The sequence below is a fragment of the Metabacillus mangrovi genome (genome assembly GCF_009711125.1).
Taxonomy (GTDB): Bacteria; Bacillota; Bacilli; order Bacillales; family Bacillaceae; genus Metabacillus_B; species Metabacillus_B mangrovi.
Genome location: NZ_WMIB01000009.1, coordinates 1 through 55136, shown reverse-complemented (window position 1 = coordinate 55136; position 55136 = coordinate 1). Strand labels below are relative to the sequence as shown.

66 protein-coding genes (1 of these 66 running past the window's edge) are annotated in these 55136 nt (G+C 46.3%); 43 read left to right on the top strand and 23 right to left on the bottom strand.

The window, feature by feature from the left end; translation table 11 throughout:
• On the top strand, positions 1 to 436 hold the 3' portion of the coding sequence (locus tag GKZ89_RS10745) for a DinB family protein (RefSeq protein WP_155112403.1). It extends 35 nt beyond the left edge of the window; 436 of the gene's 471 nt are visible here — the last part of the coding sequence; its start codon lies beyond the left edge, outside the window; the stop codon is at positions 434 to 436.
• Positions 437 to 439: 3 nt separating this feature from the next.
• On the opposite strand, the gene GKZ89_RS10740 is transcribed toward GKZ89_RS10745, so the two are convergent.
• Positions 440 to 1348 carry an arginase family protein gene (locus GKZ89_RS10740; protein WP_155112402.1) on the bottom strand — a complete coding sequence of 303 codons (909 nt, stop codon included), beginning with the start codon at positions 1346 to 1348 and terminating at the stop codon, positions 440 to 442.
• Between the two features lie 105 nt (positions 1349 to 1453).
• Between GKZ89_RS10740 and GKZ89_RS10735 the strand changes: the two genes are divergently transcribed.
• Complete coding sequence (locus GKZ89_RS10735; protein WP_155112478.1) at positions 1454 to 1798, top strand: winged helix-turn-helix transcriptional regulator; 345 nt, start codon at positions 1454 to 1456, stop codon at positions 1796 to 1798.
• Between the two features lie 586 nt (positions 1799 to 2384).
• Here GKZ89_RS10735 and GKZ89_RS10730 read toward each other — a convergent pair.
• Positions 2385 to 3029 carry a VC0807 family protein gene (locus tag GKZ89_RS10730; RefSeq protein ID WP_155112401.1) on the bottom strand — a complete coding sequence of 215 codons (645 nt, stop codon included), beginning with the start codon at positions 3027 to 3029 and terminating at the stop codon, positions 2385 to 2387.
• Positions 3030 to 3148: 119 nt separating this feature from the next.
• On the opposite strand from GKZ89_RS10730, the gene GKZ89_RS10725 reads away from it, so the two are divergent.
• The 5 genes from GKZ89_RS10725 (at position 3149) to yunB (ending at position 7409) form a co-directional block, all read left to right on the top strand.
• Positions 3149 to 4006 carry a DUF72 domain-containing protein gene (locus tag GKZ89_RS10725; RefSeq protein ID WP_155112400.1) on the top strand — a complete coding sequence of 286 codons (858 nt, stop codon included), beginning with the start codon at positions 3149 to 3151 and terminating at the stop codon, positions 4004 to 4006.
• A gap of 21 nt (positions 4007 to 4027) precedes the next feature.
• On the top strand, positions 4028 to 4846 hold the full coding sequence (locus GKZ89_RS10720) for a sulfite exporter TauE/SafE family protein (RefSeq protein ID WP_155112399.1): 819 nt from the start codon (positions 4028 to 4030) through the stop codon (positions 4844 to 4846).
• Between the two features lie 13 nt (positions 4847 to 4859).
• Positions 4860 to 6272 (top strand): 5'-nucleotidase C-terminal domain-containing protein, encoded by a 1413-nt coding sequence (locus GKZ89_RS10715; protein ID WP_162356743.1) that lies wholly within the window; start codon positions 4860 to 4862, stop codon positions 6270 to 6272.
• A gap of 83 nt (positions 6273 to 6355) precedes the next feature.
• The gene (locus GKZ89_RS10710; protein WP_241680220.1) at positions 6356 to 6622 is read left to right on the top strand and encodes a YunC family protein; all 267 of its coding nucleotides are present in this window, start codon (positions 6356 to 6358) and stop codon (positions 6620 to 6622) included.
• 61 nt (positions 6623 to 6683) lie between these two features.
• A complete protein-coding gene (yunB, locus tag GKZ89_RS10705) occupies positions 6684 to 7409 on the top strand; it encodes a sporulation protein YunB (protein ID WP_155112396.1) in 726 nt (241 codons plus the stop codon).
• A 36-nt stretch (positions 7410 to 7445) separates the two neighbouring features.
• Here yunB and GKZ89_RS10700 read toward each other — a convergent pair whose 3' ends face one another.
• On the bottom strand, positions 7446 to 8444 hold the full coding sequence (locus GKZ89_RS10700) for a M23 family metallopeptidase (RefSeq protein WP_277753225.1): 999 nt from the start codon (positions 8442 to 8444) through the stop codon (positions 7446 to 7448).
• Positions 8445 to 8670: 226 nt separating this feature from the next.
• Between GKZ89_RS10700 and lipA the strand changes: the two genes are divergently transcribed.
• A complete protein-coding gene (lipA, locus tag GKZ89_RS10695) occupies positions 8671 to 9567 on the top strand; it encodes a lipoyl synthase (RefSeq protein ID WP_155112395.1) in 897 nt (298 codons plus the stop codon).
• 62 nt (positions 9568 to 9629) lie between these two features.
• Here the strand turns inward: lipA and GKZ89_RS10690 are convergent, their stop codons facing one another.
• Positions 9630 to 10280, bottom strand: a complete 651-nt coding sequence (locus tag GKZ89_RS10690; RefSeq protein ID WP_155112394.1) for a YhcN/YlaJ family sporulation lipoprotein — start codon at positions 10278 to 10280, stop codon at positions 9630 to 9632.
• Positions 10281 to 10403: 123 nt separating this feature from the next.
• On the opposite strand from GKZ89_RS10690, the gene GKZ89_RS10685 reads away from it, so the two are divergent.
• Positions 10404 to 10679, top strand: coding sequence for a YutD-like domain-containing protein (locus GKZ89_RS10685; protein WP_162356723.1), 276 nt, complete (start codon positions 10404 to 10406; stop codon positions 10677 to 10679).
• 30 nt (positions 10680 to 10709) lie between these two features.
• Here the strand turns inward: GKZ89_RS10685 and GKZ89_RS10680 are convergent, their stop codons facing one another.
• Positions 10710 to 10976, bottom strand: a complete 267-nt coding sequence (locus tag GKZ89_RS10680) for a cytosolic protein (protein ID WP_155112392.1) — start codon at positions 10974 to 10976, stop codon at positions 10710 to 10712.
• A gap of 38 nt (positions 10977 to 11014) precedes the next feature.
• Entirely contained in the window at positions 11015 to 11281 is a 267-nt protein-coding gene (locus GKZ89_RS10675; protein ID WP_155112391.1) for a DUF3055 domain-containing protein, read from the bottom strand.
• A 117-nt stretch (positions 11282 to 11398) separates the two neighbouring features.
• Here GKZ89_RS10675 and GKZ89_RS10670 point away from each other — a divergent pair, with 117 nt between their 5' ends.
• The 3 genes from GKZ89_RS10670 (at position 11399) to GKZ89_RS10660 (ending at position 14052) form a co-directional block, all read left to right on the top strand.
• Complete coding sequence (locus GKZ89_RS10670; protein WP_241680214.1) at positions 11399 to 12706, top strand: EAL domain-containing protein; 1308 nt, start codon at positions 11399 to 11401, stop codon at positions 12704 to 12706.
• Between the two features lie 114 nt (positions 12707 to 12820).
• Positions 12821 to 13255, top strand: a complete 435-nt coding sequence (locus GKZ89_RS10665; protein WP_155112390.1) for a DUF86 domain-containing protein — start codon at positions 12821 to 12823, stop codon at positions 13253 to 13255.
• A 26-nt stretch (positions 13256 to 13281) separates the two neighbouring features.
• On the top strand, positions 13282 to 14052 hold the full coding sequence (locus GKZ89_RS10660; RefSeq protein ID WP_155112475.1) for a TIGR01457 family HAD-type hydrolase: 771 nt from the start codon (positions 13282 to 13284) through the stop codon (positions 14050 to 14052).
• Between the two features lie 427 nt (positions 14053 to 14479).
• On the opposite strand, the gene GKZ89_RS10655 is transcribed toward GKZ89_RS10660, so the two are convergent.
• Positions 14480 to 14977, bottom strand: coding sequence for a phosphatidylglycerophosphatase A family protein (locus GKZ89_RS10655; protein WP_162356721.1), 498 nt, complete (start codon positions 14975 to 14977; stop codon positions 14480 to 14482).
• Between the two features lie 156 nt (positions 14978 to 15133).
• On the opposite strand from GKZ89_RS10655, the gene yutH reads away from it, so the two are divergent.
• The 5 genes from yutH (at position 15134) to GKZ89_RS10630 (ending at position 21789) form a co-directional block, all read left to right on the top strand.
• Complete coding sequence (yutH, locus tag GKZ89_RS10650; protein ID WP_162356720.1) at positions 15134 to 16135, top strand: spore coat putative kinase YutH; 1002 nt, start codon at positions 15134 to 15136, stop codon at positions 16133 to 16135.
• A 243-nt stretch (positions 16136 to 16378) separates the two neighbouring features.
• The gene (locus GKZ89_RS10645; RefSeq protein WP_155112387.1) at positions 16379 to 17677 is read left to right on the top strand and encodes a homoserine dehydrogenase; all 1299 of its coding nucleotides are present in this window, start codon (positions 16379 to 16381) and stop codon (positions 17675 to 17677) included.
• Entirely contained in the window at positions 17674 to 18735 is a 1062-nt protein-coding gene (gene thrC, locus GKZ89_RS10640) for a threonine synthase (protein WP_155112386.1), read from the top strand. The genes GKZ89_RS10645 and thrC overlap by 4 nt, the downstream gene beginning before the upstream one ends.
• Positions 18732 to 19661 (top strand): homoserine kinase, encoded by a 930-nt coding sequence (thrB, locus tag GKZ89_RS10635; protein ID WP_155112385.1) that lies wholly within the window; start codon positions 18732 to 18734, stop codon positions 19659 to 19661. The genes thrC and thrB overlap by 4 nt, the downstream gene beginning before the upstream one ends.
• Before the next feature lie 172 nt (positions 19662 to 19833).
• Positions 19834 to 21789, top strand: a complete 1956-nt coding sequence (locus GKZ89_RS10630) for a S9 family peptidase (RefSeq protein ID WP_155112384.1) — start codon at positions 19834 to 19836, stop codon at positions 21787 to 21789.
• A 46-nt stretch (positions 21790 to 21835) separates the two neighbouring features.
• Here GKZ89_RS10630 and GKZ89_RS10625 read toward each other — a convergent pair whose 3' ends face one another.
• Complete coding sequence (locus GKZ89_RS10625) at positions 21836 to 22114, bottom strand: NifU family protein (RefSeq protein WP_241680218.1); 279 nt, start codon at positions 22112 to 22114, stop codon at positions 21836 to 21838.
• A gap of 160 nt (positions 22115 to 22274) precedes the next feature.
• Here GKZ89_RS10625 and GKZ89_RS10620 point away from each other — a divergent pair, with 160 nt between their 5' ends.
• A complete protein-coding gene (locus GKZ89_RS10620) occupies positions 22275 to 22589 on the top strand; it encodes a YuzD family protein (RefSeq protein ID WP_155112383.1) in 315 nt (104 codons plus the stop codon).
• Between the two features lie 84 nt (positions 22590 to 22673).
• Positions 22674 to 22922: a hypothetical protein gene (locus GKZ89_RS10615; RefSeq protein WP_155112382.1), complete on the top strand. Its 249-nt coding sequence runs from the start codon at positions 22674 to 22676 to the stop codon at positions 22920 to 22922.
• Between the two features lie 56 nt (positions 22923 to 22978).
• Here GKZ89_RS10615 and GKZ89_RS10610 read toward each other — a convergent pair whose 3' ends face one another.
• Positions 22979 to 24046, bottom strand: coding sequence for an NAD(P)/FAD-dependent oxidoreductase (locus GKZ89_RS10610; RefSeq protein WP_155112381.1), 1068 nt, complete (start codon positions 24044 to 24046; stop codon positions 22979 to 22981).
• 306 nt (positions 24047 to 24352) lie between these two features.
• On the opposite strand from GKZ89_RS10610, the gene GKZ89_RS10605 reads away from it, so the two are divergent.
• Positions 24353 to 24589 carry a YuzB family protein gene (locus tag GKZ89_RS10605; RefSeq protein WP_155112380.1) on the top strand — a complete coding sequence of 79 codons (237 nt, stop codon included), beginning with the start codon at positions 24353 to 24355 and terminating at the stop codon, positions 24587 to 24589.
• A 32-nt stretch (positions 24590 to 24621) separates the two neighbouring features.
• Here GKZ89_RS10605 and GKZ89_RS10600 read toward each other — a convergent pair whose 3' ends face one another.
• A complete protein-coding gene (locus GKZ89_RS10600; RefSeq protein ID WP_338324920.1) occupies positions 24622 to 25314 on the bottom strand; it encodes a DUF2225 domain-containing protein in 693 nt (230 codons plus the stop codon).
• Positions 25315 to 25499: 185 nt separating this feature from the next.
• On the opposite strand from GKZ89_RS10600, the gene dapF reads away from it, so the two are divergent.
• Both dapF and GKZ89_RS10590 read left to right on the top strand, forming a co-directional pair.
• A complete protein-coding gene (gene dapF, locus GKZ89_RS10595) occupies positions 25500 to 26360 on the top strand; it encodes a diaminopimelate epimerase (RefSeq protein ID WP_155112379.1) in 861 nt (286 codons plus the stop codon).
• Positions 26361 to 26432: 72 nt separating this feature from the next.
• Complete coding sequence (locus GKZ89_RS10590; RefSeq protein WP_155112378.1) at positions 26433 to 26795, top strand: HesB/IscA family protein; 363 nt, start codon at positions 26433 to 26435, stop codon at positions 26793 to 26795.
• Positions 26796 to 26875: 80 nt separating this feature from the next.
• On the opposite strand, the gene GKZ89_RS10585 is transcribed toward GKZ89_RS10590, so the two are convergent.
• Both GKZ89_RS10585 and yumC read right to left on the bottom strand, forming a co-directional pair.
• Positions 26876 to 27388 (bottom strand): transposase, encoded by a 513-nt coding sequence (locus GKZ89_RS10585; RefSeq protein ID WP_155112377.1) that lies wholly within the window; start codon positions 27386 to 27388, stop codon positions 26876 to 26878.
• Positions 27389 to 27642: 254 nt separating this feature from the next.
• Positions 27643 to 28641 (bottom strand): ferredoxin--NADP reductase 2, encoded by a 999-nt coding sequence (gene yumC / locus GKZ89_RS10580; RefSeq protein WP_162356718.1) that lies wholly within the window; start codon positions 28639 to 28641, stop codon positions 27643 to 27645.
• 394 nt (positions 28642 to 29035) lie between these two features.
• Here yumC and GKZ89_RS10575 point away from each other — a divergent pair, with 394 nt between their 5' ends.
• From GKZ89_RS10575 to GKZ89_RS10560, 5 genes are all read left to right on the top strand, one after another.
• Positions 29036 to 30247 (top strand): FAD-dependent oxidoreductase, encoded by a 1212-nt coding sequence (locus tag GKZ89_RS10575; protein ID WP_162356717.1) that lies wholly within the window; start codon positions 29036 to 29038, stop codon positions 30245 to 30247.
• A gap of 100 nt (positions 30248 to 30347) precedes the next feature.
• Positions 30348 to 30830: an NUDIX domain-containing protein gene (locus GKZ89_RS10570; RefSeq protein ID WP_155112376.1), complete on the top strand. Its 483-nt coding sequence runs from the start codon at positions 30348 to 30350 to the stop codon at positions 30828 to 30830.
• 149 nt (positions 30831 to 30979) lie between these two features.
• Entirely contained in the window at positions 30980 to 31111 is a 132-nt protein-coding gene (locus GKZ89_RS20890; RefSeq protein WP_162356716.1) for a YuiA family protein, read from the top strand.
• Between the two features lie 78 nt (positions 31112 to 31189).
• Positions 31190 to 31507, top strand: a complete 318-nt coding sequence (locus tag GKZ89_RS10565) for a YuiB family protein (protein ID WP_155112375.1) — start codon at positions 31190 to 31192, stop codon at positions 31505 to 31507.
• Positions 31508 to 32203: 696 nt separating this feature from the next.
• Entirely contained in the window at positions 32204 to 32884 is a 681-nt protein-coding gene (locus GKZ89_RS10560; RefSeq protein WP_155112472.1) for a 3D domain-containing protein, read from the top strand.
• A gap of 36 nt (positions 32885 to 32920) precedes the next feature.
• On the opposite strand, the gene GKZ89_RS10555 is transcribed toward GKZ89_RS10560, so the two are convergent.
• Both GKZ89_RS10555 and GKZ89_RS10550 read right to left on the bottom strand, forming a co-directional pair.
• Positions 32921 to 33733 (bottom strand): cobalamin-binding protein, encoded by an 813-nt coding sequence (locus GKZ89_RS10555; protein WP_155112374.1) that lies wholly within the window; start codon positions 33731 to 33733, stop codon positions 32921 to 32923.
• A gap of 15 nt (positions 33734 to 33748) precedes the next feature.
• Positions 33749 to 34231 (bottom strand): divergent PAP2 family protein, encoded by a 483-nt coding sequence (locus GKZ89_RS10550; RefSeq protein ID WP_155112373.1) that lies wholly within the window; start codon positions 34229 to 34231, stop codon positions 33749 to 33751.
• Positions 34232 to 34329: 98 nt separating this feature from the next.
• Here GKZ89_RS10550 and GKZ89_RS10545 point away from each other — a divergent pair, with 98 nt between their 5' ends.
• The 4 genes from GKZ89_RS10545 to GKZ89_RS10530 all read left to right on the top strand — a co-directional run bounded on the left by GKZ89_RS10545 (position 34330) and on the right by GKZ89_RS10530 (position 38403).
• On the top strand, positions 34330 to 34704 hold the full coding sequence (locus GKZ89_RS10545; protein WP_162356715.1) for a DUF309 domain-containing protein: 375 nt from the start codon (positions 34330 to 34332) through the stop codon (positions 34702 to 34704).
• A gap of 42 nt (positions 34705 to 34746) precedes the next feature.
• Positions 34747 to 36228, top strand: a complete 1482-nt coding sequence (locus GKZ89_RS10540; protein WP_430697157.1) for a leucyl aminopeptidase — start codon at positions 34747 to 34749, stop codon at positions 36226 to 36228.
• Between the two features lie 92 nt (positions 36229 to 36320).
• The gene (locus GKZ89_RS10535) at positions 36321 to 36518 is read left to right on the top strand and encodes a hypothetical protein (protein WP_155112370.1); all 198 of its coding nucleotides are present in this window, start codon (positions 36321 to 36323) and stop codon (positions 36516 to 36518) included.
• Between the two features lie 556 nt (positions 36519 to 37074).
• The gene (locus GKZ89_RS10530) at positions 37075 to 38403 is read left to right on the top strand and encodes a Na+/H+ antiporter family protein (RefSeq protein ID WP_155112369.1); all 1329 of its coding nucleotides are present in this window, start codon (positions 37075 to 37077) and stop codon (positions 38401 to 38403) included.
• Positions 38404 to 38553: 150 nt separating this feature from the next.
• On the opposite strand, the gene GKZ89_RS10525 is transcribed toward GKZ89_RS10530, so the two are convergent.
• Both GKZ89_RS10525 and GKZ89_RS10520 read right to left on the bottom strand, forming a co-directional pair.
• Positions 38554 to 38718 (bottom strand): hypothetical protein, encoded by a 165-nt coding sequence (locus GKZ89_RS10525; RefSeq protein WP_155112368.1) that lies wholly within the window; start codon positions 38716 to 38718, stop codon positions 38554 to 38556.
• 351 nt (positions 38719 to 39069) lie between these two features.
• Positions 39070 to 39663, bottom strand: a complete 594-nt coding sequence (locus GKZ89_RS10520) for a biotin transporter BioY (protein ID WP_155112367.1) — start codon at positions 39661 to 39663, stop codon at positions 39070 to 39072.
• Positions 39664 to 39768: 105 nt separating this feature from the next.
• On the opposite strand from GKZ89_RS10520, the gene GKZ89_RS10515 reads away from it, so the two are divergent.
• Complete coding sequence (locus GKZ89_RS10515) at positions 39769 to 40365, top strand: sulfite oxidase-like oxidoreductase (RefSeq protein WP_155112366.1); 597 nt, start codon at positions 39769 to 39771, stop codon at positions 40363 to 40365.
• A gap of 136 nt (positions 40366 to 40501) precedes the next feature.
• Positions 40502 to 42268, top strand: coding sequence for an ATP-binding protein (locus GKZ89_RS10510; RefSeq protein WP_155112365.1), 1767 nt, complete (start codon positions 40502 to 40504; stop codon positions 42266 to 42268).
• A 23-nt stretch (positions 42269 to 42291) separates the two neighbouring features.
• On the opposite strand, the gene GKZ89_RS10505 is transcribed toward GKZ89_RS10510, so the two are convergent.
• Complete coding sequence (locus tag GKZ89_RS10505) at positions 42292 to 42738, bottom strand: OsmC family protein (RefSeq protein WP_155112364.1); 447 nt, start codon at positions 42736 to 42738, stop codon at positions 42292 to 42294.
• A gap of 190 nt (positions 42739 to 42928) precedes the next feature.
• On the opposite strand from GKZ89_RS10505, the gene GKZ89_RS10500 reads away from it, so the two are divergent.
• Positions 42929 to 43570 (top strand): DUF4304 domain-containing protein, encoded by a 642-nt coding sequence (locus GKZ89_RS10500; RefSeq protein ID WP_155112363.1) that lies wholly within the window; start codon positions 42929 to 42931, stop codon positions 43568 to 43570.
• Positions 43571 to 43691: 121 nt separating this feature from the next.
• Here the strand turns inward: GKZ89_RS10500 and ald are convergent, their stop codons facing one another.
• Positions 43692 to 44822 carry an alanine dehydrogenase gene (gene ald / locus GKZ89_RS10495; RefSeq protein WP_155112362.1) on the bottom strand — a complete coding sequence of 377 codons (1131 nt, stop codon included), beginning with the start codon at positions 44820 to 44822 and terminating at the stop codon, positions 43692 to 43694.
• 122 nt (positions 44823 to 44944) lie between these two features.
• A complete protein-coding gene (locus tag GKZ89_RS10490) occupies positions 44945 to 46177 on the bottom strand; it encodes a PucR family transcriptional regulator (protein WP_155112361.1) in 1233 nt (410 codons plus the stop codon).
• Positions 46178 to 46389: 212 nt separating this feature from the next.
• On the opposite strand from GKZ89_RS10490, the gene GKZ89_RS10485 reads away from it, so the two are divergent.
• The 3 genes from GKZ89_RS10485 (at position 46390) to GKZ89_RS10475 (ending at position 48953) form a co-directional block, all read left to right on the top strand.
• Entirely contained in the window at positions 46390 to 46824 is a 435-nt protein-coding gene (locus tag GKZ89_RS10485) for a hypothetical protein (RefSeq protein ID WP_155112360.1), read from the top strand.
• Between the two features lie 148 nt (positions 46825 to 46972).
• Positions 46973 to 47647, top strand: coding sequence for a response regulator transcription factor (locus GKZ89_RS10480; RefSeq protein WP_155112359.1), 675 nt, complete (start codon positions 46973 to 46975; stop codon positions 47645 to 47647).
• The gene (locus tag GKZ89_RS10475; protein ID WP_155112358.1) at positions 47637 to 48953 is read left to right on the top strand and encodes a sensor histidine kinase; all 1317 of its coding nucleotides are present in this window, start codon (positions 47637 to 47639) and stop codon (positions 48951 to 48953) included. Before GKZ89_RS10480 ends, GKZ89_RS10475 begins: the two co-directional genes overlap by 11 nt.
• Positions 48954 to 49267: 314 nt before the next feature.
• On the opposite strand, the gene GKZ89_RS21215 is transcribed toward GKZ89_RS10475, so the two are convergent.
• Positions 49268 to 49684 carry a hypothetical protein gene (locus tag GKZ89_RS21215; RefSeq protein WP_430697119.1) on the bottom strand — a complete coding sequence of 139 codons (417 nt, stop codon included), beginning with the start codon at positions 49682 to 49684 and terminating at the stop codon, positions 49268 to 49270.
• Positions 49685 to 49688: 4 nt separating this feature from the next.
• Between GKZ89_RS21215 and GKZ89_RS21600 the strand changes: the two genes are divergently transcribed.
• Positions 49689 to 49787, top strand: a complete 99-nt coding sequence (locus GKZ89_RS21600; RefSeq protein WP_155112356.1) for a hypothetical protein — start codon at positions 49689 to 49691, stop codon at positions 49785 to 49787.
• Here the strand turns inward: GKZ89_RS21600 and GKZ89_RS10460 are convergent.
• Positions 49784 to 50017 carry a hypothetical protein gene (locus tag GKZ89_RS10460; protein WP_155112355.1) on the bottom strand — a complete coding sequence of 78 codons (234 nt, stop codon included), beginning with the start codon at positions 50015 to 50017 and terminating at the stop codon, positions 49784 to 49786. The genes GKZ89_RS21600 and GKZ89_RS10460 overlap by 4 nt on opposite strands.
• A 143-nt stretch (positions 50018 to 50160) precedes the next feature.
• Between GKZ89_RS10460 and GKZ89_RS10455 the strand changes: the two genes are divergently transcribed.
• The 4 genes from GKZ89_RS10455 to GKZ89_RS10440 all read left to right on the top strand — a co-directional run bounded on the left by GKZ89_RS10455 (position 50161) and on the right by GKZ89_RS10440 (position 53907).
• Entirely contained in the window at positions 50161 to 50691 is a 531-nt protein-coding gene (locus GKZ89_RS10455) for an HD domain-containing protein (RefSeq protein ID WP_162356713.1), read from the top strand.
• A 75-nt stretch (positions 50692 to 50766) separates the two neighbouring features.
• Positions 50767 to 50991: a YuzF family protein gene (locus tag GKZ89_RS10450; RefSeq protein ID WP_155112354.1), complete on the top strand. Its 225-nt coding sequence runs from the start codon at positions 50767 to 50769 to the stop codon at positions 50989 to 50991.
• 220 nt (positions 50992 to 51211) lie between these two features.
• Complete coding sequence (locus GKZ89_RS10445) at positions 51212 to 52540, top strand: hemolysin family protein (RefSeq protein ID WP_155112353.1); 1329 nt, start codon at positions 51212 to 51214, stop codon at positions 52538 to 52540.
• Between the two features lie 239 nt (positions 52541 to 52779).
• Complete coding sequence (locus GKZ89_RS10440) at positions 52780 to 53907, top strand: AI-2E family transporter (RefSeq protein ID WP_155112352.1); 1128 nt, start codon at positions 52780 to 52782, stop codon at positions 53905 to 53907.
• 20 nt (positions 53908 to 53927) lie between these two features.
• On the opposite strand, the gene GKZ89_RS10435 is transcribed toward GKZ89_RS10440, so the two are convergent.
• Together GKZ89_RS10435 and GKZ89_RS10430 are read right to left on the bottom strand one after the other, a co-directional pair.
• A complete protein-coding gene (locus GKZ89_RS10435) occupies positions 53928 to 54383 on the bottom strand; it encodes a hypothetical protein (protein ID WP_155112351.1) in 456 nt (151 codons plus the stop codon).
• 43 nt (positions 54384 to 54426) lie between these two features.
• Positions 54427 to 54897 (bottom strand): Hsp20/alpha crystallin family protein, encoded by a 471-nt coding sequence (locus tag GKZ89_RS10430; RefSeq protein ID WP_155112350.1) that lies wholly within the window; start codon positions 54895 to 54897, stop codon positions 54427 to 54429.
• A gap of 134 nt (positions 54898 to 55031) precedes the next feature.
• Here GKZ89_RS10430 and GKZ89_RS10425 point away from each other — a divergent pair.
• Positions 55032 to 55136 (top strand): helix-turn-helix domain-containing protein (locus GKZ89_RS10425; protein ID WP_155111715.1); only part of this gene is annotated, 105 nt, incomplete at its 3' end.

Sequence of the window (55136 nt, the reverse complement as noted above, 5' to 3'; positions counted from 1 at the left end):
TTCGACGTATGATCAGGAAAACTGGTACGCACCGCTGAAAGACGCTCTTGAAGGCTTAACTCCAGCGCAGGCCAGCTGGAGGCCGGCTGGTGAATCTGCACATAGCATCTGGGAAACCCTCAACCATCTGATTTACTATAAAGAAAGGCTAGCTGCCGGTATAGAAGGCAGAGTTTGGACCCGCCATCTCAGCGGTGATGAGAATTTTCACTTAACCGAGCCTTCGAGTGATGAGAAGGAGTGGACGAAAGTGAAGAGCCGGGCAGAACATGCCCACGCTGAATTAAGAGAGCTTTTAACAGCGATGCCGGAAGAAAACCTCAGCCGAAATGCCCTTGAAAAAAAGCTGCTTGACCAAATGCTTCATGAAGCCTACCATACCGGCCAAATCATTCAAACACGGAAACTCCAAGGATCCTGGCCGTCTAATCGGTAAAAGTTATTTTGCCAGGATCGGAAACCTCTCAAGCATATTTTTCATGTTAATCGCATCCCAAGGCATGTGCTCAGTGATTCCTAAGCCAACGACATTCGTTTCCGCCGATAATAAATCCATCAATTCAAGCAGGCGGGAAATTTGCATGGTACCCTTTGGTGATACAAGATACGGGCTTTCCGGATTGGCGAAGAGGAGAGAGCGAAAGGAAGCGGAATCGAGCACATCCAGATCAAGGTGGATGGCCAGATGCTGGATCCCGGCTTGTTTAATCCACGTTTTAACGGATTCAAGGCTGTTTGCCAATTCTGCGGCTCCCGCGGTCTTAATGGCAAGTCTGTTCAGGATCTCTGAATCATCCGGTATATCGATGCCCATTTTTGCGAGCGTTCCGGCTATAACCTCTCCTTCCTCTTTTGTAGACGCAGCCAGGCCTGCAATAAAGACGTTTTCCGGTTTTAGAGGAACGGGTACATGCGCTGCAAACTCCTCATCGCCCTCTCCAAGAAGATTACCGAGTGGAAGCGTATGACCGTAATCATACCCGGGAATTTTCATTATGTCAGAATGGGCATCAATCCAGATTAAGCCGAGCTCTCCGCCGTATCGTTCATTCAAGTAGGCAAAAGGTGCCTGCTCCACTAAACAGTCCCCGCCGAACATGACAATCCGGTCCGGCTGATGGGCATCAATAAGATGCCGGGCAGACTTTACTTGCTCCAGCAGCTGTTTTCTCCCGTACACTCCGTTTTCATTAGTGAGCGGAGTGCCGCTGTAAGGTTGAACGGGAACTTCAATCATTGGGTGATTACTTTCAGGTGCAAGCCACGCAAGCAGCTCTGCTCCGAATGAATAATGGGGGTTGTTTCCGCCCTGCCATTGCGGCATGAGCATTCTGATCGTTTTAGTCATTTTCCTCTCTCCTTTACATTCCGTTACGTCTAGCTTACACTGAACGAAAATAAAGAAAAGTACGCACTTTACGGATAGATACTACCGAAAAGGATAGTGATGGCAATGGGAATGACCGAATACAAAGGCAAAGTCAGGCAGATTCAGGATACGCCGTTCGGCTACACGTTATCACTGATCGGCGGCAAATGGAAAATGGTCATCATCTATCTGCTGGCTGAAAACGAAACTGTCCGGTTCAATGATTTAAAACGGCAGATCGGAGCCATTACCTATAAAACATTAAGCTCGCAGTTGAAAGAGCTGGAAGCGGATGGTCTCGTTCACCGCAAGGAATATCCTCAAATTCCTCCTAAAGTTGAATACCGTCTTACCGAAAAAGCGGAAACTTTGCTGCCGGTTTTAGAGGATCTGTGCGAATGGGGAGCCAAAAACAAGCCGGAAAACTAAAAAAACCTGCCAATCGGGCAGGTTTTTATCAGTTGAAGGGCAGGATAGAGTGCAAATTACCTTGATACATGCTGGATATATGGGAAAAACCATGACTGTGACCGGTTAAAAACCCATCATAAAATTATATCGGCGAAAAAAACAATATATCAGCGAAAATCTTGATATATCGACGAAAATAACAATATATCAGCGAAAATCATAATATATCGGCGAAAATCCCTGGATATCGATTTTTCGACAAGATTCACTACCCGCGGCACTTCATTTAAGCATCCAGTCCGAGCACTTAGTCCGAAAACAGCACCCATAGTTCAAAAGCGTCCACACTTCCACTTGCAAAGCAGCTTCCCCATTCAACTGCAGGCCCAGACTCATTCCGCACTCAATTTCAGCCCCGATCCAGTCCCATTCCGCACTCAAATCAGTCCCAGCCTGAATCCCAGTACCAGTCCCACTCCGCACACAATTCAGCCGCGGTCCAAATCCTAGTCCGCACTCCATTTCAGCCCCGGTCCAGATCCCAGCCCTTACTCAACTCCGGTCCTCATCCCAGTCTCCACCTCAGCTTCACGCACAGCACTCATCAAACCAAAGACTGATTTCGGTCATCCCCGTCATCCGGGGTCGCTTCGCTGATTCTCATTCCGACAAATACGAAGGTCACCATGATGACCACGGTGAATACCCAACCGTAGATTTTCATGAAGAATAGGATTTTGTCGTATTGGGCGATGCCGTATTTACCGAGCAGAAAGGCGCGGAGTCCGGCACTAATGAGGTTTTGCATGGCGAATACAAAGCTGACGAGATAAAACATCGGCAGCAGTTTCGGCTGCTTGTACAGCTTCAGGCTGTCTTCGCGCTTTTGTCCCTGGAGGTAGGCGATGTCAGCCATTAAATATAATCCGAACGGTTTTTTAATTAAGATCGTGGCAAGCCAGAACAGGCCGAAGCCTACAGAAACCCAGACGTTGTTTTGCTGCATCCGTTCTGCGTTCTGGGAAAGCAGGTCAATAATCGTGTTTATACTAAGTGAAGCCATAATGAACAGTCCTGTGACATTGAACTGTCTTTCGGCAAAAAAGCGATAGACGGTATAAAGGATTCCGGGGACTGTGGAAAGCAGCATGGCCCAGTAGTCGCCGAGCGGGGCTTTCCCGTATTCCCAGATGACATATGGCAGTACGAGATAAAAGAGAATATCTGATACAATCAGGTGTTTTTTCATATTCATCCTCCTATTGCCTTAGTATAACATGGCAGCTCGTGCTGGAATCTCATATTTTTTGATTGCGGATTCGTTTGCTATAATACGGGTAGAATGGTGCAAGGTCGGGAGGAGAAGCGATGATCCGGATTGGAGTAACGGGGTGGGGCGACCATGATTTTCTTTATCCGCATGGAATGAAGCCATCTGATAAGCTGAAGGAATACAGTGCGTATTTTCCTGCTGTCGAGATTGATGCGAGTTTTTATGCGGTTCAGCCTGAGCGGAATATGCGGAAATGGGCGGAGGAAACACCGCCGGGCTTTCAGTTCGTTGTAAAAGCATATCAGGGAATGACCGGTCATGAACGGGGAGAAATTCCCTTTGAAACAAAGAGTGAGATGTTTGAGGCGTTTAAGGTTTCACTGAGGCCTCTGATTGAAAAAGAGAAGATGTCGATGGTTCTCTTCCAGTTTCCGCCGTGGTTTGATTGCAGGAAAGAGAATGTTGATTATCTCCGGTGGTGCAAAAGACAGATGGAAGGACTGCCATGTGCGCTTGAATTCAGGAATCAAACATGGTTTGCTGCCGGGGTCCGGGAGCGGACTATGGCCTTTATGCGGGAAGAGGCGTGGATCCACAGTATTTGCGATGAACCGCAGGCAGGCACTGGATCAATCCCGGCCATTCTTGAGACGGCTGATCCCGCAAAGACTCTCGTCCGCTTCCACGGCCGCAATGTCCATGGCTGGAATAAAACAGGTTCCGGAGAGGAATGGAGAGAAGTCCGCTACCTGTATAAATACAGCAAAGCGGAGCTCGAAGAATGGGCGGACAAATTGAAGGGTCTGGAGGAAAACTCCGGTGAAGTCATTGCCCTTTTTAACAATAATTCAGGCGGAGATGCGGCAGAGAATGCACTGGAAATGATTGATCTATTAGGGATCAAATACGAGGGTCTGGCGTCAAGGCAAATGAGTTTGCTTGACTTTGACTAGCTTAGAGAGAAGGAATAAGGAATGGAATGGATTGTATTGCTTGTACTTGGACTCGCTGCCGGAACGCTAGGAAGCCTTGTGGGACTCGGAGGAGGCATCATCATCGTGCCGGCGCTCCTTTTTTTATCGGATTTTTTACCATCGTCCGTAACACCTCAGGATGCTGTAGGGACGTCTTTGTTTGTCTTAATTTTTACAGGGCTGTCTTCAACCCTTGCCTATATGAAGTACAAAAGAGTGGATTACAAAAGCGGCTGGATTCTTTTTATCGGAAGCGGGCCGGGAAGCCTTGCAGGAGCCTGGGTAAGCAGAACGTTTACCGATGATTCCTTTTCCATCTGGTTCGGGCTCTTTATGATTGCCATGGCCTTTGTTCTGATGCTGAAAGGAAGGACGGCACCAGCTGCTTCAGCTAAAGGAGGACGGGGGATCACAGGAGTATACATCGATCCCGCAGGCAAAAAATTCGAGTATTCCTATCATCCCGCTGCAGGCATTCTGACTGCTTTTGCAGTCGGGTTTTTAGGAGGTCTTTTCGGCATTGGCGGGGGGGCGCTGATGGTTCCTGTCATGGTTCTCCTGTTTCTTTTTCCTCCGCATGTGGCAGTCGGCACATCCATGTTTATCATTTTCCTGTCCTCTGTGACGAGCTCAGGGATTCATGCATTTATGGGCCATGTGGAGTGGCTGTATGCACTCGCTTTAATTCCGGGGGCTTATGCCGGAGGAAAGCTTGGGGCTTACATCAACAACCGCCTGGAAAGCAAGACGATCATCATCCTCTTAAGAGTTGTTCTGGTGATAATAGGAATCCGCCTGGTTTATCAAGGGCTTGTTTAATAGGAGAGGACAAATCATGAAGAAATTTCACATCTATCATATCAATGATCTTCACAGCCATTTTGAGATGTGGCCCCAAATTGCCCGCTTCGTTGAGAATGGCAGACAGAAGCATGCTGATGAGGGAGAGCCGAGCTTTTTATTTGATATTGGAGACCATATAGACCGGTTCCATCCAATCAGTGAAGCGTCCTACGGGAAGAAAAATGTTCAGTTATTGAATGAACTCCACTTTGATGCAGCAACGATTGGAAATAATGAAGGCATTACTCTTCCGTATCAAGCGCTTGACGACTTATATAAAGAAGCTGAGTTTCCGGTCATTTTGTCCAATTTATATTATCGGAACGGTGAAAGACCGGAGTGGGCAAAGCCTTATACCATTCGGACCCTGCCGGACGGTTTCAGAATCGGCCTGGTCGGAGTGACAGTCAGCTACACCCCGTTTTACGAAAAGCTGGGCTGGCTGATACAAGATCCCTTTGAAAGCCTGAAAGAAACCATTCCGGCAGCCGCCGCACAATCCGACTTCCTGATAATCCTGTCTCATCTCGGGATTTACGATGATGAAAGGCTGGCAGAGGAATTTCCGGAATTGGACCTGATCTTAGGAGCCCATACCCATCATGTACTGGAAACAGGAAAATGGATGAACAGCTCCCTCTTGTGCGGAGCGGGGAAATACGGAGCATATACAGGCTATGTAGAGGTTCAATATGACGAGAAGGCAAGAAAGGCAACGAAGCTGACCGCTTCCGTTATCCCGATGGAATCTGCTGAAAAAAGCATGACATACGAGAAGAAGCTGAATAAGCATCTGGAGGAAAGTGACACGATTCTTTCTCATCCCATTGCAGAGCTGCCTGACGACCTGGAGATCAAGTGGTTTGAGGACTCTGATTTTTCAGCATTTCTGGTCCGTGCCCTTCATGAATGGTGTGGAGGAGAAGCGGCGATGGTGAATGCGGGTATGCTGCTGGATTCCTTGAAAAAAGGGCCGGTAACGAAAAAGGATCTTCACAGAATCTGCCCGCATCCTATCAATCCGTGCAAGGTAAGGTTAAAAGGGGACCAGCTGCTCGAGGTCATCCGCCAGGCTTCTACTGAAGAGATGGAACAGCTGAAGCTGAAGGGACTTGGCTTTCGCGGGGCAGTCATGGGAAAAATGGTGTACGAGGGCATAGAGGTCAAACAGAAAAGGATGGCTGACGGAAAAAAACACGTATCGTCCGTTACAATCAATGGAGAACCGGTGGATCCGGAAAGGGAATATGTTATTGCAACCGTGGACATGTTCACGCTCGGTCCCCTGTATCCGGTCATCGGCCAATCTCCATCAAAGGAATATTTTATGCCGGAGTTTTTGAGAGACCTTCTGGAATGGGCATTAGCTTCCGGCAGCCCTATGAAGCCAATTTCATACTAAGCGCCGCACTTTCCTCATACATTGAAAAGGGAGAGGAGTGTGGCGAAGTGGTTACGATCTCACCTGTCGTTATTTCCGGCTGCATGTTTACAGCTGTGACAGTTAAGCTTCCGAAAACGGATTTTATGGCCATTTCCAGCGAGAAAGGGTATATTGCGTGCGGAGCGGTGGATATCAATCTGTTCAATGAGAAACTGAAGGAAAGAGGGATCATTGCCGGAAGGGCAGTAGGTGTCCGCTCAATCGATCAGCTTCTGAACGCCCCGCTTGAATCAGTTACGCTGGAGGCAGAAAAGTACGGCATTCATCCAGGCATGACCGGAAAAGATGCCCTGCTGCTGATGGTTTGAAAATTCCTATCGTACATCCCCTGTTCCATGCATACATATAGCATGGGAAGGGGGTATTTTTTTGGCAAAATTTCAAAGACGTCTCCCGAAAAAAGGACCCATGCCATTTCGCTATGTCCTTTTGTTATCGTTCATCTTTTTTATCTTCACAACCGCAGCGGGGCTTTATCTTGTCAACAAAGAAATTGAGCCTGTCCTGATGAGCATTGCAGAAACAGAAACTCAAAAAATTGCATCACTCATTATAAATGATGCCCTCAAAAAACAGCTTGAAGAAGAAGGGGATACGAGCAAGCTTGTAACGGCGAGCGTAGATAAAGAGGGGAAATTGATTGATCTGGATTCAGGAGGTGTCCGGAGAATGCTGGCCGGTTTTACCGATCACCTTCAGCGCAATCTCCTTTTAGCTGAAAAGGGAAAGCTTGAATCCTTGAATATACCGGAGCTGAATACTGAAAATCAGGATTTTATTTATGAAATTCCGCTCGGCCAAACGACAGGGAATGTCCTTCTTGGGGGAACCGGCCCGAAAATCCCGGTCCGGTTTGAAATGATCGGCCATGCCCTGACCGATTCCAAAACAACGGCAGAACCATATGGCATCAACAATGCGCTGATTAAAATCAACATTGATGTAAAGGTAAATTTGAGGGTCATCATTCCGTTTTCCAGCAAAAGCACAACTGTTTCAGCAAGCATTCCGGTAGATATCAAAACCGTGATTGGGGACGTCCCGGATTATTACAATAATGGAGGGGGACAGCCGCCTTCCATAGAATTGAACTAAAGGGTGAAAAGCTGCCAGTGTGCCCGGCAGCTTTTTTTACTTCTTCCTCTTCTTTTTATCTCCGCGTTCCCAAATCCTCAAGTAAGCATATGGGTCAAATGAATATTCGGTCCGGCCGTTGTCTTTATACATTCCGTAGTGAAGGTGGGGCGGGAACTTTCCGGCAGTTCCCGGCGGTCCATAGCCAGAGCTGCCTACAGAACCGATCACTTCGCCCGGTTTAACGACCATTCCTTCCCGGAGGTTTTTGGCGAAACCGTTCAAGTGCCCGTAATAATGATACGTGTTGCGGACATCTCTGATCCCTACGCGCCATCCTCCGTAGCGGTTCCAGCCTTTCATTTCAACTACTCCATATGAAGTAGCGAGCACGGGTACACCATAATCCGCAAATACGTCCGTTCCTTCGTGTATCCTTCTGCCGCCCCAGCCGCGGGCATCTCCCCACGTACTCCGGTAGCTGTAGTTATAGCGGATTGGAACGGGGAACGACCGACCTGCCAGATTTAAATGCCCTGTTTTTTTAATCACTTTCATATGGCCTAAAATAATGCCAACTGATTTATCACGCTGGTAATAGTCCCACAGACCAATCTTGCTGTTTTCCAGTCCTCTACCGTACTGTGACAGAAACGAAGCATATGAATAGAGGACATCCTCATCACTCTTCGGGTCGGCACGGCCATCTCCGTTGCCGTCTTTGCCGATCCCGCCAAACAGCCGGATCCGGACAGGATTGTCGTCTGAAGGAAGGGGATTTGCAGGGCCGCTCCACCGCTCCGGAGGAATGTAGAGGCCGATCAGCCCGGTTTGTTTAGGAAGATCTCTGCGTGAGAGTCTTACATTGTGCTCAAATAAATCCGCAGCGGCTAGAAGTTCCCACGAGATCCGGGTCTGTCTGCCGGTTTTTTTAAACATTTGCAATCGTTTTGCATTTGCTGCAGCTTCTTCATCCATTGCTGCAGCAGCCTGAGCCGGCAGGGGGATGGCGAGAAGCAGACAACATGCCAGAATAATGCAGCGCAATGGCTTCAGGCCTCCTTTCTGAGCTTTTGCCAATACCTATAGTTTGAAGCCGGGCGGAGATTCCATTCGTAGTAAATGTTAGAAATCCAAGGCATGCTTTTCCTTGTCCTGGTTTCCTTTTGTATGGTAAAGTGGAGATTGCAGGGAAAAAGATGAACGGATTTTGTATCCGTTTACGGTGTCGTTTTCAAGTGGTTTTACCGGCTCACAAGACTACATACTGGAGATGATTTTGTTGGCAAAGCAAGAGGAACACTTACGTAAACCGGAATGGTTAAAAATAAAACTGAATACGAATGAAAATTACACAGGCTTGAAAAAGCTGATGAGAGAACAGAAGCTGAATACGGTTTGTGAAGAAGCAAAATGTCCGAATATTCATGAATGTTGGGCGGTGCGCAGAACAGCTACCTTTATGATCCTTGGATCCGTCTGTACAAGGGCCTGCCGTTTTTGTGCCGTTAAAACCGGTCTCCCGACTGAACTTGACCTTCAGGAGCCGGAACGTGTTGCCGATTCCGTTGCTGTGATGAATTTAAAGCATGCCGTTGTCACCGCGGTTGCGAGAGACGATTTGAAAGACGGCGGCTCTCAGGTTTTCGCTGAAACGGTCCGTGCGATCCGCAGAAAAAGCCCGTTCACTACCGTAGAGGTGCTGCCATCCGATATGGGCGGTTCCCTGGAGAACCTGAAAACACTGATGGATGCGCGTCCCGACATTTTGAATCATAATATCGAAACGGTAGAACGCCTCACTCCAAGAGTGCGTGCACGTGCGAAATATGACCGTTCTCTTGAACTTCTGCGCCGTTCCAAAGAGCTTCAGCCGGATATCCCGACGAAAAGCTCGCTTATGGTTGGCCTTGGTGAAACGAAAGAGGAAATCATCCAGACGATGGATGATCTGAGAGCAAACGATGTGGACATCATGACAATCGGCCAGTATCTGCAGCCTTCAAAGAAACATCTAAAGGTGCAGAAATACTATCACCCGGATGAGTTTGCAGAGCTTAAAGAAATTGCGATGAGCAAAGGCTTCAGCCATTGTGAAGCAGGCCCGATGGTCCGTTCTTCCTATCACGCGGATGAGCAGGTCAACGAAGCATCCAGGCAGCGCCAGGCAAAAGCATAAATCAATCAAAAAAGTGTCTCCTGATCAGAGGAGACACTTTTTTGCGATTATGCTGCCGCCATTTACCGTTCCATTCCATCTCCGCTCATTTCGCCGGTTTCTTCCCCATTTGCGTTTTCTCCTTTATTAACTGCTTTGCCCTGGGGAGAATCTTTTTTCATCCCGTTCGTTAATTTGCCGATGATGGCATCTGCATCACGGCTTTCGGAATCCATGCGGCTGTAGGACTGAAGCTGGTCGAAATAAGCCGGGTTGTCGGAAATGTACACATGATAGTACCTCGGAACAACAGAGATGGCTGTTCTTTTCACCATATCTGCCATCTGGCTGCGATCTCCGCTTGCGCGCCGGTAGGCTACGAGAACTTCTTCGTCTGTCACAAGAGTTGCCGCCTCACTGATACCAGGAAGCTGAACAGTCAGCCCGCTGATCGTGTCTGCAAGTTCCTTCCGGTCAATTCCGTAATATTCGGTTTGCTCGCCGTTTTTCATCAAATCTTTTTTGCTGTGGCGGACAAACCCATAAGCTTCTGTGCGCTCCTCTTTTTTTGATTCATTTCCGGTACGCTGATACATTTTTGTGTTCTCATCCACCTGAATGGTACTGCCATTCTCATCAGTGAGATTGGATTTTCCTTCCTCACCCGCTTGCCGGCAGCCCGCGCTGCTGATAACAGCAAGCATGACCATTCCGGTCACATACAGTCGTTTCATTTGCTGCACCTCCTGCCTTTAGGATGGCTGTTTTACAGGGAAAGCTCTCCTAGCAATTGATGGAGAAGGGAAAATGGGCTATGATAATAGAAAATAGATGTCCTGATAAGGAGCGCTGAAAAAGTGGTTACAGTACAAAATATCCATTATGAGATCTGCAAAGATGAGCGGGACGGGTTTAACGAAGAGGCATTCAAAGCGCGCTATTCAGATATCTTAAATAAATACGATTACATTGTTGGTGACTGGGGATACGGCCAGCTCAGGCTGAAGGGGTTTTTTGATGACCAGAATCAAAAAGCATCGTATGATACAAAAATCAGCACGCTCGATGAATACCTGTATGAATACTGCAACTTTGGCTGCGCCTACTTTGTGTTAAAAAGAACCCGCAAATAAAAAGAGCTTCGCTGCTGCGAATGCTCTTTTTTACTGTTCATTCCTGTCCGGGTCATCATGGGGCGGATGGGCACCGGGGTGCTGCCTCGGAAGCTCCTGGTGCAGGTTTTTGTTTTCGTAATTGAACGCGCTGTAATATCGCTGGCCCTCATGCCATGGGGTGCTCTTGTTTTCCACAGGTGAATCCTTGCCTCTTGGCGCCCCGTAAGGCCCCTCAGGAGTAATCTCCGGTGTAACATAGTTCCTCATCTTCTCCACATTCGAAAAATCATGGTACTCTTCTTCATCTCTTGCCATCCTTATCACCTCTGCTTACATACGTGTAGTGTGTCCGTTTATCCTACACACTCATACAAAAATTCTGTAAGCTCAGCTGCTTCCTCACCGGACAAGTCAAAAGAGTGCTGAATCAGGCCTTCCTCCTCCAAATCATCGGGGCCGATAATCGCAAATCGGCTGCTTTGCAAATTTAATACAATGACCTTTCCGTAATAACGGTCTGTTTGAATAAGAGCCAAATCAAAACGCTGATGGTCTCCCATAAAGCTCACGAACCTTGTCTTTGTTTCATCCGTTTCATCGTATAAATAAAAACGCTCCATATCTAATCACTCCACGCTTTTCGTTAAATTATACCAAATCTAAATAGAAATTTGATTTTTCATTCTTTATGGTAAAATGGTAGTACTTGCAGACGTGATATCAGAAGGGTTGAGACTATGCTACAGGAATTATGGACTATAAATATAAGAAGAATGATTAAATGGAGTAAAATTTTACTCCCATATACCTACTTAAGATATTTTCCGCCGCAATTCATCCTGCGCAACCCTCTTCTAGAAGGCGTTTACGATGCAGTTGTGAAAGGGAGGAAGGTTGCGGGAATTGTCATTCAAAGCACGAACACCAAGGAGATCCTTTCACAGCTTGAACCCTTTCAGGAAAGAGAACTATGCAGCGGCCTGAAGCGCGAGATTAAATTCATATTGGAGACGTCGGATTACCGGGATGATATACTGGTAGTGCACGATTATCAAAATAAAGGGATAATCGTTTTTCTGAAAATTGATGACAGTAAGCAGAGCGTACCTTACATCGAACAGTTCATCAGCTTCCTGATCCATCAGGTACGGAAGTGGCTTGTGAAGGAATACCCGTATATTCATTTTGCAGCGGAGACAGGCTACATGTTTGTAGACCGGTCAAAGGGCTCTGCCCAGGAGGCGATCCAGCTGGCTCAGCAGCAGGCCGCGGAAATGGCTGAAAAGCGGGTCCATTCGAAATACATGGACATTATGGCGAGTATGAGGGAAATCATTCAGAAACAGGAAATCCGTTTGCTTGCGCAGCCTATAATCGAGCTGGAATCAAACACGATACAAGCATGGGAAATCCTCACAAGGGGACCGGCGGGCACGCGGCTCGAAAACCCGCTTCAGCTGTTTTCCATTGCCAGGCAGACTGGAATGGTTTATGACCTCGAAATGCTGATTTTGGAAAAAACACTCCATCTTGTTATCGAAAGCGGCACGAAAGAAGAGATATACATCAATTTTACACCGCTTACACTTGGGAATAAACGGTTTGTCCCTTCAGTAAAAAAAGCCTTAAACAGGCATCCTTCAGTGGATCCGGCAAAAATCATACTCGAGATTACTGAGCGGGATTCAATTGAAGGGATGGCTTTTTTTAAGGATAATATACAGGCATTAAGAGGGCTTGGCATCCGGATTGCAGTGGATGACACCGGAGCAGGGTACTCCAGCTTGCACACAATCAGTGAGGTTATGCCGGATATTATCAAAATTGACCGATCTGTCATTGAAAACATTGATACGAACCGTGTAAAGGAATCCATGCTTAAGGGCCTTCTCCTCATTGCAAGGGAGACGGGATCGCTCGTCGTGGCTGAAGGGATCGAAAAGAAAGAGGAAGCGGATGTGCTGGCGCGAAACCGTGTCGATCTGGCTCAGGGCTATTTTTACGCCAAGCCAGGTCTGCTTCAGAAAGAGCGGGTAGCTTATTAGGGAGATGAACACCTGCTGTTCCATTGCAGCAGGAACGCTCACAAGCGGATGGCTTAATGGAGTTTGCCTGAAGCAAGTGTATAATGTAAAAAGCCTTTCATAGGGGGGAAACGAATGTACTTTGTCGACCGGGAGAAAATTGAAGAAAAGCTGAAGCTAATGGAAGAGCTGTTAAGCTTTTATTCTGCTCATACTTTTGACAGCAGGATGGAACAGCTCGCACTTCAGAGGCTTGGACATGTAATGATTGAATGTATTCTGGATACCGGCAATGCTTTGATTGACGGCTTTATCATGAGGGATCCGGGCAGCTATGAAGACATTATTGATATCCTGCTGGACGAAAAGGTGGCAGCTCCGGAAGACGAACAAGGTCTGAAGGATCTGGTCTTTTATCGAAAGCCTCTCGTTCAGGAGTATGTGTCAGCCGATTCAAATGACTTGAAGGTCCTTTTGGACAAGCATAAGGATGTACTTGCATCTTTCCCTCAAAAAGTGAGAACATATCTTGAAAATGAACTTGGACCCGTGTCTGCTTTTCGAAACTAATTTCTGCAGGAGTGAGCAGCTTGACAATGAAAACATACAAAGGCTATTTGATTGATCTGGACGGGACGATGTACAAAGGAACAGAAAAGATTGAAGAAGCCGGGGAATTCGTCAGATTGCTGAATGAAAAAGGAATTCCATACTTGTTCGTCACAAACAATTCTTCTGCCACTCCGGAAAAGGTAGCCGAAAAACTGAACGGTTTTGGCATTCAGGCCAAGCCTTCACAGGTCTTTACCACTTCCCAGGCAACCGCCAATTATATGCATGAACTCAAACCGGGCGGTTCGGCCTATGTAATCGGAGAAGAGGGAATTCAGGCTGCCCTGAAGGAAAAAGGCTTTGCAGAGGGTGGAGAGGATGCGGACTTTGCCGTCATCGGCATCGACCGCAGCATCACATATGAAAAACTGGCAGCCGCCTGCCTTGCTGTCCGGAACGGCGCCACGTTCATCTCGACGAACGGGGATATTGCCATTCCGACCGAACGAGGGCTGCTGCCCGGCAACGGTTCTTTAACCTCAGTCATTGCTGTTTCCACTCAAACCGAGCCGGTCTTTATCGGCAAGCCGGAGCCGATCATTATGGAACAGGCTCTTGATGTGCTTGGATTGCCGAAAGAAGAGGTCCTGATGGTCGGAGACAACTACGCCACCGATATCATGGCCGGCATCCGCACCGGGATGGACACCTTGATCGTTCATACCGGCGTAACACAGAAGGAGCACCTTCATAGTGTGGAAGTGCAGCCCACATACGCGGTGCACTCCCTTGATGAATGGTTCAACCGGATGTAATGGAAAAGCCCTCCCCTTGTATTGGGGAGGGCTTTTTACTGATTTTTAATTGGGATGGTGCATGAAATGGGTGCTCTGACCCTCCGTGCTTTAAAGCAGCCGGGTAACAAGCAACCAAGCTCCAAACCCCAGCTGTACCTGCAGTCTGAAGTGCAGGGGACGGAGATTTAGTGCTTTAGCGTAAGTGGGGTCAGTGCATTGCTCTGACCCTCCGTGCTTTAAAGCAGCCGGGTAACAAGCAATCAAGCTCCAAACCTCGGCTGTACCTGCAGTTTGAAGTGCAGGGGACGGAGGTTTAGTGCTTTAGCGTAAGTGGGGTCAGTGCAACAACATTAAAAACCGGCCCCGCCAGCATAACCCAAGTTAGAACAAAACCCGAATGCAGATCCCCTGAAAGAAGATTTTGCATCGCCGGGCCAGACCCGATTCACTCCGTATTCGCAGCCCGATGTGCCAGTCTGCTTGAGGCAGCCGCAGCGATGGCTCCTACGAGATCATCCAGGAACGTGTGGCACATGCCGGTTGATTTATCATTAAGGTAGCCGAGGATTCCCGGTTTCTCCTTATCGATGTATCCGTAATTGGTAAAACCGATGGACCCGTATATGTTTACGATGGAAAAGGCCATGATTTCATCGACTCCGTAAAGACCTTCATCACTTTCAATAATCCCCTGAAGAGGTTCTTCAAGCATCTTTTTCTCAGCCAGTTCGTCCAGCTGGATGCCGGTCAGGATGGCGTTTTGAACTTCTCTTTTAGCAAGGACCCGCTCCACATTGGCGAGGCAGTCGTCCATTTGCAAGTCGGGATGGTATTTTTTCTGCAGAAAGTATACCAGATCTGCAATATCTTTAATTTTTACTCCGCGCTCAGCCATTTTCTGCCGCGCTTTCTTCTCTACATCATCCATGCTGCGCTTTTCCATCCGCATCATCCTATCTGTTTTAGGTAGCAAAAGCTGTTTATGATCAGTTTATACAATCCTGCTGAAAGCGTGTATGCCCTTATGAAAAGATAGCATATTCCAACGTCCGGCAGATTAGGATAGGGTATAGACTGCCTGAAATGGAGTTGGTTCCGCTTGAAAGAATTTTTAAAAGAACAATTCGGCCTTCATGCATCGGGGATATTCAAAGCAGGCGGATACGATGCTTTTCGGATCGGGGGTACAACAGGCTTCATTATTCCGGTACCGCAGCTTGATGAGCAGGAACTGTTCGAGCTTTATTATATGAGTCAGTATTTACAGGAAAAAAGAGAACCATACGTAGCAGCTTTCTGGCCGTCACTCCAGGGGACACTCTCGGCAGAAAAGGACGGAAAACGATATGCGGTCCTAAAATGCCCGGATACGATCCAGCCGAGAAGCCTTACGGAGGGGCGGGAGCTTGCCCAGTTTCATCAAAGAGCAAGAAGCTATTCTTATCAGGCGGACAAAATGAAGCGCATCGGACAGTGGAAGGATTTATGGGAACGGAGAATAGACCAGCTCGAGGCTTTCTGGAGAGGAAAGGTGCAGGCCCACCCGCTGGACCATTTCGAAAAGCTGTTCATTGAATCGTTTCCTTATTATCTGGGGATGGCGGAGAACGGAATTCAATATTTGGTCGACACGGAGCTGGATGACGAGCCGGCAGCATCCGACTCAGCGACCATCTGTCACAACCGCTTCCATTCCGAGCTGTGGACGAACGAGCTGCCAGTCAAGCTGCCGACAGATTGGGTGTTTGATCATGCAAGCCGGGATGTTGCCGAGTACCTCAGACATGAGTTCCTTCACTTTCCGGACCGGCTAAAGAAAAGGGGAGGAAGCTTCCTCGCAGATTATGACCGTACGGTCCCGCTCTCATCATTCGGCTGGAGACTGATTTACAGCAGGCTTTTATTTCCGATTCACTATTTTGAATGCATAGAAGACTACTATTTGTCTTCTGAGCAGCAAAAACCGGTATATGAAAAGAAACTCTATTCTATTTTGGAACGCTCGGAGGAGTATGAACAATTTCTCGCCTCCTACTCCAATATGCTTTCGATGCGGACGAGAAGAATTCAGCTGCCTTTGCTTCATTGGATTGGAAGATAGGGGATGCAAAACCGGCCGTGACCAGGCCGGTTTTTAGCGTTTGCCCAATTCACGGCGGCTGAGGAGAAAAAGTAAAGCCAGGATAGCCGTATGATAAAGCGTTTACAACAAATTAAACAGAAATTTCAGCCTTGTAAAATAATATGACGAGATTTATAATGCTACTATATATCAAATGTCTATTATACAGATACAAATGTCCTTTATGAAAAGACATTTGTAAGGAGAGGAGAGACCATACAGATGAATGCTATACAAGTAGGACTGCTTGGACTAGGTACGGTTGGAAGCGGTGTAGTGAAGATCATCCGGGAGCACCAGGATAAATTGCAGCATCTGGTGGGCTGTCCGGTTGAATTGAAAAAAGTCCTTGTCCGTGAAAAAGATAAACAGCGTCTGATCGATGTTGACCCTGCGCTGCTGACTACAGATCCTTATGAAGTAATCCGGGATCAAGAAGTCGATGTAGTCATTGAAGTGATGGGCGGAATTGAACAAACAAAGGAATATTTGCTTGAAGCACTTCATGGGAAAAAACATGTAGTGACTGCAAACAAAGACCTCATGGCATTGTACGGCTCTGAACTTTTGGGAGCAGCTACACGCAACGGCTGTGATTTGTTTTATGAAGCAAGTGTGGCCGGGGGCATTCCGATTCTCAGGGGGCTTGTTGACGGGCTTGCCTCTGACCGGATCACGAAAATGATGGGAATCGTGAACGGGACGACCAATTTTATTCTGACGAAGATGAGCAAGTATGGAAGTCCATATTCAGAAGTGCTGAAGGAAGCACAGGATCTTGGCTATGCTGAAGCAGATCCTACTGCTGACGTGGAAGGGCTGGATGCCGCCAGAAAAATGGCGATCCTCGCAAGACTCGGCTTTTCGATGAATGTCGATTTGCAGGATGTGCAGGTAAAAGGGATTTCTGCGATTTCCGATGAAGATATCAACTATAGTAAGCGGCTCGGTTATACCATGAAACTGATTGGCATCGCCCACAGGCAGCAGAACAGCATTGAAGTGAGCGTAGAGCCAACACTTTTGCCGGATCACCACCCGCTTGCAGCAGTAAATGATGAATACAACGCCGTGTATGTGTACGGAGAAGCTGTAGGGGAAACGATGTTCTACGGGCCGGGAGCTGGAAGTCTTCCCACCGCTACAGCAGTCGTTTCCGATCTTGTAGGCGTCATGAAAAATATGAGGCTCGGAGTAAACGGACGGAGTGCGGTTGCTCCTCAGTATGAAAAGCAGATGAAGCGGCCGGAAGAAATTCATGCTCAGCATTTTCTGCGCATTCATGTGAAGGATCAAGTTGGAGCCCTTGCAAAAATTACAGGTCTGTTCTCAGAGAGAGGAGTCAGCTTTGAGAAGATCCTGCAGCTGCCGCTGAAAAACAGTGAGCTTGCTGAAATTGTGATTGTAACGCACCATGCTTCCCAAAGAGACTTTACAGACATCCAATTGCAGCTCGAGAACCTGGAAGTCGTTTCAAAAGTAAAAAGTACGTACCGGGTGGAAGGGAACGGGGAAGTATGAGCTGGAGAGGATTGCTGAAAGAATACAAAGATTTCCTTCCCGTAACCTCAAGCACTCCGGAATTGAGCCTGAATGAAGGCAACACGCCCCTGCTGCGCCTTCCCAGCCTATCTGAACAGTTTGGTGTAGACTGGTATGTTAAAACGGAAGGAACCAATCCGACTGGATCTTTTAAGGATCGCGGAATGGTGATGGCCGTAGCGAAAGCTAAAGAAGAAGGAAGCAATACCGTTATGTGTGCGTCAACAGGTAACACATCAGCTGCAGCTGCAGCTTATGCCGCAAGAGCAGGGATGAAGTGCATCGTAGTGATTCCGGATGGAAAGATCGCATTCGGAAAACTGGCCCAGGCAGTCATGTACGGAGCTGAGATCTATTCCATCCCGGGTAATTTTGACGATGCGCTTAAAATGGTCCGAAGTGTATGTGAAAAACTTCCCATTACACTGGTCAACTCAGTCAACCCCTACAGGCTTGAGGGCCAGAAAACCGCTGCATTCGAGATTTGCGATGTGCTCGGCAAGGCACCTGATGTACTCGCTATTCCGGTAGGAAATGCGGGCAATATTTCAGCTTATTGGCGCGGGTTCAAAGAATACAATGAGCTGAGGCAGACCGGGCTGCCTCAGATGAGAGGCTTTGAAGCAGAAGGAGCGGCGGCGATCGTCCGGAATCAGGTGATTGAGCAGCCTGAAACCATTGCCACTGCCATCAGGATTGGCAATCCTGCAAGCTGGAGTCTGGCAGTTGAAGCGGCCGAGACTTCGGGCGGGAAGATTGATGAAGTGACTGATGAAGAAATACTCGATGCATACAGGCTGCTTGCCAGAACAGAGGGGATTTTTGCAGAACCTGCCTCATGTGCATCGATCGCAGGTGTGATAAAACAGCTGCAGACCGGCGAACTGCAAAAAGGAACCCGCATTGTTTCCGTATTAACAGGAAATGGCCTGAAAGATCCGAATACGGCCATCGACCACAATGAAATAAAGCCAATCCTGCTGTCAAATGACGAGTCTGCCATCCTTGAACGCCTTGAAGGAGTCCAGCCGGTATGAAAGATGGTGACATGCTGAAAATTAAAGTGCCAGGCAGCACGGCAAACCTTGGGCCCGGATTTGACTCCATCGGCCTTGCCCTCAGCCGGTACTTGATTTTGACCGTTACCCTTGCAGACAAGTGGCACTTTCAGTCAGAAAGTGCCGAAACAGAAGGTTTGCCTGAAGGCACCGATAACTTGATTTATCAGGTCGCTGCCCGGACGGCCGCTGCTTATGGAGGAACTCTGCCTGCCTGTAAGGTAAAGGTCTGGAGCGATATTCCGGTAGCAAGGGGTCTCGGAAGCAGTGCGGCCGCTATAGTAGCTGGAATCGAGCTCGCTGATGCGCTTTGCGGCTTCTCCCTTTCACTAAAGGAGAAAGCACGCCTCTCAAGCCTCGAGGAGGACCATCCCGATAATGCAGGGGCGTCTGTCTACGGGGGCCTTGTGATCGGTTTGCATACTGCTTCAGACACTGACATCATCCGTCTGCCGCGATTTCAGATGGACCCGGTTGCAGTGATTCCCTCTTATAAAGTTTTTACAAAGGATGCAAGAGACGTGCTGCCCGTCACCCTTCCCTTTAAAACAGCTGTACAGGCTGGGGCTGTAGGAAACACGTTTACCGCTGCCCTAATGGCTTCAGATTGGGAGCTTGCCGGTAAAATGATGGAAAAGGACCTGTTTCATCAGCCTTACAGAGGAACGCTTGTACCTGAGCTTGAGTTTATAGCACGGGCCGCGAAGGAAGCGGGGGCACTTGGTACGGCTCTCAGTGGAGCAGGCCCGGCAATGATCGCATTTGCGGCACCAGGCAGCGGGTCAAAAGTGGCTGATGTGCTCAGAGAACGGTTTCCGGCCTGTGAGGTGGCCCTCTTATCTGTACCGGAGGAAGGAAGCACAGTTGAACGGCTGCCGAGCTGCAATCCTTCTGGAAGCATGTGACACGCATCGTAATGCGTGTCTTTTTCTTATTTTCCTCGATTGGTTCCCATAAAATTGAAGGAGTTTGACTTCGGCAGCCGAAATAGTTAGGGACGGATTGCTTTCAGCCAAAATGGGGAGCAATTGCTGAGCAAACCGGCGTAAGCACAGGTAATAAAAGGAGTGTACATATTTGAAAAAGCAAAACATACAAGCAGAAGACTTGTACCGGATGAAATTCGTGGCAGACCCGCTAATGGCACCGGACGGACAGGGGGCTGTATACACTGAGACCACCATCAACACACAAACAAACAAATACGAAACGCATCTGTTTTACCTGCACCGCGAAACGGGCAGGCAGTGCCGCCTGACTGAGGGCAAAAGTAAAAATCACTCACCAGCCTGGTCTCCTGATGGGAGACTTGCATTCCTGTCAGACAGAACAGGAATCTTGCAGGTGTATGTAATGACCGTGCCGGATGGAGAGGCAAAACAAGTGACCTTCAGCGGGCAGGGAGTATCCCAGCCGGTTTGGAATGGGAATGACGAGCTGATTTTCCTCTCCTATTTGAGAGAGGATGCAGCTCTTGAAGACGCGGAAAAAGCAGAAGCGGTTCCGCTTGCAGCGACTGAACTTCACTATAAATCCGACAGAACCGGTTTAATTAAAGACAGGAAAAACAGGGTTTTTGCTCTTCGGCTGAGCAGCCGGAAGGTGCGGGAGCTTTGGCAGGGATCTGCGGATGCAGAGGATCCGGCACAGTCGGGAAGCAGTCTTGCGTTTGTTCACTACCCTTCACCGAGCATTGAAGAAGGATTCGTTTCGGAAATCCGGATTGCCGATCTGCAGTCTAGAGAGATAAGGAAGGTAACGACTGGAAAAGGGGTCTATTCTAAGCCGCAATTTTCCCCGGATGGCCGGTTCCTCGCATTCCTTGGTCATGAAAAGGAATTTGAAGGGGCTACTCTGCAGAAGCTGTGGCTTTATGATTTGCAGCTGGAAACCTTGCAGTGTCTTACACGCGACTGGGATATGCATGCTGCTGATGCAGCCGTCAGCGACAGTGTTTTTGGAAGTGTATACAGAGGGATTCAATGGACGGCCGATTCACAAGGGTTTTATCTGCTTGCGTCAGATCGCGGCAGTACGGGTTTGTACTACGGATCCATTGAAGGGCTTATGTATCCGGTCCGATTGGAAGCCGAGCATATAAACGGGCTCAGCCTGCATCCGGAAGAGCATATTGCCCTCCTCACCATCAGCAGTCCTGAAGCCCCTTCTGAACTATTTGAACTGAACGTGCTTACAGGAGAGCTTAATCAGCTGACGTTTTCCAACAGTTCATGGCTGCAGCAGACTGTCCGGTCAATCCCGGAGCCGTTTGAAGCAGAGGCTGAGGATGGATGGGTCATTCACGGATGGATTATGAAGCCAGCCGGGGCAGGGGAAGACGGGAAGGTCCCGCTCATCCTCCAAATCCACGGCGGTCCACATATGATGTACAGCCATACTTATATGCATGAGTTTCAGATGCTTGCTTCAATGGGCTATGCGGTTCTCTATATGAACCCGAGAGGAAGCCAGGGGTATGGTCAGGATTTCGCGAACCTTGTGAGAGGAGACTATGGGGGAAGCGACTGCAAGGATCTGCTAACAGCGTTGGATGCGGCAATTGAACGGTTTGATTTTGTGGACACGGAAAGGATCGGTGTGGCCGGTGGGAGCTACGGCGGCTTTATGACAAGCTGGATGCTCGGCCACACGAACCGGTTTAAAGCAGCCGTTACACAGCGGTCCATCAGCAATTGGATCAGCTTCTACGGGACGAGCGACATAGGCCCATCATTTACATCAACGGAATTGGGGGGAACCATGCCGGAAGATGCCGAAATGCTTTGGGACCGCTCCCCTCTGAAATACGCCGGAGAAATCCGTACACCTCTCCTGATCCTGCACAGCGAAAAAGACTACCGCTGTCCAATGGAGCAGGCTGAGCAGCTGTATACGGTGATGAAGGCGCAGAATAAAACAGTCAAACTCCTCCGTTTTCCGGAACAAAACCATGAGATGTCAAGAAGCGGCAATCCGCTTCTCCGGGTAAAAAGGCTGGAAGCCATTGCCGGCTGGTTTGAAAGGAATTTATAGGATAAAAAAAAGAGCCTCCGGCTTCAGCCGGAGGCTCTTTATACTGTTAAAATACTTGTTCTACCTCAACTACACCGGGAACTTCCTCAAGCAATGCACGTTCGATCCCTGCTTTAAGTGTGATGGTTGAGCTCGGGCAGCTTCCGCATGCACCCAGCAGGCGAAGTTTGACAATTCCATCCTCAACATCAACCAATTCACAGTCTCCGCCATCGCGAAGCAGGAACGGACGCAATTTATCTAATACTTCCTGTACTTGTTCTCTTTGATTTTCTTCCATAGCAATCGTCTCCTTCCTGCTATTAGTATATTCCGGCACCGTCATCAAAGCGAATAACGTGCTTCGGAAATGAACCGCTTTTTCAGTTATTGTACCATATTTCAGCCAAGAAACCTACGGAGAATTGCCCGCTTTCAAAAACCTATGCAAAGTCAAGCGAAATCAACTAAAATGAAGAAAACGCGAGATTATTGGAGGATGTAAAATGAACATTGACGTTTATGGGGCAGAGGTTCTGTGCCCGAGCTGTGTAAATATGCCTTCAGCGAAAAAAACCCATGAATGGCTTCAGGCTGCTCTAGACAGGAAATACCCCGGCAAAAGCATCCAAGTATCCTATATTGACATTTATACAGCAGATCTAAAAGGGGAGAGGCGTGAATTTGCAGAAAAAGTATTGAATGACGAATACTTTTATCCCCTTGTCGTACTGAATGGAAATGTTGTAGGAGAAGGAAGCCCCCGTCTTAAAGTAATCTATGAAGAACTCGGCAAATTAGGGATCACTTCTGAAATATAGATCTTTTTATCTACTTTTTTCCAAAAACAGCGGGCTAAAAGAACCACTCTGTGGTATAGTTTCCTTATAAGGGGGCTTGGGAAAATGGGACATAGTAAGATGATAAAAGGCAAACCGGCCATTATGACCAGGACATTCGACTACCGTATCGGAGATATTCCATGCAGGATTGATGTCCACACAGCAATGGATCCAAAAGGAAAAACTGTCTATCGGGTGAAGATTGCGAGCCAGGACAGCATCTTTTCTGCAAGTTCTGCAGATTCATTGAAATCCAAGGCGGTTTCAAAAGCGATTATGAAATTTAAATGGGTAAGCGGGTGCTCTGAGTAAGGGTGCTTTTTTTTTTTGCAAAATAAAAAGGCGGATTGACTGCCCGCCTTTCATCATCACCCATTATGAAACTTATACATCCAGAGGATCCCGGATTTAAGCAAACGGGGCACACGCCCCATGAGCGGCTTCTCGTTGAGCAGGCCAAAGCCATGCTTTTTGCCAAGAGAACCGAGGATGCCTTTAAGCTTAAACTGAGGGAAGGATTCCGGTTCCGGCTCGTTTTTCCAGCGCTTCTGGAGCACAAGGACAATTTGCTCCGCCTGTGCTTCTGCGAGCTGGGCACTTGGAGCATGCGGCAGCGATGCGCAATCTCCGACTACAAATACACTGCTGTCATCCGGTACGTAGTGCTGCGGGGCAAGAACGACACGCCCCTGTGCGTCCTTTTCCACATCCAGCTCACGTACGACCCGGCTCGGCTGAATTCCTGCAGTCCAGACGATTACATCACTGTGAACGGCCTCATCGTGATTATAGACGATGTTCGGCTCAACTTTAGTGATATTGGCACAATTAATGATTTCAACGCCATGGTCCTCAAACCAGCCTTGAACATAACGGCTTAGTCTCTCCGGAAACATGGAAAGAATGGTTTTGCCTCTGTCAAAAAGCTTGATTTTCAAATCCTTCCGGCTTTCGCGCAGCTCACTTGCAAGCTCCACTCCGCTAAGCCCCGCTCCTACTATGGAAACGATTGCACCAGCCGGCAGGTCGTTGAGCTTCCGGTACGTTCTGCGGGATTGATCAATGGTCTGGATGCTGTATGAGTACTCCTGTGCTCCTGGTACTCCATGGTATTTATCCTCGCAGCCAAGCCCGATAATCAAATCATCATAAGATAGAGTCTCTCCGCCAGCAAAAATGACCTGCTTGCTGTTCCTGTCAACGGAAAGGACTTCTCCATATTTATGCTGCAGCCGTCCGTGCTCAGGAAAATCGACCCGGATATGATGATCAGAAATTGTTCCGGCCGCCAGAGCATAATATTCAGTTTTGAGACAGTGGTAGGGGTTTTTATCTACCAGGGTAATTTGGACATCATTTGGAAGGTTATTTGGAAGCAGTCTGTGAAGAATTCTCATTCCTCCATATCCGCCCCCCAGGATGACTAGATTTTTCATACGCGGATTTCCCCTTCTCCCCACGGGAATAATAAAAAAATAGTATTCTATAACTTTACTATTGCAAGAAAACCTTTTCAAAATGCCACTAAAAAGTATATCGAATTTACGCTTAAATCACAATATACGGCAGCAAAATAACCAATTGTTCTGCGAGACAGGCCAATAGTACAACCTTATTGCGCAAATGTGTTAAGTTAATTGTATCAAAGCGTCCGGTATGAAGGGAAGAGCATAAGCGACAAACGTTGACGTTTTTTGCTGATTCGGGGTAGGATAAGGATGAAACTGGAGAGGTGAGATCTCATGAAACCGATAATCGAGTTCTGTATAAGCAATCTGGCCAGCGGCTCTCAGCGTGCCCTGGAAAAACTCGAAAAAGACCCTAATCTGGACGTTGTGGAGTATGGCTGTCTTGGATATTGCGGAAAATGCTTTGAATCCATGTACGCCTTAGTAAATGGAGAAGCGGTATCCGGAGAAACACCGGAAGAGCTTGTCGACAACATTTATCAGCACTTGGAGGAAAATCCAATGTTTTAATAAAAAAGGATGGCTCATATGCCATCCTTTTTCTATGCCTGTGACTGTAATGCCCCTTTTACACTGCGCATTTCCTGCCACCTGTCTTTTGCCATTTCAATCAGCCCCTTTTCATGGGAGTCTGACTGGCTCTCAATCATTCTGGAAAAATAGCGGACGGCCTGGCCATCTTGGCCGAGGCGCCTGCTCAGTTCTCCAATTAAATAAAGAATCCGCATATCGGTCATTTTTGTTCCGGCATAATCCTCATGCATGTAAGATTGCAGATATTCGTTCAGAGCCTGCTGCAAAAATCTCTTTTCCTGTTCTCCGTTCTCCATGAAGCGGTACAGCCAGGCGAGCCGGTGGTTCACTCCTGCCTTCACAGCATGAGTTTCCTGTTTCAGTCCGGCACAGTAAAGAGCCAGTTTATGCGAGACCAATGCGCTGTGAATCGTTCTCTCCCCGCAGTAATCCTTTTTAGTCCAGCGCTTCCAGACGAGTTCTGTCAGCTGTTTTCTCGAAGAAGGTGCAGCCTGCAGAGAAAACTCATCCGTAAAAGAAAATCCGCAATTCGGACATACCGAAGCATAATAATAAAGCGGGTTATAGATCTCAGAGGAATAGCGGGAATAAAAATCTGTATCGCTTGACTGGACGCGGATAAAGGAACTGCGCAGTTTTTTTGTGATGAAGGAGGTGTTGCACAGCGTGCAGGAGGCTTTCTTGTCATATAAATGATCCACTGTAATCACCGCCCTTTAATTAGTTCTATTATACCATTATAAAAGACTCATTAGAAAGCAAAATAAAAACTCCCTGCATAAGGCAGGAAGTTCTTATCGTTCTATTCAAACGGGGGATATTTCTATTGTGGACTTAATCTGCAGACTTTATACTAATAGAAATGATTTTTTTGGAGGTTCCGTACATGGAAACTTTTCAGTTTACGAAAATGCATGGTTTAGGCAACAATTATATATATGTAAACATGTTCGAGGAATCTCTGAATGAAAGCAGTCTGGCAAAGATTGCCCGGGAAGCGTCCAATCCTTTTACAGGGATCGGCTCAGACGGCATGATTCTCATCTGCCCTTCTGAACACGCTCCAGTAAAAATGCGTATTTTTAATAATGACGGCTCGGAAGCGTTAAACTGCGGAAACGGACTGCGGTGTGTAGCAAAATATGCATATGAACACCAGCTCGTAACGGATAAAATTTTTAAGATCGAAACGCTCTCCGGTCTGGTTGAAGCAGAAGTTCATACTGATAATGGAAGAGTTTATTCTGTCACGGTCGACATGGGCAAACCGCGTCTTCTGAAAAAGGAGATCCCGATGGTAGGAGACCCGGAAGAACAGACCATCAGTGAAAAAATGACTTTTCTTGGTGAAGAACACACCATAACAGCACTTTCAATGGGAAACCCTCATATTATTTTTAATGTAGACCGGATAGAGGCAGCTCCTCTTACCGAGCTTGGCCCTGTAGTTGAAAAAGACCCCAGATTCTCCGAGGGCATCAACGTGGAGTTTGTAGAAACGGTAAATGAAACGGAACTGAACTTCCGGGTATGGGAAAGAGGGTCAGGGATCACTCAGGCCTGCGGAACAGGCGCCTGTGCTGCAGCTGTCGCTTCCGTACTGAACGGGAAATCTCCCCGTGGAAAAGACATCACCGTACACCTCGCAGGAGGGGACTTGATCATCAACTGGACTGAACAGGGAAACGTCCTGATGACCGGACCAGCGGAAGTAATTGCCGAGGGCACCTATTACATCCGTCCGTAAAGTCCGGAATTTGAGTCCGGCCGTATCAGTGTGTATACTAATCATATAGCCATTTACCAAAGGAGTGATCATATGGCTCAAATTATTACCATTACAGAAGCAGCTTCCTTTCAGATAAAAGATATGATGAAAGAACATGAAGAAGAAAATGCCTACCTCCGCGTCGGAATTAAAGGCGGCGGCTGCAGCGGCCTCTCCTACGGCATGGGCTTTGACCATGACAAACAGGAAGGCGATGTAGAACTAGAATTTTACGGCATCCCGGTACTGATCGATAAAGACAGCGCACCGGCGCTGAAAGGGACCGTCATCGACTTCAAACAGTCCATGATGGGCGGGGGATTCACCATCGATAACCCGAACGCCATCGCAAGCTGCGGCTGCGGATCATCATTTGTAACCGCAACGAATAAGGGTACTCCTGAGGAGTGCTGATCCAGAAAAAGGTCCTAATTCAGGGCCTTTTTTTCGTAGCTCCCCGTATTCTCAGCCCATCTAACCTCTTCGACAAAAACCTAGTGTTCTGCCGCCGGATGCGGGAAGTGACCGAGAATTTTATCTTTAAAGAGAATGGAACAATCCAGACTCTTAATTAAATAGGGATAGCTGCTCCATTTGTAATTTTCCGCTTGCTGAACGGCCATCGCTTTGCAGGGTTTCAAGTGGATGTAACGGGAGGTGTTGAGGAATTTGGGGATCGTCGTAATTGGGTCAGCATAGAATCTGCCCTCAAATAAGTGTCCTTTAAAAATGGATCTGGAGTTGAAGTAACGCGCGTAGCGAAAATTTAATTGCTGCATGATCACATTTGGCTGATCCTCAACAACTTCAATCAGTAGATGAATATGATTTTTCATCAAACAGAAAGAATGAAGTTTAAAGGGGAATTTTTGCTGCACTTCCTTAAGAATTTGCAAATAATGATTCTTATCGACATAATCCTCAAATAAAGCGGTTCTTCGTATTCCTTTTGAGAAAATATGGTAAATTAAACCAGGTTTAAGACTCCAATTTCTTGGCTTCGGCATAGATTTCCACCTTTCATTATTTTTGTAAAATATTCTGCAAAACACTTATAACACCTCTCGAGTAAATGTAGAAATATTGTAAGTATTTTGGGTTAGGGGGGACGACGGGGAAGGTGAGGTTGCCAGGGAAGAATGCCAGGGAAACCGGGGATGCCATGCAAGAATGCCAGGGAAACCAAGAATCCCATCCAAAACAAAGTAAAGCCCCCAATACCATAAGAAAAAGGCCGGTCCAGATGACCGGCCTTTTCTGGTTATTTATTTTCAAACAAGCTTGTGCTGTGCAGGGGCTGTACGCGGGCTTTCGGGTCCATGTATGCTTTTGCGTTGTTGACGGCAGTTGGTGCTTCACCAAATCCGCTGGCAATAAGCTTTACTTTTCCTTCGTACGTACAGATGTCGCCTGCAGCGTAGATTCCTTCAATGTTGGTTTCCATTTTAGAGTTTACGACGATGTTGTTCTTTTCGATATTCAGATCCCAGTTTTTGATTGGACCGAGGGAGGAGACGAAGCCGAAGTTTACGATTAGATCGTCAATATCAATGACTTCCTTGCGCTCTCCTTTAACTTCCTGAAGAACGACTTGTTCGATGCGGTCTTCTCCGATCAATTCTTCAGGTACGAAAGGCGTCATGACATCGACTTTGGAATTATTCAGAAGCTCGACACTGTGCTCATGCGCGCGGAATTTATCACGGCGGTGGACGAGTGTAACTTTTTCGGCGATCGGCTCAAGCATTAAAGCCCAGTCCAGTGCGGAATCTCCGCCGCCGCAGATCATGACGCGCTTGCCTGCAAAGGAATTCAGGTCATCGACGAAATAATGCATGTTTTTGCCTTCATATTTAGAAGCAGTTTCCAGCTCAAGACGGCGCGGCTGGAAGGCTCCGTTCCCGGCAGTAATGATGATTGTTTTTGTGTAATGGATCTCAGAATTGGTTGTCAGCTTGAATACGCCGTCTGCCTGTTTTTCTACTTCTTCTACTGCCTGATCGAGGGCAACGGCAGGATCGAACATGTTCATCTGCTCTTTAAGGTTGTTGATTAGTTCCTGTGCGCGTACCTTAGGAAATCCGGCTACATCGTATATGTATTTTTCAGGATAGAGAGCAGATAATTGGCCGCCGAGCTGAGGAAGACTCTCGATGATCTTAACGCTTGCCTGTCTCATTCCTCCGTAAAATGCGGTGAACAATCCTACCGGGCCTCCGCCTATGATGGTAATGTCATAAACCTTTGTATCTTCTTTCACAATGAAACCCCCTAATTGATAACTATTCTTACTTACATCATATCACATTTTTCAGCGATCCTCATCTTCGATTGCAGGCTGAAACAAAGAATTCAGAGTTGCCAATTTAAGATAGTATCCTACATTATTTTCGGAATTTTCGCAACAGAGTTTTTCCGGTAAATAGAGGTTGAAAAACAATTCACAAAGGATTACTATTGGATAGAGGATTAATTGTTAATTTTTTGTGAAGCTATTATTCAGCTGATTCATTTTTTCACGCAGTGCTTAGTGAAGGATTTCACAATGTTTTCTGCAGGAAAACAAATAAAATGGCGAAAAGAGCGGAAAATAGGCAGAGGTATTATTTTCAGTTCTTTTACCAACAAATTTAGTAAAGGTGATGTGATTCGTCGTGAATAAACCAAAAGTTGTGGTTTTAGGTGCAGGTTATGGCGGTTTAATTACGGTTACCCGCCTTCAAAAGCTGGTTGGCGTAAACGAGGCAGATATAACGCTTGTAAACAAAAATGATTACCATTATGAAACAACCTGGCTCCATGAGGCTTCTGCAGGCACGCTTCATCATGATAAATGCCGTTATCAGATCAAGGATGTAATCAGCAGCCGAGTAAACTTTGTTCAGGATACGGTTACTTCCATTAAGCCTGAAGAGAAGAAAATCGTTCTTGAAAAAGGCGAGCTTGATTATGATTACCTTGTTGTTTCTCTTGGATCCCAGCCGGAAACATTCGGCATCCAGGGTTTGAAAGAGTATGCGTTCGGAATTACAAACATCAATGCTGCCCGCCAGCTGCGTGAGCACATTGAACTTCAGTTCGCTACTTATCAGACAGAGGAAAACAAGCAGGATGACCGTTTGACAATCGTGGTCGGCGGAGCAGGATTCACTGGAATCGAGTTCCTTGGCGAACTTTCAAACCGTGTTCCAAAGCTGTGCCGTGAGTATGATATTGACCCGAAAAAAGTAAGGATTATCTGCGTAGAAGCAGCTCCGACTGCTCTTCCTGGTTTTGATGCTGAGCTTGTAGAATATGCTGTGAGCCACCTTGAGCGCAAAGGTGTCGAATTTAAAATCGGTACAGCGATCAAAGAATGCACAGAAGATGGAATTGTCGTAGCTAAAGATGATGTAATGGAAGAAATCAAAGCGGGTACAGTTGTATGGGCAGCTGGAGTACGCGGGAACAGTGTTGTTGAAGAAGCTGGATTTGAAAACATGCGCGGACGCGTTAAAGTAAATCCTGATCTTCGTGCACCTGGTCATAACGAAGTCTTCATTATTGGGGATTGCTCACTGATCATCAATGAAGAAATTAACCGCCCTTATCCTCCAACTGCACAGATTGCCATGCAGCAAGGAGAAACTTGTGCGAAAAACCTTGCATCTCTTATTAAGGGACAAGGCGAAATGGAAGGCTTCAAGCCGGACATTAAAGGTACAGTCGCTTCTCTGGGAGAAGATGATGCAGTAGGTACTGTATTCGGCAAGAAACTTGTCGGAACAAAAGCATCTTTCATGAAAAAAATGATTGATAACCGTGCATTGTTTATGGTCGGAGGACCGGGAATGGTCATGAAAAAAGGGAAATTCAAGTTCTTTTAATGGATAGATGTAAGGAAAAGGCAGAAGCGTCCAGCTTTTGCCTTTTCTTTTTTATTGCGCCATAATTGAAGGATAAACAAGAGATAGAGGGAGTGGCAGCATGACAAGTAAACGGGGAAATGTATGGCTTGCAGCAGCAGGAATTGTGACGGATGAAACCGGAAGATGGCTGGTTGTGAAAAAGAAATATGGTGGTCTGAAGGGGAAGTGGTCATTGCCTGCAGGCTTTGTAGAGGGCAGTGAAACAGCAGACCAGGCTGTCATTCGGGAAGTGTATGAAGAAACAGGAATCCGGGCTAAGGTAGAAGGGGTTATTGGCTTGCGGTCCGGGGTTATAAAGGGACAGGTCAGCGATAACATGATTATTTTTAAACTTAATGCCGTCAGCCGCGAAATCCGCATTCAGGAAGAAGAAATTTTTGAAGCTGCCTTTCTTCCTTATGAACAATTAAAAAATGACAAGGACTCTTCCCTTTTGCTGACTGCATTAACAGAACAAAATAGTCAGTCAAAGCTATTGCTGAATGACCAGCTTGATCCCGGCGAGCAATTTGAGTACTCCGCTTATAACCTATTTTTATAATATTCAAAAAAATAAGATAATTAAAGAAAACAAGAGGGAAACGTTGATGTATTCGCTTTCATCGGCTCATTTGTCATTAAATCTGACTTTATTGTTGACAAGATACCTGTTATCTTTATTAACAATTAATCAGAAAAGGGGAGAGCTGCATGAGCACTGTTAGAGCCGAAAAAAGAGATTGTCCGTATTGTTCAGGGAAAGGTTATTTCCAGCTCCTGCTTGGCGGCACTGAAACGTGCGACTGCTGCAACGGAACCGGGGAAAAACCATCCAGCCTCTAAGAAAATAAAGGAAAATTTTATTGACGTAATTAATGCGCTTTCAGTACACTGATAGTGGTGTACTGGAGGTGCTTGGATATGATTTTACCGGTATTTATTATCTCAATTGTCCTCTTTTTTGTCTTATTCTTCGGAATTGGTTTCCTATTGAATATGCTGCTCAGAATGTCCTGGATTATGGCGATCATTTATCCGGTCGTCTGCATCCTCATTATCGATGATGCATCCGCCGCCTCTTACTTTACCGCTCCGGGACAGTCTTTTCCTGCATTAGCCGATAAAGTCAGTTCCCTGCAGGGAGTAGATATAACCATCCTTATAAGCGGACTCGCAGGGGCCATATGCTCAGGACTTGTCATCAAGACTCTCAGGAAAAGAGGATACCAAATGTTTTAAAAGCTTCCGGAAAACTGGAGGCTTTTTCTTTTTGGGGCCCGCACGATGCGGGTCAGTTCTGCGTTGCGACAGGACCTCGCGCTTTTAGCAGAACTTCCTTTCAACGCGCCTCTCGGTCGGGAGCTCCAATGTGCCAGTCGGCTTAAGCAAGCGCCCTCCGCTTTTCTGGTTGTCCAGCTCCGGCGGCTAGGCCCTCGAGGTCATAAGCCAGTTCACCTGCAGAAGGAAAAAACACCTTCTTCCGGTGAACTGTCTTATGCTTGTCGGAGGCCCGCACGATGCGGGTCAGTTCTGGGTTGCGACAGGACGTCGCGCTCTTAGCAGAACTTCCTTACTGCAAGCCGCCTTCGCTTTTCTTGTTGTCTAGCTCCGGGCGCTATGCCGCAGGCCCATTTCACTCCCTCGGTCGAGGCAAAGAGCGCCTCTCGGTCGGGAGCTCCAATGTGCCAGTCGGCATAAGCAAGCGCCCTCCGCTTTTCTTGTTGTCCAGCTCCGGCGGCTAGGCCCTCGAGGTCATAAGCCAGTTCACCTGCAGAAGGAAAAACCGCCTTCTTCCGGTGAACTGTCTTATGCTTGTCGGGCCTGGGCAAGCCGCCTTCGCTTTTCGTGTTACAAATATTTCAATTTCTTTTGTTTCGAATACTTTTCTTTCCATTAGGGAAGTAATAGCTTAGTGAGAGGAGTGAGATATTGGTAATGGGAATATTGATGGTTTGGCTTCGGCGTTTGGTAATGGTTCTGCTTCTTGCCGGTGCTTTGGCGGCAACATTTGAGGCGGTTTCAGGGGTCAAAGCGAGAGAGCTGGCAGCCGGAATTCTGCAGTCCTATACAACTCACACAGAAAAAAACGGATCTTTCCGTATTTTTGGCTTATCTGATAAGACGCTTCCTGCATACCACGGATCTGCTTTGATGTCATCCGGTTCTGCAAGTGGAGATGAGGGAATCAATCTGAACGAGTATCCTAAACATAAAGTGACGGCAACTGGATATACAGCGGGCTATGAATCAACAGGGAAGAATCCGGGACATCCGGAGTACGGGATCACTTATTCGGGTGTGAAAGTGAAAAGGGATCTTTTCTCGACGATAGCAGCTGATTTGAATGTATTTCCGATCGGGACGGTGCTGTATATTCCGGATTACGGGTACGGGATCGTGACGGATAAAGGGGCAGCGATTAAAGGGGACGAATTGGATTTATACTTTGATACGGTTGCAGACGTATATAAAAACTGGGGCAAAAAGGAGCTCGATGTCTACATCTTAAAAAGAGGAGATGGCAGATTTACGGAGCAGGAGTTTACTCAGTTGAATCAAGATTCGTCTATGCAGGTATTCAGGCAGAAATATTTAAAACAGAAAACAGGGCTTTAATACATAAGAAAGCAGCCGGATCATAACCGGCTGCTTTTACGTGTTGAAGTCTTTTACAGCTTGTATTTCTTCTGAAAAATGATCAGGATGCACAATCTGGGCGAGGTTGGCGAGGCCTTCATAAAGCCTTGGCGAAGGTCTGCAGAACAGAGCCTCTTTCAGCAGGATGACCTGATTTCTTTTTAATGCTGTCAGCTGGTTAGAGCCAGGCCTTTTTTTAACGTGTGCTGCATTCATTTTCGCTTCTTTTACCCCGACCCAGACCATAAAGAAAAATTCAGGGTCCCGGTCAAGCACTTCCTCCCAGACGGTTTGGACGCTTGGAATTTTTTCTGAAGCAAAAATGTTTTCTGCTCCTGCCAGGCGGCTTACTTCTGTGAGCCAATTTGTTCCTCCGGGAGTAAACACCGGCTTTGGCCACCACTCGAAATAAACAGAAGGCTTCCGGTCAAGTTCGGCCGCTTTCGTCTTAAACCTTCCCATTAATGAGCGGTATTGTTCTGCCTTTTCAATCGCTTTTTCCTCTGTGCCAGTTGCCTTCCCAAGTTTGATCAGATCCGCGTGAATGTCTTCCAGGGACTGAGGATTGAAGACAAGGTGCGGAATGTTCCGTTTCTCCAGTTCCTCTATATTCTTCTCCATGCCCGGAACGCTAAGCGAAGCCAGTACAAGGTCCGGTTTGCATGTTTCTAGGTCATCCATTCGGATTGCCAGGTCAGGGCCCAGCTTTGGAAGGTTTTGTATGTCTCCCGGCCAGTCTGAAAAATCATCAATGCCGGCCAGCTGGCTGGTGAGCCCGAGGCATGCAGCGAGCTCTGTATTACTTGGACAGATCGAAACAATCCTCAACGTGCTCACTCCCCGTTAAATCTGGAAAAACAAGTAATGCATAAGAAGGGTTAAAAAAATACCGGTAAGGCCGCCGAAGAATACTTCGATGGGCTGATGGCCGAGCAGTTCCTTCAGCCTTTTTTGCTTCTCCTGCTCCTGGGTTTGCTGCCAGTCCTTCGCTTCCTTCATAAACCGGTTAAAATCAATAACAAGCTTGTTCAGGACGGTAGCCTGCTCTCCGGCGTGCCTTCTGACCCCTGTAGCATCGAACATCGTAATGACTGCAAATGTACAGGCGACTGCGAATACAGTAGAGCCGAGCCCTTCCTCTATTGCTACAGCCGTTGTAAGAGCAGTAACCGCTGCCGAATGTGAGCTGGGCATCCCGCCTGTGCTTGTAACGAGTGACCAGTCCCACTTTCTGATTGCGATATAGTGGATCGGAACCTTTACTACCTGGGCAAAAAAGATAGCGGTTAATGCAGCAATCAGCGGAAAGTTATAGAATATTTCCATCTTTTTCTCCTGCCTTCCTTGGGAACCAGCACATAATTGTATTCTGGGCTGCCCCGGGTCTGATAAAATAGAATGGACTGGGGCAAGGGGGGACGCGAGTGAAAGGATATCCGGAGGAATACTACCGGTTCTTCATTCATTTTAATGAAGGGGACTTTTATACATGCCATGATTTGCTGGAGGAGATCTGGATGACGGATAAATCGAATGTCTTCCTGAAGGGCCTGCTTCAAATGTGTGTGGCCCTTTATCATTACAGCTACGGCAATTTAAAAGGCGCCCGTTCCATGATGCTCGCCGGCCGGCAGTATATCCAGCCTTACCGTCCCCGCTGCTGGGGCCTGGATCTTGAGCTTGTCCATTCTTTTATGGAAAATTGTTTACTCATTATACCACAGGTCCCGGATTCAATTCCGTACGAAAAAACAGACAAACTGCCTGAACTTCCCCTGCTCTTTCTTTACCTTGAATAGCTCTTTCAAAAACCCGTTGAGGAGGAACCATCGATGTATCATGTGTACGAAGCTTTAACAGGGAACGAAGAAACACTGATCACCGGACTTTTTAAGAAAAACCAGCCCCTGCAAGGAGTGCTTTCCGAATTAGATGATTCACTAGAGGGTCATGTTACAGCACTACTTAAGGACGGAGATATTAAGGGAGACCGTATGGCTGTCTCAAAAATTTTCACACTTGGGAAAACGTCAATGAAAAGAGTGTACATTTCAGGGCTCGGTAAAGAGCAGGACTGGAATTTTGAGAGAGCACGCGAAGCATTCGGTCAGCTGATCAGACAGCTCCTGGCTGATAAGAGAACGGAGGCTGCCATCGATCTGGATTCGTTTGCCACGGAGAGGGTAAGTACTCTCGATGCAGCCCATGCACTGGGAGAGGCTCTGGAGCTCGCTTCTTACAAACTTAAAGATTATAAGCACAAATCCAATGAACCTGAACGTGCAATCGGGCAAATGGCGGTTCTGACAAAAGAAGATTCTTCAGAAGTGAAAGCAGCTTTGTTTGTAGGTACCGCGCATGGAAAGGGTACGAACTCAGCCAGAACGCTCGTGAACACACCATCGAATATTCTGACTGCTGCAGAGATGGCGGATTATGCAAGAAAACTTTCGGAAGTATACGGTTTTGAATGTGAAATTCTTGAAAAAGAAGATATGCAGAAACTTGGCATGGGAGCCATGCTTGCTGTCAATCAAGGTTCTGTCGAGCCTCCTAAAATGATTGTTCTGACATACACCGGCAATGAAGCTTCCACCGATAAAATCGGTCTGGTCGGAAAAGGAATCACGTTTGATACTGGAGGATATTCCATTAAGACCAAGTCCGGCATTGTCGGCATGAAAACGGACATGGGCGGCGCTGCAGCAGTATTGGGTGCTATGGAGATTATCGGGGAACTGAAGCCTGAGCAAAATGTTGTCGCCGTTATTCCTTCAACAGATAACGTCATTTCCGCTTCCGCATTCAGGCCGGATGATGTGATTATCTCCATGAGCGGCAAAACGATTGAAATTCTGAATACAGATGCAGAAGGAAGGCTGGTCCTTGCAGACGCCATTACATATGCGAAACATCATGGTGCAACTCACCTCGTGGATGTGGCAACTCTAACCGGCGGAGTGATTGTTGCTCTTGGAAATGAGATGACTGGGGCGACAACAAATAATGAAGCATTATTTGAGCAGGTAAACGCGGCCTCTAAAGAATGCGGAGAGCCAATGTGGCTTCTTCCGATCACAGAAAAAGATACAGAAAGAGTGAAGAGCAGCAAAATGGCGGATTTGAGCAACTCCCCCGGACGGGAAGGCCATGCTATTATGGCGGCAGCCTTCCTGAAAGAATTTACAGAGGGCACGCCTTGGGTGCATCTGGATATAGCGGGAACTGCAGTCACCTCAAAGGAAACGAAGCTCGGGCCTTCAGGTGCTACAGGAGTTATGGCGAGAACGCTCGCATCTTTTGTTGAAAATTTTGAAGGATAAGCATCCAGAAGGGCTCATGCCTAACTCTCCGGACAATCCGCCCGCATAAAATGCAGGGAAGTGTCAGCAGACAGAGGCAAGGAGGTTATGGGATGAACCCTGGTATGTTTCACCTTCAAAACGTAAGATACCCGTATGGTTACGGACGCCAGTTCGGATTTGGTTTTGCCCCATTTGGATTTGGTTTTCCGCTTGGTCTGGCCGGTGGTCTGGCAACCGCCGCACTGCTCAGCCCGTATTACGGATTCGGCTTTTCACCCTATGGTTATGGTTACCCTTATTTTTACTGACTGGAAAACCGGCATGGAAGATCCCCTTCCCGCCGGTTTTTTTATTAAGAGCATTGATGCTGGAGCAGCAGATATATCGCTGATTTTTGCTGTGGTACCTCTTAGTTTGGCACGAGTAGGTGATGTTCCGATATGTAAAATTAGTTCGGCACGAGAGGTCACTGTTTCGGCACGTAAAATGAGTATGGCACGAAAGCACCCCGTTTTGGCACGTTAGTCAGCTGAATCGGCACGTATAGGACGGGAAGCGGCACGTAAACTGAGTGCATCGGCACGTAAAATGAGTTTGGCACGAAAGCACACAGTTTCGCCACATTAAATCATTTTGGCATCCAGATTGGCAGGCAATCCAGCTCCGTAAGCAGAAAAGCAAGGAACAGCTAAAAATATACATACTTTAACTGGCAGATATGATGAGTTTGGGAAAATCCTTTACCCTGCTAATGCAGTAAAAGAAATAGTTGACTTAGAGAATCTACCTGTGATAATTTAAGGTCATGTCATTTTATTGCTCTACCATATTAGCAAACTAAAGTGTTTACGGAGGTATAAATAAATGAATGCAGTTATATTAGCCGTTGTGGTGCTGCTGCTTTTAAGCCTTTTTAGGGTGAACGTTGTGTTTTCCCTGATTATAGGGGCTCTAGCAGGAGGATTTGCGAGCGGACTTGATATAAAGACGATTGGCGAAGCGTTTACGGCCGGGCTCGGTGGAAATGCTGCAGTGGCTCTCAGCTACGCGTCGCTTGGAGCATTTGCTGTTGCGTTAACGAAAACGGGTCTGCCCGATGCGATGGTGCAGCTGGCGATCAAGCTGGTCGGGAGAGAAGGAGAAACGAACCGGAAGACGTTATCGAAGGTAATGATTCTTTTTATTATCCTTCTCGTCTCTATTTCTTCCCAAAACCTGGTTCCGGTTCATATTGCTTTTATTCCGGTGCTGATTCCTCCGCTTCTTAAAATTTTCAACCAGCTGGAGATCGACCGCAGGCTCGTTGCTGCAGTTATCACATTTGGTCTGATCACGCCTTATATGTATGTTCAGGCTGGCTTCGGAGCAATCTTTCACGGGATTCTTCGGGATAATATGAAACAAGCCGGGCTATCGATTAAGCTTACAGACATTCCGCAGGCTATGATGATTCCGTCTCTTGGAATGGCTGTGGGACTGGTGATTGCTTTTATACTGTATCGCAAAAAGAGGCAGTATGAGGCGAAGGATATTGCCGGGGTGGAAACAGCCGTCTATTCCCGCAGAACACTGGCATTTGCCGGTGCTGCGATTGTGGTCTCCCTAGGTGTACAGCTTTATCTGTCCAAAATGGAAATCGATGGCGGGATGATATTCGGCGCGCTTGCCGGTATCGCTGTTCTTTATGTAACGGGTGCAATGAAGTGGAAGGAAGCGGATCAAGTTCTTACTAAAGGGATGCAGATGATGGCCTTTATTGGGTTTGTGATGCTGGCTGCTGCTGGTTTCGCGAGTGTAATGAAGGAAACCGGCCACATTGAAACGATGGTAAAAAGTGCTTCCGGCATGATCGGCAGTAATCAATCCCTGGCGGCCCTGCTTATGCTGATTGTCGGTCTGCTCGTAACGATGGGAATCGGTTCATCCTTTTCCACCATTCCAATCATAACGGCTTTGTTTGTCCCGCTTTGCCTAAACCTTGGATTCAGTCCGCTAGCAACCATTGCCATCATTGGTACGGCCGGTGCACTTGGAGATGCGGGATCCCCTGTATCCGACAGTACACTGGGGCCGACTTCAGGTCTCAACGCGGATGGGCAGCATGATCACATTTGGGACACTGTGGTTCCGACTTTTGTTTTGTACAATATCCCGCTCATTCTTTTTGGATGGATCGCGGCAATGGTTCTTTAACCGGTATAACGTCTGTCTGACAGACTTTATATAAATCTTTAAAGCCATAATTGATTGAGAGCCTTCTCCAGAGGCTCTCTTTTTTTAGCAAAAGGCTAACGCAGAGTTTTTCAAATAAAAAGACTGCCTGAACGCAGGCAGTCTATCATCTTATTGGGCTTGTGATTGAAGGTTATCAAAGGCACTTAGAATTTCAGCGTCATCCCATTCAAACAAGTAATCAGCGGCGGACGGTCTGTGGGTCAAAATGGCTTTTTCATAAGTTTCGCGGTCGAGTTCACTTAGAAAATAGCGTTTGATGGCTAGTCTAGTCATATTCCCTCACCTCTTTTATTGAATACTGCCAGTATGCCTGTCACAATCTTTTTTTATACTTGGACCGGCATAAAAGCTATTGCACACCTTTTCTATTTTTTCGGGTGCAATGGATATTAGAATACACTAAACTACAGGGTAATTCAACCCATTTTCACTTGAAATCATCTGATTCTTTTTGCGTATTATACCAATTTCCCTTAAACCATCAATCTTTCACCACTATTTATATGCAGGCGAATGTTCAGGGTGCAGGTTGTGATTAGAACCTGCATACGCAGTGAGGACAAAAAACCACCGATAGATGATTGTCGGTGGTTTTTTGTTTATGATTAATAGAGTGCTTGCATGTTATGCTGCATTCTGCCGGAATTGGCCGGTCCCTTTTTTAACCTGCTGATACAGGCGGGGTGCAATCATTGCCGCCATTGCTGTAAACACAATGTCTTTAACTGCAAACCAAGTCATGATCTGCCATGCTGCCAAATAAGACATTTTGGCACCAGCTGCATAATTGACGAAAGCATACATATAAGTGGTGCCGAATAGGTAGATGACGAGAATGCCGGCCATACCGGCTGCCATAAACATTGGAAGCTTCGGTTTTCTGCTCGTTTCAATAATTTTGCCTGCTGTATAAGCAGCTAAGATGTATGAGATAATAAATCCGCCGGTATTGCCAAACAGAACCGCAAAGCCAGCTGAAAATCCGGCAAAGACCGGAGCGCCTGCTGCGCCAATTAAAGCATAGACAAGCATGGAAACTGCTGCGAGCCTGCTGCCAAGCAGAAGACCTGCAAGAACAGCGAAAAATGGGGCCATTGAAAGCGGCACCCCTGCAACCTGAAGAAATGGAAGCCAGGATGTCAGGTTGGCTCCTACTGCCATCAAAGCAGCAAACATTCCGGCGTAAACAAGATCAATTGTGCGAAATTTTCTTTCCATCTGTATTTCCCCTTTGCATAAGCAGACTTTTACCTATAGACTAATAGAAGAAAAACACAATGTCAACTTAGTTTTTTAAAAGGTTAACATACGGAGCGTGAAGTGATGTATTTCGGAAAACCCAAACCGCCTAAAGATACAGAACGTGTTCCCCCAAATCAGCACGTTACGAAAACTTTTCCTGTGCTTCATGCCGGGTCCGTTCCCTATTATAAAGATTTAACAGAGTGGAATCTTCAGGTTTACGGCCTTGTTAATCGGCCGTTGCTTCTGAACTTTGAAGACATCATGAAATTTCCTCAGACAAAAGCGGGAAATGACATCCATTGTGTGACGGGCTGGTCAAAACTGGACAATAGCTGGGAAGGCGTTTCAACAAAAACAATAGCGGAAGCAGCTGAAGTAAAACCAGAAGCGCGTTTTGTCATTCTGCATGCCGAAGAAGGATGGACAGCGAATCTTTCAATAGATGACTTTTTAAAGGAAACAAGCCTCCTGGCTCATTCACATGATGGGGAACCTTTAACGCCGGAGCACGGATATCCGCTTAGGGCTGTTTTTCCGCACCGTTATTTTTGGAAAAGCGCTAAATGGCTAAGAGGCATTCAGTTCACAAAGCAAAATCATCCCGGTTTCTGGGAGAAAAACGGATACCATATGGAAGGAGATCCGTGGAAAGAAGAAAGATTCTCGTGGGACTAAATAAATTGGTAAAATTTTATCCTTGATTTTCTAAAAAAAATCTGTAATATAGCCCGAAATCTTCCGGGCATTGTTATAATAAATAGTATGCTGGCATAGTTGCAGCAATCTTTAAGATTTAATGGAGTGTAACTGAATGTACTTTACGCTATTGGCGATTATTGCGGTTATTCCTTTTGTTCTAGGTATAGTGATTCTATTTCATAATCGCACTCCGCTATTTAATGTGGCTGTTGCTTTCCTGATCCTGCTGGCTGTTTGGCAATTTGATATTTCCCTATTGTATGGAACAGACCTGTTTTCCAAAGAGTTTGTATTGCGGTGGTTTTCATTATTGCGATTCGGGATTATTTTTAATCTGCCGATCGTGTGTTTATTTATGTATCTGCTTTTAACCCGCTACAGCAAAACCGGATTTTTTGCCAAAACGATTCCTTTAGCCGGCTTGCGGCTCCTTCTCATTGCTTCGGTGATGCTCAGCATGGCGGTCTTTGTGGTAAGCAATACAAGATATGGAATCAAAAATATGACTGTATATGATGACGGGTATCCTTTTCCTCTTCACTATTATCCTCAATTTGGAGATTGGCAGTGGGCCTTTCTGCTGAATATCGGTCTAACTTTGCTCATTGCGTTTGTTCTCATTTTTCTTTCGTTTTTTCTAGCCGTAAAAGAATATCGGTTTTTTTCTGTGAATTTAAGTATTGCGATCTTTACGGTGATCGGTATTGGGATGCTGAGCGGCTATAAGATCCTTCCGTTATTTGTATCCGGGATTTCCTCTGTAATGCTTACTTTGCTGATTTTTATCGGACTTATTCAAAACTTAAATCGGGGACTGAAGGATCAAAAGAATCTTCTTCATAAAATCATGAATTTAAACCCGAACTACATTTATGTAAAGAACGAGGATCATCAGTTTATCCTGGTTAATGAAGCAATGGCTGGCTTGTACGGATCAGAAGCAGACGAGATTTTATACCATACAGATCTCGAGCTGAACCCGCGCAGCGTACAGGCTGTAAGAATCGAAATGGAAGAAAAAAAGGTCATGCTCGGTATAAAGCCTAAGTATGAAAAGCTTGAAAAGATCGTTGATTACAGAGGGGATACAAAGTGGATCGAAGTATTGAAGATTCCGGTGGTTCTTGAAGGGAAGCAGCTTATCCTCTGTGTTGGAACCGATATTACCCAAAGGATCCGGGATGAAGAATACATCCTTAAAACCGAGAAGATGAGTGTTGTGGGAGAACTGGCAGCCGGAGTAGCCCACGAAATCAGAAATCCGCTGACCTCGCTGAAAGGGTTCGTTCAGTTTTTAGGAGAAGATGGTACACTGTCCAATCATAATATCCTGCGGATCATGTCGGAGGAAATTGACCGGATTAACGAAGTAGTAGATGAATTGCTGCTCATTGCAAAGCCGCAGGGAAAAAGCTTTAAAGAGATTTATGCAGCAGAGATTCTTGATGATGTGCTGCTTATGCTGAAAGAGACGGCAAATGCTTTTCATATTCAATTTGATGCGAATATCGATCCCGGTGTTTCTTTTTCAGGAAATAAAAATCACCTGAAGCAAGTATTTCTCAACCTTGTAAAAAATTCAATAGAAGCAATGGAATTTGGAGGAACCATCCGGATTTGGTGTGTGAACACTTCGGATGGATTTGCCGAATTTATTCTGGAGGATGAGGGAGAAGGAATCGAACAGGACCGGATTGATAAACTGGGCGAGCCATTCTTTACGACAAAGGAACGCGGAACGGGCCTTGGTCTGACAGTCTGCTATAAGATAATTAAAGAAGAACATAGAGGAACGATTCAGTTTCAGAGTCAGGTGGGGAAGGGAACAAAGGTTACAATCCGTCTTCCGCTGGATCCTTTAGGGAAGGAAAACGTATAAAAAAGCGGCTGCATGCCGCTTTTTTATTTTGCTTCAATTTTTGCTTCAAGTTCGACCTGGACGTTTCCTTTAATCGCTCTCGTGATCATGCAGGACTGCTCTGCTTTCTCGGCAAGGCGTTCTGACAGCCGGACGGTTTTTTCATCCGTATGTGAAGGAAGTACAAGGTGCGGGCGATGAATGATTTTTTTATACGTGATCACTCCTTTTTCCATTTCGACGATTCCTTCTGACTCCATCGTCAGGTTCGTCTTTTCAATGGAATTTCGCTCTAGCATGGCGGCAAGGGTAATGATGTAGCAGGTTGCGGCTGCTCCGAGGAGCATCTCGTCCGGATTGGTGCCCGCACCTGGTCCATCCATTTCAGCAGGGATGGATACTGTAGTTTTCAAGTGTCCCGATTCAATGGTGCCTGTTCCATTCCGGCCGCCGGGCCACTCTGCTTTAAGGTGAAAATGATGTTCTGCCATCTGATCAGCCTCCTTCAGATAGTGTACCTTAATCATTCAGAGAACGGAAAGAAAGGTGCTTGTAAGGGAAACTGGTTCTCAAACAGCAAGAACGAAGGGAAAAGCAAGTGATTACATTACAACTTTTTTACAGCTAAGATGCAGCTTCGTTCATGCAGGTAAATCATAAAACGAAGGAGAATAGTACTTATTGAGAAAACAGGAAATGGAGAATAAGATGTTGAATGCGCAGGAAGTATTAAAGCAGATGATAAAAGATGATCTTGCCCCTTTATTTAAAGCGGAAGGTTTTAAAAAGAAAGGAAATCACTTTGCGAAGTCATTTTCCGATTTTGCGTGGACTGTAACTATTCAATCCTCCAGGTGGAATAATAAAGAAGATGTGGAGTTTACGATTAATACCGGCATTTTTACGGATAAACTGTTTGGCCCTTTTTATAAGGAGGATCCCCCAAAATTCCCGACAGAAGTGTATTCCCTTCTCAGACTTAGGGTTTCCGAGCTGAAAAAGATACCGGATACCTGGTATAAAATCAACCTTTCGAATGACGCAGATCAAGTGAGAAGAGAAGTGAAAAGTGACATACAAAATGTGATTTTTCCACACTTTGAGAAATTCCATACCATTCAAGACGTGATTCAAGAGATGAAAAACAAAGAAGAACAAGGCTGGTACGAATGCCCTCACTTCCTAACCATTCTATACAAATCATATGGCTATACTCAGGAAGCGGAAGAACGAATGAGAAAAGTACACGCTGAATCCGAGCTGGAGCCGCAAAAGGAATTTACGGAGGAACTGGCTGCTTGTTTAGGGCTTGCGGTAAAATGATCCCGGTTTTATTTTCAGCCGGGACCGGGGTGGCTGAGGTGCTTTTTTATCGGCGGGATTGAACAGAAAAAAGGATATCTAAATCCTATTGATTAGATATCCTCTTTGTGTTTTGTATTTGTTAAAATGCCAGTTCCCGGTCCAGAGCCACTTCAACCGGCACATATTTGTAACCTAAATCGCGGGCAACCGCTGCATAAGTAATGTCTCCCTTTGCTGTATTGACTCCTGCTTTAAGGGAAGCATTTTCAGCGATAGCTTTGAAAACCCCTTTGTTGGCGATTTGAAGCGCATAAGGAACCGTTACATTTGTTAGAGCGAGTGTAGAGGTCCTTGGGACAGCTCCCGGCATATTGGCCACTGCATAATGAACCACACCGTGCTTTACATAGGTCGGCTGGTCATGAGTTGTGATATGATCGACCGTTTCAACGATTCCCCCCTGGTCAATCGCAACATCCACGATCACGGATCCAGGCTGCATGGTTTTTACCATCTCTTCCGTCACAAGCGTCGGCGCTTTTGCACCAGGGATGAGGACAGCACATATGAGCAAATCCGTTTCAGCTACCGCTTGTGAGATATTGATCGGATTGGAAATCAGGGTTTTAATCTGAGTTCCGAAAATATCATCCAGTTCACGCAGGCGTTCAGCACTCAAATCGATGATGGTTACATCAGCACCAAGTCCGACTGCCATTTTAGCTGCATTTGTTCCGACTACTCCGCCGCCGATAATCGTTACCTTACCGCGGCTAACGCCCGGAACTCCCGCTAACAGAATTCCTTTTCCGCCTTTAGGCTTCTCAAGGAACTGGGCACCGATTTGAGCGGACATGCGTCCTGCCACTTCACTCATCGGCGTAAGCAGCGGAAGTGTGCGTCCTGCAGATACGGTTTCATATGCGATGGAGATCACCCCGGACTTCGTCAGTGCAGCCGCAAGCTCCGGTTCTGCTGCAAGATGAAGATAAGTGAAAAGAATCAGGCCTTCGCGGAAATAAGCATATTCCGGCTCAAGCGGCTCTTTTACTTTCATAATCATTTCAGACCGGGCCCATACATCGGCTGCTGCATCCAGAATCTCTGCGCCGGCTTCGAGGTAAGCCTCATCTGTAAATCCGCTTCCGATACCAGCTTCTTTTTCAATAAGAACACGATGCCCGACAGCTATAAATTGTGCAGCTCCTCCTGGAGTGAGCGCAACACGGTTTTCATTGTTTTTAATTTCTTTAGGTACACCTATAATCATGAACCCTTCCTCCTTTAAAAGACGGGAAAATATATGGATAAGTTATATTTTCAGTATAATAGCTTTCCGTCCAGTTTGGTTTGTATGAAAAATAGAAAGGGTTTACATGGGTTTGTGTATTTTCACAAAGACATCCGTTCCAGTTTTAAATCGAGGTAAATGGTCATTTTTTCATTTGGATTTGCCAAGTCGATTTCCCCGACCTGCATAATCCGTTTAAGTCTGTAGCTCAACGTATTGACATGGATGTTCAGCAGTTTCGAAGCGGTGTGGATCGAGCCGTCTGATTCCAGAAAAACCTCAAGGGTCTCAGTCAGACTGGTCTTATGATCTGCATCGTATTCCTTCAGTTTTTGAAGGGAATAGTTTTTGTACCCGCTCAGATATCGCTTCTCATAAAGAATATCCAGATACTGATAAATTCCAAGCTCTGAAAAACTGTTCAAGGAAGACGTTTCTTTTGAAAAACGCTGCTTGATCTTAGCTACGGCCAGCGCTTGCCGGTAGCTTTCCACAATCTGCAGGACATCTGAATACACCCCTCCGATACAGGCTTCTGCCCCGTGAAGCCCAAACCGCTCATCCAGCTGCTTGATGACGGATGTACAAAATTCCTTCACTTCTGTTAATGCCTGTTCTCCTTTTGGCTCTGCAAGGATAATCAGCTGATTGTAATCCGTTGTGGACATCAGCACAAGAACCTGCTGGGTTGTTTTGAGCAGGTAATCGATTTGTTTTTCGGCATTGTGGGTGATTTCTTCGGGGAAGTTGAGCAGGATCACGGAGAACTCTTTTGGGAATTTTATATTAAGCCTGCCAAAACCTTGTTGGACTTCCGGAACAGACTGAATATTTCCTGTAAGCAGCCGCCAGAAAAACTCCTGGCTGTGCTCCTGCTTTTTGGTTTTGCTTGCATGAAGGTTCAGCAGCTTATTGCGAATCGCTTCAGCGGCTTCCTTTAACAGTTCCAGCTCAGGACCCGAAAGCTTTTTCTCAATTTCAAGAGCCCATACAAAGCCCAGAACTTCTTCGTTTTTCCATATCGAGATCGCAACTCTGCTTCCAAGCCCCACCTCATCGATCGGATGGACACGGATTGGTTCTCTCGTTTTCATGAGCTTTGGAATGGTTCCGTCCTTCCATAAGCTGTTTATAACCTTCTCGGGAACACGTCTCCCGATAATTGTAGAGATTCTGGCTGGATCCGTGCAGTCATCATGTGTACTGTAGGCGAGCAGCCTGTGGTTGACATCTTCAATGGTAATCGGAAGAGACAGTACTTCACTGATCTTATCTGCAATGTCTTCCAGCCTGTCAAAATGATAGATAAATGGATGGTCATACCGATCCGTCATAGTCTCACTCCTTCCACTATCACAAGTATGCTCAAGCTCTTTGTCAAAATCAACAAAAAGTAAAAGAGTCTGAACGGCTTTTCTGAACTCTTTAACCGGCCGGAAAAGAATCGACAGGAGCTTCAAATCATTTAACATAATTCCACATAATTTCCCAGGAAATTCAGGAAAAGCTAAACAGGAAAGTAAAATGTTCAGGAAGGGTGAAAGGAATGAAAATAAAGTGGCTGTCTATTATTTTTGCTGCCGTTCTATCGGTTTCAAACTCTGCTTCTGCGGTAACCGCTGACCTTAATCAGCAATACGGAACCTTTAAAAAGGAAAGGGAGCAGAAATTACTGCAGATTGTGAAAACGTATACTCCCGAGAAGGTGAGGGAATGGGAAGCAGCTTTGAAAAAGAGAAGTGAATTAAAGGAAAAGCTTCCCCAGAGATGCAGAGAAAAACACAAAAACCGTCCAAAGATGAACCATCCTGATCGTTCTGTCAATGGCGAAGGCAGGGGCCGGTCTGGAGCAGATTGGCAGGAGACACTCAGGTCCAAGGATCAGCAGGCCATGAAAGACAAGCTTGGACGTCTGCTATCCAGAATTCAACAACACAACACCAAGATGCAGAGCTGTTTACAGAAAAACCCGGCCAAGTAACATAATTCTGCGTTATTCTTCAGGTAAAATTGCTTGGATCTCGCAACTGGAAAAGTCTTCTCGTGAAAAGGTACAATAACAGCAGGCAGAAGGGGAGCGCATTCGCTCCCTAATAAATAGAAAAGATTACAGGGGGCGGAGGCATAAAATGTCCTATAAAGTATATTTAGTAGAAGATGAAAATCATTTAAACACCGTTTTAACGACCTATTTGAAGCAGGAGAACTGGGAAGTAAAAAGTTTTTACAACGGCACGGATGCGATCAGCAGCATTCCCGAGCAGCCCCATCTGTGGATTCTTGATATCATGCTTCCGGATATAGACGGTTATGATGTGATAAAAGAAATCAAAAAATCAAATGAGGAAACACCCGTCATTTTTATCAGCGCAAGAGATGAGGACCTGGACCGGATTATTGGTCTTGAGCTTGGCGGAGACGATTATCTGTCCAAGCCTTTCCTGCCCAAAGAACTGATCATCAGGGCCAAAAAGCTGATGAAACGCACGTATGAAAGACAGGAAGAACCGAGCCTTATTTACGGTCCTTATATGATCAAAGAACGGGAGCGGACCGTATCCGAAAACAATGAAATCATTCAGCTTACTTCTAAAGAATTTGATTTATTTGTTTACCTCGTCAAGCATATTGGCAGTGCGCTGAGCAGGGAGCAGATTCTTTCCTATGTATGGGGTGAGGACTACTTTGGATCTGACCGGGTAGTGGACGACTTAGTGCGCCGAGTAAGAAGGAAATGCCCGAAGCTGCATGTTGAAACCATATATGGCTTCGGTTACCGGACGGTAAAGTACCTTGAAAAATAAACCGCTTTTCGTTCAAATCGCTACACTTTTTACCGGCCTTATCGTGGTAATGGCCATTGTGTTTTTTCTGGTCATTCCTACAACCTTGAAATCGTTTTTTACGAACGAACTGTTCCGGACAATTGAAGAGTCCCAGCAGCGGGGACCCGGAATCAATGAATTTGAGGGAGAAACGACCGGAGAGCAAATCCGGCTCGTCAATCATATCGTCATTGAAAGCAGAGGCTATAAATACAGTGGCCGCAAGCCGACAAGGCAGCTGACAGACTTTTTCTATCAGCAGGCAAAGAAGCAAGAGGCAAGTGCCGAACGGTACAACATGCAGGTGTCCGGCAAAGAAATGCTGTATGTCATCAGGAAAGGTTATGATCTTGAAGGGAACAAAGTGATCCTCGTAACCTATTTATTTGACACGTACCGCAATGAACTCATTCAAACTTTATTAAGCAGGCTGTTCTTTATATTTGCCCTGATCATCGCAGGAGCCATCGTTCTTGCCTTTGTTTTTTCAAAATGGCTCGTAAAGCCCCTGGATACCATCACTGCCCATGTTAAAAAAATCTCGCAGCGCAGGCTCAATGATTCACTCCTGCTCGACCGGAGTGATGAAATCGGAAAACTTGCTGTCTCGATCGATGACATGAGAAGCCAGCTGAAAAAGCAGGATGAATTTCAGCAAACCATGCTGCAAAATGTGTCCCACGACCTGAAAACACCCATCATGGTGATCCGGAGCTACGCAGAAGCGATGAAGGACGGCATTCATCCAACCGGCTCTCCTGAAGGGACGGCAGATATCATTGAGAAAGAAGCTTTGCTGCTTGAAAAGAAGATTAAAGACCTTCTTTATTTAACGAAGCTGGATTATCTTTCACAGCTGAAGCTCGAAAAGAACGTCGTGGCAGTCGATGAGATCGCAGAAGATGTGATCGTCCGGCTCAGTGCAGCCAATACTGCCGTCCGGATGCGGTCAAATCTTGAACCTGCTGAAATCTATGGAAACGACGAGCAGGTTCGGGTCCTGCTGGAAAACCTTTTAGAGAACGCATTAAAATTTGCTGCATCTGCCGTGGAACTAACAGTGAAGCCTGAAGGCCAATCCATCTTAATCTCCTGCTCAAACGATGGAGAACCGCTAAGTGAAGAGCTGCTGGGGAAACTCTTCCAGCCCTTCGTCAAAGGAGAAAAAGGAAACTTCGGCCTTGGACTGGCCATTCTGAAACGCATTGCCGACCTCCACAATGCAGAAATTACGGTTGCTAACGTAAACGAAAAAGTCAATTTTCAAGTAAGATTCCCTAAATAACAGTCCACAGGCCATCTGCCTGCAGGACTGTTATTTTTAAACCCGCATGGACGCTTGTGGAACGGATTAAGAGGGAGTTTTACTCGGCGCCAGTCAATCATCCGGCAAATGTGCAGCTGGCCGAACCGGTTATTGAAAGGCCAACGGTCTCCAGAGCCGTTATTTTGGTTTTGTAACCGCTTACTTATAATCGTTCGGTCTCACACGCAGCTATTCTTTTAAAAATGGCTAAAATCCGCCCTGCTCATTGTAAATAGCGTCTCCTCAGACCGATTGCTTCGTTTTTTGCATTTTTTCACAAAAATAACGTCTCCTTAGACCGATGCAGCTGTTGTGGACAAATTAGCAAAGGGGTCGGACAAAATAGCGGGAGTAACCGCCAAATTAACCGGCTGGACGGACAAATAAATGGCAGCGGACAAATTAGTAATGAGAACGGCCAAATTCCCGCGCAGCACGGCCAAATAAAGAAGTGTAACGGCCAAATTAATGAAGGGAACGGACAAATTAGTGAAGGGAACGGACAAATTAGTGAAGGGAACGGACAAATTATCAGGTGTAACGGCCAAATTAACCGGCTGGATGGACAAATAAATAGCAACGGACAAATCAGCGGGTGTAACGGACAAATTAACCTGCGGGACGGCTAAATAAATGGCAGCGGACAAATTAGTGAAGAGAACGGACAAATTAGCGGGTGTAACGGACAAATTAACCGGCTGGACGGACAAATAAATGGCAGCGGACAAATTAATGAAGGGAACGGACAAATTAGTGAAGGGAACGGACAAATTATCAGGTGTAACGGCCAAATTAACTGACGGAACGGCCTAATAAATGCCAGCGGACAAATTAGCGAAGAGAAAGGACAAATAAATGGCAACGGACAAATTAATGAAGGTAACGGACAAATTAGTGAAGGGAACGGCCAAATTATCAGGTGTAACGGACAAATTAACTGACGGAACGGCCAAATAAATGCCAGCGGACAAATTTCCGAGGACGACGGACAAATTCCCGCGCAGGACGGACAAATAAAGCGGCATGACAGCCAAATTAACCAACGGTACGGCTAAGTAAAATGCCAGCGGACAATATGAATGGACAAGAAGCATGGATGTGTCATAGAATATAACGTCTCATTTGAAATCTGCTTCTGATTATGCTATTTTGATAAGAAAATTATGTGGGATAAGGAGGGACGGATGTGAGAAAAGTGACGCTTTCAGAAATTTTGGATCACCCGATTGCTCAAAAATATTTGAAGCGCTCCGGGATGGCTCATGCTGTTTCCGTTGCTTATCATGCTTACAGGCTTTCTTTGCAGGAAGGGGTGGATTCTGACCGGGCTGCGAAGGCTGCGTTACTTCATGATATCGGCCATTATGAGTGGTATACGGATGGCGAGTGGGATTATGAAGAGTATAAGAAAAATGATATACATGCGATTAAGGGAGCGGAGCGGGCTCATAAGCTGCTGATCCGCCTTGGGGAGGATCGGGCGGCGGCCAAGGAGATTGCTCTGGCTATTCTGCTTCATACCGATTCTTACCTTCCGGATGGGCAGTTAACGAAAAATTCGCTTCAGATGGTGGTGAAGCGGGCGGATGAGCTGGATGAGGAGCCAGGCGGGGCTCATCATTACCGGACGATTTCGCTGGAGAAGGCAAGGCAGAAAATTCAGGAGCTTGACCGGCTGATTGAAAAAGGGGAGCGGCCCTTAAAAAGGACGGTATAAAGGAAATGGTGCTATCTTTTTTATCTGTTTCATACGTTAAAAGTGTGAAATAAGTGAAAGGAGAGGATCCATTTCATGCAAAATCAGACTCCCCAGATGATTGCGATCATCGATCCTTATGTGTACCAGACCCTTCTCACGGTGAAGGGAAAAGATCTTGTTATCCAGACCGTCCGCGATACGATTAGAGGAAAGCTTACTGATGTGAAGCCGGATCATATTGTTTTGAAAGCGAATGGAGACTCCATTTTCTTTATCCGGATTCAGCAGATTGTATCCATTATGCCTGATGATGATTGATCCGTTTTCCGAAGAGCCGGTCCTGCTCATAGAACCCGGCTTTTTTTATGCGGAAAATTGCCTGAATATCCGGAATTTTCCCTTGTATTACAAACAGGCTAAATCGCTCGGGATGCAGAAATCTTCAGGTGATAGATGGCTCAATTAAGGGTATACATACAAAACAGACAACTTGAAACACTGGGAGGTGACTCCTTATCCTGCCTGGGATAGGGGTATTTTGGATATTATTAATCTGGTGCTTGTCGCCATACTGATTGCATTAACTGCTTTTTTTGTAACATCTGAGTTTGCTATTGTAAAAATCAGGTCTTCAAGGCTCGATCAGCTTATTGCAGAAGGAAACAAAAATGCGATAGCTGCTAAAAAAGTGACAGGGAGCCTGGATGAATACTTATCTGCGTGCCAGCTTGGTATAACGGTTACGGCTCTTGGGCTCGGGTGGCTGGGGGAGCCGACAGTCGCTCACTTGCTGCAGCCGCTTTTTGAGATGCTTTCGTTGAGTGAGTCGCTTTCTCATGTGATCTCGGTAGCGATCGCTTTTGCGATTATTACTTTCTTCCATGTTGTAGTTGGCGAACTGGCACCAAAAACAGTAGCAATCCAGAAAACGGAGGCAGTTGCCCTAGCTTTCTCAAGGCCGCTTATCCTTTTCTACAGGATTGCGTTCCCTTTTATCTGGACGTTAAATTCTTCAGCGAGGTTCATTACCGGGTTGTTTGGCCTTAAGCCTGCTTCAGAAAGCGAAATGGCCCACTCGGAAGAAGAGCTGAGAATTATTTTATCCGAAAGCTATCAAAGCGGAGAAATCAATCAATCAGAATACCGGTATGTGAACCGGATTTTTGAGTTCGATAATCGTCTTGCCAGAGAGATTATGGTTCCGAGGACTGAAATTACAGCGCTTGATGCAGAGGATTCTTTTCAGGAAAACATGGAATTGATGAGCAGCGAGCGATTCACCCGTTATCCTGTCGTTGATGGGGATAAGGACCATATTTTAGGGATGGTGAATGCAAAAGAGGTCTTAACAGACCTGTACATGCATGATGAGCCGATCCGGGAGGAAGCTTCCATAAGAAAATACATCCGTCCTGTTATTGAAGTGATCGAGACGGTTCCAATTCATGATTTACTCATCAGGATGCAGAAGGAACGGGTGCATCTCGCTATTCTCGTAGATGAGTACGGAGGTACTGCCGGTCTTGTCACGGTTGAAGATATAATAGAAGAAATCGTCGGTGAGATCCGCGATGAGTTTGATTATGATGAGGTGCCGGAAATTCAGAAAAAGTCAGAGAACCATTATATTTTGGATGGAAAAGTACAGCTGGATCAGGTAAACGGCCTCCTGCATTTAAATATCGAAGAGGAGGACATCGATACAGTTGGTGGATGGCTGCTTACAAAGAACCTGGATATTCAAGAAGGCCAGTCTGTTTTCTACGAAAACTGTGAGTTTACGGTGCGTGAAATGGAGGGGCATCTTGTCCGGTATATAGAAGTGATGAAAATGGAGCGGGAACCTGCAGAGATAGATCAGACCTGATTTATAGGAAATCTCCAGTACTTTGGGGACAGGCCGCCTGAAAATTAAGCGGAAATCAGATTTAAAAAGAGAATGGAACTCTGCTTCCTGGTTCCTGGAACGGGACTCTCACAGGCTTAAGAACCCTGTTTATCATTTTAGTCACGCGTATTTGTTCAAATGAAGTTGACATTGGTCTGCCGGGATAGTAGGTTGAAGATAAAGAAAAGAATATTCCCGTATTAGGAGGCAGAAGCCAGTTGCTGAAGTCTAAAGTTCATTTTTGGACACTCGAGATATTGCTTGTCCTGCTCATTATCTATGTATGCACGAAGGTATCTTTTCTGTTCACCCCTCTTGCATCCTTTGCATCGACCTTGTTTTTTCCGATGCTGATTGCAGGTGTGCTGTTCTTTATCTTCAGTCCTATCGTCCGTTTTTTTGAACGGAACCGAATCCCGAGAACACTGGCTATCCTGATCATCTACTTGATTTTTATCGGACTGATGGTCATGCTGGGAGCCTTTGCCGGTCCGCTTCTGTCTCAGCAATTCACTGATTTGATCAATAACTTCCCTGATTATGTGAACCAGCTTATTCAATTTATTCAAAACTTGTCACAGTCCAGCTGGTTTACTTGGGTAATGACACAGGATTACGTTTCTATTGAAAAGATTGAACAGGCTCTTACCGATTTTTCTGCTAAGATCCCCCAGAATCTAACGTCCAGCGTATCGGCTGTTCTGGGAGTCGTAACAAACATTACGCTAACGATTATCACGGTACCGTTTATCTTGTTTTTTATGCTGAAGGATGGCCACAAATTTCCTGTACAGGCAGTCCGGGTACTTCCGAATACATACCGGCATGAAGGAATTAAGATTTTTCATGATTTGTATGAAACGCTCGGTGCTTACATCCAAGGCCAGCTTTTAGTGTCAATTTTCGTAGGAACCGGCTGTTTTATCGGATTCTCGATTATTGGGATGGAGTATGCGCTCATTCTCGGAATAGTTGTATCGATTTCAAACATCATCCCGTATTTGGGACCGTTTATCGGTGCAGCTCCTGCAGTAATCATCGGCCTGCTGGAATCTCCTACAAAGGGGCTGCTGGCAGCGCTTGTCGTCCTGGTCGTGCAGCAGATTGACGGAAACCTTTTGTCTCCTCTTATTATCGGAAAGCGGATCAATACGCACCCGCTGACGATTATCCTTCTGCTGATCGGGGCAGGCAGCTTTGGCGGAATCCTTGGAATGATCCTTGCTGTTCCGACGTATGCCGTATTAAAAGCGACTGTACTGAATCTGATCAGGCTGATCAGACTGCGCATGAGGTATCAAAAGGAAAAGCAGGAGGCAAAGAAGACGCCTCCTCCTGCCGTTTAAAAAAGACTGACTCCCCGGAGTCAGTCTTTTTTTGCCTGGATGGACACCTTCGGCTGTTTATCTTCGCCACTTATATCTTCAGTATCCTTCGTCTTTCCATACACGGTCCCGATATTCAGCTGGCCCGGCAGGTCTTTGATGCCCAGGCTGCCAAAATTATTGCTCAGATCGACCTCTTTCATATCCACATGCTGGACATGAAGATTTTGAATGTACACTGCGGGGATGGGGTCACTGCTTCCGGCCTTTAAAGAATTCAGCTGTTCTTTAACGGCAGCAAGATCATTTTCCAGCTTATTCAGCTTATATCCGAAGTCCGGCTGTGTATATGGCTTTCCCTCAGGCTTTATAGGGGCCGGCTTCCGGCTGCACAGGTCCTGAAGCTTGCGGTCCATATTGAGAACGGCATCTTCCAGCCTGCCGAGCTTTTCCTCCCAAGCCTTGCCTGTGCTTGTTTTCTTTCGTCGGAATAACATGGACTGATCCCACACATTAAATAGGTTAATTCAGTATATGGAATCAGGGCCCGTCTGTATGACCGTTATCGAAACCGATGCTGATATCAGCCTCTTCGGGTGCTTTTTTGAAAGTCAGCTCCAGAATCCCGAATGCATACCGGCTGTGTACTGTCTCCTTTTCCACAGGAAAGGGCAGGGTAATCGTCCTTTCTGTATCACCGAATGCCCTTTCGGTATAGACTCTGTACTGGTAGGAGTATGGGGGATGCTGCGCTCCTTTAAAAAGAAGCTTCGTTTTTGAAGAGTCGAGCGTGATATTGAAATCCTCTTTCCGGTACCCGGGAATTTCAATGGATACAACAAGAGTTTCCTCATGTACATAAAGGTCATATCTCGGGAAGGGGTTCTCATGGCTTCGCACAGGTGCAGCAGAGGAAAGATCCGGATCATGGTCAAATACCATTTTCCAAAATTCGCTTTTTTGGTATTTATCCGAAAGGCTCAGCCATTTCTGAATCTTTTCTTTATCCATTTCAAACCTCCCGATTTATCATCTCCGGCGAGAAGACCCCCACTTCTTGCGAAGTGTAAAGTGGGGGATGAATCGCTTTTCACTTGAATAAAAGAACATCAGTTCCCTATAATAGATATAGGAGGTGAAAACGTTTGAAAACACACAAAGCCTACAAATTCCGAATCTACCCAAACAAAGAACAGGAAATTCTCATCAACAAAACAATCGGCTGCTCGCGGTTTGTGTTCAATCATTTC

Bases quoted from the DNA above. Each gene is read 5' to 3' on its own strand.
- GKZ89_RS10515 (WP_155112366.1), top strand. From the start codon at position 39,769: ATGTATTTCGGAAAACCCAAACCGCCTAAAGATACAGAACGTGTTCCC.
- thrC (WP_155112386.1), top strand. From the start codon at position 17,674: ATGAGCTGGAGAGGATTGCTGAAAGAATACAAAGATTTCCTTCCCGTA.
- GKZ89_RS10550 (WP_155112373.1), bottom strand. From the start codon at position 34,231: ATGGAAATATTCTATAACTTTCCGCTGATTGCTGCATTAACCGCTATC.
- GKZ89_RS10570 (WP_155112376.1), top strand. From the start codon at position 30,348: ATGACAAGTAAACGGGGAAATGTATGGCTTGCAGCAGCAGGAATTGTG.
- GKZ89_RS10645 (WP_155112387.1), top strand. From the start codon at position 16,379: ATGAATGCTATACAAGTAGGACTGCTTGGACTAGGTACGGTTGGAAGC.
- GKZ89_RS10725 (WP_155112400.1), top strand. From the start codon at position 3,149: ATGATCCGGATTGGAGTAACGGGGTGGGGCGACCATGATTTTCTTTAT.
- GKZ89_RS20890 (WP_162356716.1), top strand. From the start codon at position 30,980: ATGAGCACTGTTAGAGCCGAAAAAAGAGATTGTCCGTATTGTTCAGGG.
- GKZ89_RS10565 (WP_155112375.1), top strand. From the start codon at position 31,190: ATGATTTTACCGGTATTTATTATCTCAATTGTCCTCTTTTTTGTCTTA.
- GKZ89_RS10610 (WP_155112381.1), bottom strand. From the start codon at position 24,046: ATGAAAAATCTAGTCATCCTGGGGGGCGGATATGGAGGAATGAGAATT.
- thrB (WP_155112385.1), top strand. From the start codon at position 18,732: ATGAAAGATGGTGACATGCTGAAAATTAAAGTGCCAGGCAGCACGGCA.
- GKZ89_RS10615 (WP_155112382.1), top strand. From the start codon at position 22,674: ATGGGACATAGTAAGATGATAAAAGGCAAACCGGCCATTATGACCAGG.
- GKZ89_RS10680 (WP_155112392.1), bottom strand. From the start codon at position 10,976: ATGGCAAGAGATGAAGAAGAGTACCATGATTTTTCGAATGTGGAGAAG.
- GKZ89_RS10605 (WP_155112380.1), top strand. From the start codon at position 24,353: ATGAAACCGATAATCGAGTTCTGTATAAGCAATCTGGCCAGCGGCTCT.
- GKZ89_RS10620 (WP_155112383.1), top strand. From the start codon at position 22,275: ATGAACATTGACGTTTATGGGGCAGAGGTTCTGTGCCCGAGCTGTGTA.
- GKZ89_RS10585 (WP_155112377.1), bottom strand. From the start codon at position 27,388: ATGCCGAAGCCAAGAAATTGGAGTCTTAAACCTGGTTTAATTTACCAT.
- GKZ89_RS10665 (WP_155112390.1), top strand. From the start codon at position 12,821: ATGTACTTTGTCGACCGGGAGAAAATTGAAGAAAAGCTGAAGCTAATG.
- GKZ89_RS10520 (WP_155112367.1), bottom strand. From the start codon at position 39,663: ATGGAAAGAAAATTTCGCACAATTGATCTTGTTTACGCCGGAATGTTT.
- GKZ89_RS10740 (WP_155112402.1), bottom strand. From the start codon at position 1,348: ATGACTAAAACGATCAGAATGCTCATGCCGCAATGGCAGGGCGGAAAC.
- GKZ89_RS10690 (WP_155112394.1), bottom strand. From the start codon at position 10,280: ATGAAACGACTGTATGTGACCGGAATGGTCATGCTTGCTGTTATCAGC.
- GKZ89_RS10655 (WP_162356721.1), bottom strand. From the start codon at position 14,977: ATGGAAAAGCGCAGCATGGATGATGTAGAGAAGAAAGCGCGGCAGAAA.
- GKZ89_RS10490 (WP_155112361.1), bottom strand. From the start codon at position 46,177: ATGACGGATCGGTATGACCATCCATTTATCTATCATTTTGACAGGCTG.
- GKZ89_RS10735 (WP_155112478.1), top strand. From the start codon at position 1,454: ATGGGAATGACCGAATACAAAGGCAAAGTCAGGCAGATTCAGGATACG.
- GKZ89_RS10480 (WP_155112359.1), top strand. From the start codon at position 46,973: ATGTCCTATAAAGTATATTTAGTAGAAGATGAAAATCATTTAAACACC.
- GKZ89_RS10730 (WP_155112401.1), bottom strand. From the start codon at position 3,029: ATGAAAAAACACCTGATTGTATCAGATATTCTCTTTTATCTCGTACTG.
- GKZ89_RS10450 (WP_155112354.1), top strand. From the start codon at position 50,767: ATGCAAAATCAGACTCCCCAGATGATTGCGATCATCGATCCTTATGTG.
- GKZ89_RS10505 (WP_155112364.1), bottom strand. From the start codon at position 42,738: ATGGCAGAACATCATTTTCACCTTAAAGCAGAGTGGCCCGGCGGCCGG.
- GKZ89_RS10530 (WP_155112369.1), top strand. From the start codon at position 37,075: ATGAATGCAGTTATATTAGCCGTTGTGGTGCTGCTGCTTTTAAGCCTT.
- GKZ89_RS10535 (WP_155112370.1), top strand. From the start codon at position 36,321: ATGAACCCTGGTATGTTTCACCTTCAAAACGTAAGATACCCGTATGGT.
- GKZ89_RS10675 (WP_155112391.1), bottom strand. From the start codon at position 11,281: ATGGAGCGTTTTTATTTATACGATGAAACGGATGAAACAAAGACAAGG.
- GKZ89_RS10625 (WP_241680218.1), bottom strand. From the start codon at position 22,114: ATGACGGTGCCGGAATATACTAATAGCAGGAAGGAGACGATTGCTATG.
- GKZ89_RS10590 (WP_155112378.1), top strand. From the start codon at position 26,433: ATGGCTCAAATTATTACCATTACAGAAGCAGCTTCCTTTCAGATAAAA.
- GKZ89_RS10430 (WP_155112350.1), bottom strand. From the start codon at position 54,897: ATGGATAAAGAAAAGATTCAGAAATGGCTGAGCCTTTCGGATAAATAC.
- GKZ89_RS10670 (WP_241680214.1), top strand. From the start codon at position 11,399: ATGCTACAGGAATTATGGACTATAAATATAAGAAGAATGATTAAATGG.
- GKZ89_RS21600 (WP_155112356.1), top strand. From the start codon at position 49,689: ATGGCAGCGGACAAATTAATGAAGGGAACGGACAAATTAGTGAAGGGA.
- GKZ89_RS10660 (WP_155112475.1), top strand. From the start codon at position 13,282: ATGAAAACATACAAAGGCTATTTGATTGATCTGGACGGGACGATGTAC.
- GKZ89_RS10710 (WP_241680220.1), top strand. From the start codon at position 6,356: ATGTTTACAGCTGTGACAGTTAAGCTTCCGAAAACGGATTTTATGGCC.
- GKZ89_RS10525 (WP_155112368.1), bottom strand. From the start codon at position 38,718: ATGACTAGACTAGCCATCAAACGCTATTTTCTAAGTGAACTCGACCGC.
- ald (WP_155112362.1), bottom strand. From the start codon at position 44,822: ATGATTATAGGTGTACCTAAAGAAATTAAAAACAATGAAAACCGTGTT.
- dapF (WP_155112379.1), top strand. From the start codon at position 25,500: ATGGAAACTTTTCAGTTTACGAAAATGCATGGTTTAGGCAACAATTAT.
- GKZ89_RS10560 (WP_155112472.1), top strand. From the start codon at position 32,204: ATGGGAATATTGATGGTTTGGCTTCGGCGTTTGGTAATGGTTCTGCTT.
- GKZ89_RS10485 (WP_155112360.1), top strand. From the start codon at position 46,390: ATGAAAATAAAGTGGCTGTCTATTATTTTTGCTGCCGTTCTATCGGTT.
- GKZ89_RS10510 (WP_155112365.1), top strand. From the start codon at position 40,502: ATGTACTTTACGCTATTGGCGATTATTGCGGTTATTCCTTTTGTTCTA.
- GKZ89_RS10435 (WP_155112351.1), bottom strand. From the start codon at position 54,383: ATGTTATTCCGACGAAAGAAAACAAGCACAGGCAAGGCTTGGGAGGAA.
- GKZ89_RS10720 (WP_155112399.1), top strand. From the start codon at position 4,028: ATGGAATGGATTGTATTGCTTGTACTTGGACTCGCTGCCGGAACGCTA.